General features: G+C 67.4%; 53 protein-coding genes and 3 tRNA genes (1 of these 56 cut by a window edge). 22 read left to right on the top strand and 34 right to left on the bottom strand.

Annotation, left to right across the window (positions count from 1 at the left end; all coding sequences use genetic code 11):
* The 7 genes from RCAP_RS14585 to RCAP_RS14615 all read right to left on the bottom strand — a co-directional run.
* Positions 1 to 474: the 5' portion of a tyrosine-type recombinase/integrase gene (locus tag RCAP_RS14585; protein ID WP_013068653.1), read on the bottom strand. The gene continues 819 nt to the left of window position 1, outside the view; 474 of the gene's 1,293 nt are visible here — the first part of the coding sequence; the start codon lies at positions 472 to 474; the stop codon falls past the left edge of the window.
* A 196-nt stretch (positions 475 to 670) separates the two neighbouring features.
* A tRNA-Ser gene (locus RCAP_RS14590) sits at positions 671 to 760 on the bottom strand.
* A 62-nt stretch (positions 761 to 822) separates the two neighbouring features.
* Positions 823 to 3,306 carry a DUF3772 domain-containing protein gene (locus tag RCAP_RS14595; protein WP_013068654.1) on the bottom strand — a complete coding sequence of 828 codons (2,484 nt, stop codon included), beginning with the start codon at positions 3,304 to 3,306 and terminating at the stop codon, positions 823 to 825.
* Positions 3,303 to 4,331 (bottom strand): cysteine synthase A, encoded by a 1,029-nt coding sequence (locus RCAP_RS14600; protein WP_013068655.1) that lies wholly within the window; start codon positions 4,329 to 4,331, stop codon positions 3,303 to 3,305. The genes RCAP_RS14595 and RCAP_RS14600 overlap by 4 nt, the downstream gene beginning before the upstream one ends.
* A 64-nt stretch (positions 4,332 to 4,395) precedes the next feature.
* Positions 4,396 to 5,538 (bottom strand): NUDIX domain-containing protein, encoded by a 1,143-nt coding sequence (locus RCAP_RS14605; protein WP_013068656.1) that lies wholly within the window; start codon positions 5,536 to 5,538, stop codon positions 4,396 to 4,398.
* 26 nt (positions 5,539 to 5,564) lie between these two features.
* Positions 5,565 to 6,041, bottom strand: coding sequence for a TrgA family protein (locus RCAP_RS14610; RefSeq protein WP_013068657.1), 477 nt, complete (start codon positions 6,039 to 6,041; stop codon positions 5,565 to 5,567).
* A gap of 65 nt (positions 6,042 to 6,106) precedes the next feature.
* A complete protein-coding gene (locus tag RCAP_RS14615) occupies positions 6,107 to 7,558 on the bottom strand; it encodes a cryptochrome/photolyase family protein (protein WP_013068658.1) in 1,452 nt (483 codons plus the stop codon).
* Positions 7,559 to 7,692: 134 nt separating this feature from the next.
* On the opposite strand from RCAP_RS14615, the gene RCAP_RS14620 reads away from it, so the two are divergent.
* The 4 genes from RCAP_RS14620 (at position 7,693) to RCAP_RS14635 (ending at position 11,849) form a co-directional block, all read left to right on the top strand.
* Positions 7,693 to 8,745 carry an extracellular solute-binding protein gene (locus RCAP_RS14620; RefSeq protein ID WP_013068659.1) on the top strand — a complete coding sequence of 351 codons (1,053 nt, stop codon included), beginning with the start codon at positions 7,693 to 7,695 and terminating at the stop codon, positions 8,743 to 8,745.
* Between the two features lie 108 nt (positions 8,746 to 8,853).
* A complete protein-coding gene (locus RCAP_RS14625; RefSeq protein ID WP_013068660.1) occupies positions 8,854 to 9,882 on the top strand; it encodes an N-acetylneuraminate synthase family protein in 1,029 nt (342 codons plus the stop codon).
* The gene (locus RCAP_RS14630) at positions 9,879 to 10,655 is read left to right on the top strand and encodes a glycosyltransferase family 25 protein (RefSeq protein ID WP_013068661.1); all 777 of its coding nucleotides are present in this window, start codon (positions 9,879 to 9,881) and stop codon (positions 10,653 to 10,655) included. Before RCAP_RS14625 ends, RCAP_RS14630 begins: the two co-directional genes overlap by 4 nt.
* Positions 10,656 to 10,697: 42 nt before the next feature.
* Entirely contained in the window at positions 10,698 to 11,849 is a 1,152-nt protein-coding gene (locus RCAP_RS14635; RefSeq protein WP_013068662.1) for a rhamnan synthesis F family protein, read from the top strand.
* A 5-nt stretch (positions 11,850 to 11,854) separates the two neighbouring features.
* On the opposite strand, the gene RCAP_RS14640 is transcribed toward RCAP_RS14635, so the two are convergent.
* Positions 11,855 to 12,613: a hypothetical protein gene (locus RCAP_RS14640; RefSeq protein WP_013068663.1), complete on the bottom strand. Its 759-nt coding sequence runs from the start codon at positions 12,611 to 12,613 to the stop codon at positions 11,855 to 11,857.
* Between the two features lie 102 nt (positions 12,614 to 12,715).
* Here RCAP_RS14640 and neuC point away from each other — a divergent pair, with 102 nt between their 5' ends.
* A complete protein-coding gene (neuC, locus tag RCAP_RS14645) occupies positions 12,716 to 13,837 on the top strand; it encodes a UDP-N-acetylglucosamine 2-epimerase (protein ID WP_013068664.1) in 1,122 nt (373 codons plus the stop codon).
* Positions 13,838 to 13,839: 2 nt separating this feature from the next.
* Here the strand turns inward: neuC and RCAP_RS14650 are convergent, their stop codons facing one another.
* From RCAP_RS14650 to RCAP_RS14700, 11 genes are all read right to left on the bottom strand, one after another.
* On the bottom strand, positions 13,840 to 14,787 hold the full coding sequence (locus RCAP_RS14650; protein ID WP_013068665.1) for a Gfo/Idh/MocA family protein: 948 nt from the start codon (positions 14,785 to 14,787) through the stop codon (positions 13,840 to 13,842).
* Positions 14,781 to 15,572, bottom strand: a complete 792-nt coding sequence (locus RCAP_RS14655) for an SDR family NAD(P)-dependent oxidoreductase (RefSeq protein WP_013068666.1) — start codon at positions 15,570 to 15,572, stop codon at positions 14,781 to 14,783. The genes RCAP_RS14650 and RCAP_RS14655 overlap by 7 nt, the downstream gene beginning before the upstream one ends.
* Before the next feature lies 1 nt (position 15,573).
* On the bottom strand, positions 15,574 to 16,278 hold the full coding sequence (locus RCAP_RS14660) for an acylneuraminate cytidylyltransferase family protein (protein ID WP_013068667.1): 705 nt from the start codon (positions 16,276 to 16,278) through the stop codon (positions 15,574 to 15,576).
* On the bottom strand, positions 16,275 to 17,174 hold the full coding sequence (locus RCAP_RS14665) for a hypothetical protein (RefSeq protein ID WP_013068668.1): 900 nt from the start codon (positions 17,172 to 17,174) through the stop codon (positions 16,275 to 16,277). Before RCAP_RS14665 ends, RCAP_RS14660 begins: the two co-directional genes overlap by 4 nt.
* A 73-nt stretch (positions 17,175 to 17,247) precedes the next feature.
* Positions 17,248 to 17,598, bottom strand: coding sequence for an H-type lectin domain-containing protein (locus tag RCAP_RS14670; RefSeq protein WP_013068669.1), 351 nt, complete (start codon positions 17,596 to 17,598; stop codon positions 17,248 to 17,250).
* A 125-nt stretch (positions 17,599 to 17,723) separates the two neighbouring features.
* A complete protein-coding gene (locus tag RCAP_RS14675) occupies positions 17,724 to 18,122 on the bottom strand; it encodes a F0F1 ATP synthase subunit epsilon (RefSeq protein ID WP_013068670.1) in 399 nt (132 codons plus the stop codon).
* A 9-nt stretch (positions 18,123 to 18,131) separates the two neighbouring features.
* Positions 18,132 to 19,550, bottom strand: coding sequence for a F0F1 ATP synthase subunit beta (gene atpD / locus RCAP_RS14680; protein ID WP_013068671.1), 1,419 nt, complete (start codon positions 19,548 to 19,550; stop codon positions 18,132 to 18,134).
* A 21-nt stretch (positions 19,551 to 19,571) separates the two neighbouring features.
* Positions 19,572 to 20,444: a F0F1 ATP synthase subunit gamma gene (locus RCAP_RS14685; protein WP_013068672.1), complete on the bottom strand. Its 873-nt coding sequence runs from the start codon at positions 20,442 to 20,444 to the stop codon at positions 19,572 to 19,574.
* 20 nt (positions 20,445 to 20,464) lie between these two features.
* Positions 20,465 to 21,994: a F0F1 ATP synthase subunit alpha gene (gene atpA, locus RCAP_RS14690; protein ID WP_013068673.1), complete on the bottom strand. Its 1,530-nt coding sequence runs from the start codon at positions 21,992 to 21,994 to the stop codon at positions 20,465 to 20,467.
* Complete coding sequence (locus RCAP_RS14695) at positions 21,995 to 22,555, bottom strand: F0F1 ATP synthase subunit delta (RefSeq protein WP_013068674.1); 561 nt, start codon at positions 22,553 to 22,555, stop codon at positions 21,995 to 21,997.
* Between the two features lie 311 nt (positions 22,556 to 22,866).
* The gene (locus RCAP_RS14700; protein WP_013068675.1) at positions 22,867 to 23,625 is read right to left on the bottom strand and encodes a methyltransferase domain-containing protein; all 759 of its coding nucleotides are present in this window, start codon (positions 23,623 to 23,625) and stop codon (positions 22,867 to 22,869) included.
* A 60-nt stretch (positions 23,626 to 23,685) separates the two neighbouring features.
* Here RCAP_RS14700 and gloB point away from each other — a divergent pair, with 60 nt between their 5' ends.
* From gloB to rpsD, 4 genes are all read left to right on the top strand, one after another.
* Entirely contained in the window at positions 23,686 to 24,456 is a 771-nt protein-coding gene (gene gloB, locus RCAP_RS14705) for a hydroxyacylglutathione hydrolase (RefSeq protein ID WP_013068676.1), read from the top strand.
* A 175-nt stretch (positions 24,457 to 24,631) separates the two neighbouring features.
* Positions 24,632 to 26,953 (top strand): ATP-dependent Clp protease ATP-binding subunit ClpA, encoded by a 2,322-nt coding sequence (gene clpA, locus RCAP_RS14710; RefSeq protein ID WP_013068677.1) that lies wholly within the window; start codon positions 24,632 to 24,634, stop codon positions 26,951 to 26,953.
* A 118-nt stretch (positions 26,954 to 27,071) separates the two neighbouring features.
* Positions 27,072 to 28,076 carry a M23 family metallopeptidase gene (locus RCAP_RS14715; RefSeq protein ID WP_013068678.1) on the top strand — a complete coding sequence of 335 codons (1,005 nt, stop codon included), beginning with the start codon at positions 27,072 to 27,074 and terminating at the stop codon, positions 28,074 to 28,076.
* Between the two features lie 187 nt (positions 28,077 to 28,263).
* Positions 28,264 to 28,884 (top strand): 30S ribosomal protein S4, encoded by a 621-nt coding sequence (gene rpsD, locus RCAP_RS14720; RefSeq protein WP_013068679.1) that lies wholly within the window; start codon positions 28,264 to 28,266, stop codon positions 28,882 to 28,884.
* Between the two features lie 70 nt (positions 28,885 to 28,954).
* On the opposite strand, the gene RCAP_RS14725 is transcribed toward rpsD, so the two are convergent.
* Positions 28,955 to 29,341: a hypothetical protein gene (locus tag RCAP_RS14725; protein ID WP_013068680.1), complete on the bottom strand. Its 387-nt coding sequence runs from the start codon at positions 29,339 to 29,341 to the stop codon at positions 28,955 to 28,957.
* Between the two features lie 229 nt (positions 29,342 to 29,570).
* Here RCAP_RS14725 and hisC point away from each other — a divergent pair, with 229 nt between their 5' ends.
* Positions 29,571 to 30,662, top strand: coding sequence for a histidinol-phosphate transaminase (hisC, locus tag RCAP_RS14730; RefSeq protein ID WP_013068681.1), 1,092 nt, complete (start codon positions 29,571 to 29,573; stop codon positions 30,660 to 30,662).
* Complete coding sequence (locus tag RCAP_RS14735) at positions 30,659 to 31,588, top strand: prephenate/arogenate dehydrogenase family protein (RefSeq protein ID WP_013068682.1); 930 nt, start codon at positions 30,659 to 30,661, stop codon at positions 31,586 to 31,588. The genes hisC and RCAP_RS14735 overlap by 4 nt, the downstream gene beginning before the upstream one ends.
* A 250-nt stretch (positions 31,589 to 31,838) precedes the next feature.
* Here RCAP_RS14735 and RCAP_RS18680 read toward each other — a convergent pair whose 3' ends face one another.
* Positions 31,839 to 32,099, bottom strand: coding sequence for a hypothetical protein (locus RCAP_RS18680; protein ID WP_148214857.1), 261 nt, complete (start codon positions 32,097 to 32,099; stop codon positions 31,839 to 31,841).
* Between the two features lie 170 nt (positions 32,100 to 32,269).
* Here RCAP_RS18680 and RCAP_RS14745 point away from each other — a divergent pair, with 170 nt between their 5' ends.
* On the top strand, positions 32,270 to 32,776 hold the full coding sequence (locus RCAP_RS14745) for an extensin-like domain-containing protein (protein ID WP_013068683.1): 507 nt from the start codon (positions 32,270 to 32,272) through the stop codon (positions 32,774 to 32,776).
* Here RCAP_RS14745 and RCAP_RS14750 read toward each other — a convergent pair.
* Positions 32,764 to 33,756, bottom strand: a complete 993-nt coding sequence (locus RCAP_RS14750) for a DUF2125 domain-containing protein (protein ID WP_013068684.1) — start codon at positions 33,754 to 33,756, stop codon at positions 32,764 to 32,766. The genes RCAP_RS14745 and RCAP_RS14750 overlap by 13 nt on opposite strands.
* Before the next feature lie 60 nt (positions 33,757 to 33,816).
* Between RCAP_RS14750 and RCAP_RS14755 the strand changes: the two genes are divergently transcribed.
* The 3 genes from RCAP_RS14755 to RCAP_RS14765 are packed head-to-tail and all read left to right on the top strand — an operon-like array spanning position 33,817 to position 36,884.
* On the top strand, positions 33,817 to 34,350 hold the full coding sequence (locus tag RCAP_RS14755) for a gamma-glutamylcyclotransferase (RefSeq protein WP_013068685.1): 534 nt from the start codon (positions 33,817 to 33,819) through the stop codon (positions 34,348 to 34,350).
* Between the two features lie 58 nt (positions 34,351 to 34,408).
* Positions 34,409 to 35,614, top strand: a complete 1,206-nt coding sequence (locus tag RCAP_RS14760; protein ID WP_013068686.1) for a motA/TolQ/ExbB proton channel family protein — start codon at positions 34,409 to 34,411, stop codon at positions 35,612 to 35,614.
* A gap of 1 nt (position 35,615) precedes the next feature.
* Positions 35,616 to 36,884, top strand: a complete 1,269-nt coding sequence (locus tag RCAP_RS14765) for a peptidoglycan -binding protein (RefSeq protein ID WP_013068687.1) — start codon at positions 35,616 to 35,618, stop codon at positions 36,882 to 36,884.
* Positions 36,885 to 37,130: 246 nt separating this feature from the next.
* Here the strand turns inward: RCAP_RS14765 and RCAP_RS14770 are convergent, their stop codons facing one another.
* The 3 genes from RCAP_RS14770 to RCAP_RS14780 form a co-directional block, all read right to left on the bottom strand.
* Positions 37,131 to 38,231, bottom strand: coding sequence for a Hint domain-containing protein (locus RCAP_RS14770; protein WP_013068688.1), 1,101 nt, complete (start codon positions 38,229 to 38,231; stop codon positions 37,131 to 37,133).
* A gap of 130 nt (positions 38,232 to 38,361) precedes the next feature.
* The gene (locus tag RCAP_RS14775; RefSeq protein ID WP_013068689.1) at positions 38,362 to 39,282 is read right to left on the bottom strand and encodes a lipid A deacylase LpxR family protein; all 921 of its coding nucleotides are present in this window, start codon (positions 39,280 to 39,282) and stop codon (positions 38,362 to 38,364) included.
* A 91-nt stretch (positions 39,283 to 39,373) separates the two neighbouring features.
* Entirely contained in the window at positions 39,374 to 39,853 is a 480-nt protein-coding gene (locus RCAP_RS14780) for a YbaK/EbsC family protein (RefSeq protein WP_013068690.1), read from the bottom strand.
* 150 nt (positions 39,854 to 40,003) lie between these two features.
* Here RCAP_RS14780 and RCAP_RS14785 point away from each other — a divergent pair, with 150 nt between their 5' ends.
* The 3 genes from RCAP_RS14785 (at position 40,004) to ilvD (ending at position 44,065) form a co-directional block, all read left to right on the top strand.
* Positions 40,004 to 40,771: a 3-hydroxyacyl-CoA dehydrogenase gene (locus RCAP_RS14785; protein WP_013068691.1), complete on the top strand. Its 768-nt coding sequence runs from the start codon at positions 40,004 to 40,006 to the stop codon at positions 40,769 to 40,771.
* An 11-nt stretch (positions 40,772 to 40,782) separates the two neighbouring features.
* Entirely contained in the window at positions 40,783 to 41,955 is a 1,173-nt protein-coding gene (locus RCAP_RS14790) for an acetyl-CoA C-acyltransferase (protein ID WP_013068692.1), read from the top strand.
* 274 nt (positions 41,956 to 42,229) lie between these two features.
* Positions 42,230 to 44,065 carry a dihydroxy-acid dehydratase gene (ilvD, locus tag RCAP_RS14795; RefSeq protein ID WP_013068693.1) on the top strand — a complete coding sequence of 612 codons (1,836 nt, stop codon included), beginning with the start codon at positions 42,230 to 42,232 and terminating at the stop codon, positions 44,063 to 44,065.
* Positions 44,066 to 44,125: 60 nt separating this feature from the next.
* Here ilvD and RCAP_RS14800 read toward each other — a convergent pair whose 3' ends face one another.
* Positions 44,126 to 44,809: an exopolysaccharide biosynthesis protein gene (locus RCAP_RS14800; protein ID WP_013068694.1), complete on the bottom strand. Its 684-nt coding sequence runs from the start codon at positions 44,807 to 44,809 to the stop codon at positions 44,126 to 44,128.
* 239 nt (positions 44,810 to 45,048) lie between these two features.
* Between RCAP_RS14800 and RCAP_RS14805 the strand changes: the two genes are divergently transcribed.
* Both RCAP_RS14805 and RCAP_RS14810 read left to right on the top strand, forming a co-directional pair.
* Positions 45,049 to 45,237: a DUF4169 family protein gene (locus tag RCAP_RS14805; protein ID WP_013068695.1), complete on the top strand. Its 189-nt coding sequence runs from the start codon at positions 45,049 to 45,051 to the stop codon at positions 45,235 to 45,237.
* Positions 45,234 to 45,452 (top strand): ribbon-helix-helix domain-containing protein, encoded by a 219-nt coding sequence (locus tag RCAP_RS14810; protein ID WP_013068696.1) that lies wholly within the window; start codon positions 45,234 to 45,236, stop codon positions 45,450 to 45,452. The genes RCAP_RS14805 and RCAP_RS14810 overlap by 4 nt, the downstream gene beginning before the upstream one ends.
* Here RCAP_RS14810 and RCAP_RS14815 read toward each other — a convergent pair.
* From RCAP_RS14815 to RCAP_RS14825, 3 genes are all read right to left on the bottom strand, one after another.
* A complete protein-coding gene (locus RCAP_RS14815; RefSeq protein ID WP_013068697.1) occupies positions 45,437 to 46,267 on the bottom strand; it encodes a lysophospholipid acyltransferase family protein in 831 nt (276 codons plus the stop codon). The genes RCAP_RS14810 and RCAP_RS14815 overlap by 16 nt on opposite strands.
* Complete coding sequence (locus RCAP_RS14820) at positions 46,264 to 47,043, bottom strand: GNAT family N-acetyltransferase (RefSeq protein WP_013068698.1); 780 nt, start codon at positions 47,041 to 47,043, stop codon at positions 46,264 to 46,266. The genes RCAP_RS14815 and RCAP_RS14820 overlap by 4 nt, the downstream gene beginning before the upstream one ends.
* 141 nt (positions 47,044 to 47,184) lie before the next feature.
* Complete coding sequence (locus tag RCAP_RS14825) at positions 47,185 to 47,364, bottom strand: DUF3553 domain-containing protein (RefSeq protein WP_013068699.1); 180 nt, start codon at positions 47,362 to 47,364, stop codon at positions 47,185 to 47,187.
* A gap of 40 nt (positions 47,365 to 47,404) precedes the next feature.
* On the opposite strand from RCAP_RS14825, the gene RCAP_RS14830 reads away from it, so the two are divergent.
* The gene (locus RCAP_RS14830; protein ID WP_013068700.1) at positions 47,405 to 48,037 is read left to right on the top strand and encodes a histidine phosphotransferase family protein; all 633 of its coding nucleotides are present in this window, start codon (positions 47,405 to 47,407) and stop codon (positions 48,035 to 48,037) included.
* An 80-nt stretch (positions 48,038 to 48,117) separates the two neighbouring features.
* Here RCAP_RS14830 and RCAP_RS14835 read toward each other — a convergent pair whose 3' ends face one another.
* Together RCAP_RS14835 and RCAP_RS14840 are read right to left on the bottom strand one after the other, a co-directional pair.
* Complete coding sequence (locus RCAP_RS14835) at positions 48,118 to 49,383, bottom strand: glutamate-5-semialdehyde dehydrogenase (RefSeq protein ID WP_013068701.1); 1,266 nt, start codon at positions 49,381 to 49,383, stop codon at positions 48,118 to 48,120.
* A 64-nt stretch (positions 49,384 to 49,447) separates the two neighbouring features.
* Positions 49,448 to 49,524 (bottom strand) — tRNA-Asp (locus RCAP_RS14840).
* Between the two features lie 105 nt (positions 49,525 to 49,629).
* Between RCAP_RS14840 and RCAP_RS19410 the strand changes: the two genes are divergently transcribed.
* A complete protein-coding gene (locus tag RCAP_RS19410) occupies positions 49,630 to 50,760 on the top strand; it encodes a leucine-rich repeat domain-containing protein (RefSeq protein WP_013068702.1) in 1,131 nt (376 codons plus the stop codon).
* A 349-nt stretch (positions 50,761 to 51,109) separates the two neighbouring features.
* Here the strand turns inward: RCAP_RS19410 and RCAP_RS14850 are convergent.
* The 3 genes from RCAP_RS14850 to RCAP_RS18685 form a co-directional block, all read right to left on the bottom strand.
* Positions 51,110 to 51,186: transfer RNA gene (locus tag RCAP_RS14850), tRNA-Asp, on the bottom strand.
* Between the two features lie 108 nt (positions 51,187 to 51,294).
* Positions 51,295 to 52,287 (bottom strand): sugar-binding transcriptional regulator, encoded by a 993-nt coding sequence (locus RCAP_RS14855; RefSeq protein ID WP_013068704.1) that lies wholly within the window; start codon positions 52,285 to 52,287, stop codon positions 51,295 to 51,297.
* Positions 52,284 to 54,800: a putative bifunctional diguanylate cyclase/phosphodiesterase gene (locus RCAP_RS18685; protein ID WP_013068705.1), complete on the bottom strand. Its 2,517-nt coding sequence runs from the start codon at positions 54,798 to 54,800 to the stop codon at positions 52,284 to 52,286. The genes RCAP_RS14855 and RCAP_RS18685 overlap by 4 nt, the downstream gene beginning before the upstream one ends.
* Positions 54,801 to 54,870 lie beyond the last annotated feature (70 nt).

A 54,870-nucleotide genomic window follows, 5' to 3' on the forward strand; every position in this document is an offset into this window, starting at 1 on the left:
GGCCACCGGGCGCTTGCGAAGGTCCGCGCAATAATCGGGGCCGGGCTTGGCCCGCCCGCCCTCTTTGACCTCGGGGCCGAGCAACGTGCTGCGCCACTGCGCACGGTGCTTGGCATTTTTCCAATCGCCCTCGCGCGCCTCGATGAACTGGCTGGCGTATTCCCCGAAAGTCGTCAGACCGGCTGCGGCGGCCTTGGCCTCGGCCTTGGCGGCCTTCTTGGCGTCGAGCGGGTCTTGCCCGGCGGCCAGCAGGCGGCGGGCCTCGGCGGCCTTCTCCCGGGCGTCGGCTAGGGACACGGTAGGGAAAGGCCCCAACCCCATTTCTCGTTGCTTGCCGTTGAGCCGATAGAAGAACACCCAGGAGCGGGCGCCACTCTTCGTGATGTTGAAATAGAGGTTCCCGCCGTCACTGTGCCGCCCGGGTTCGGTCAATGCAGCGATTCCGCGCGCGGTAAGTCGATTGATGCCAGCCATCCCCGCCCTCGCAATGTGCCGTCCCTAGCGTCCCTGATGGGAGGGGTCAGCAATCCCTAGCGCAATCCCTAACACAAAACGCGGATTCTGGCAAACCTGAGCGGACAAACGCAAACGCAGGAAGACGAAAAGCGGGGAATTTCCGTTGAAAAACCGGATATTAGCGGATCGCTTCGGATTTCTGCGGAAGAGGGGGTGGCGGACGGGATGGGATTCGAACCCACGAGACGGTTCCCCGCCTACACACTTTCCAGGCGTGCGCCTTCGACCACTCGGCCACCCGTCCGCGGCCGGGTTTAGCGGCAAATCTCCCCCCTCGCAAGAGGGGAGATCGCCCTTCAGCCCGTCTCAGCGGTCGTCGCCTTCCTCGGCGCCGTCGTTGTCCGACAGAACCGCAATCCCCTCGCCCGGCTCGGGACGCGCGGGCGCGGGCGCCGCCGCGATCGTGCCGTGGCCCACCACCATCTTTTCCGCCGGAGGCACGTAATCGGACCGCAGCATCTCGGGGTTGCGGATCCAGACATCGCGCTGCGGGAAGGGAATCTCGATCCCCTCGCGGGCGAACCGTTCCGCGATCTGGTGGTTCATCTCCGAATGCACCCGCAGCTTGAAGTTCACATCCGACAGGATCGCGCGGATCTCGAAGTTCAGACTGTCCGCCCCGAAGCCGGTGAAGACGGCAAAGGGCGGCGGATTCATCATCACCAGCGGATGCGCCTGGGCGATCTCGGCCAGCATCGCCTCGATCCGGCGGGTGTCATTGCCGTAAGCCACCCCCACCGGCACGATCAGCCGACCGGTCTTGTTGCCGCGCGTCCAGTTCGTCACCGCCCCCGAAATCAGATCGGCATTCGGCACGATCACATCGGTGCGGTCGAAGGTCTCGATGATCGTCGCGCGCACCGAGATGTTCTTGACGATGCCCTGACGGCCGCCGACCTCGATCCAGTCGCCTTCGGAAATCGGCCGTTCGACCAGCAGGATGATGCCCGAGACGAAGTTCTGCACGATCGTCTGCAGACCGAAACCGATGCCGACCGAGAGCGCCCCGGCGACGATCGCCAGCGACGACAGGTTGATCCCGGCGGTCGATATCGCGATCAGCGCCGCCAGCAGGATGCCGACATAGCCCAGCCCGGAAACGATGGCGTTCTGGCCGCCTTTGTCGATCGTCGTGCGCGGCAGGATCGACGCCTTGAGCGCGCCCTGAAAGATCCGCGTCAGCGTGTAGCCGATGGTGAAGACGACGGCGAAGGTGATGAAGGAGGTGGGCGAAATCCGCACCCCGCCCACCGAGATCCCGGCCTGGAACGAGGTCCAGAGCTCGATCAGATCCTCGACCCGCGCCCCCCAGATCAGCGCCAGAACCGGCATCGAAGCCAGCGACAGCAGGAAGCCCCCCAGCACCGGCAACAGCGCGTCACGGCGGGCTTCGGGGCCGGAGACGGTGACGTAAAGCTCGGCCAGGAAGCTTTGCAGCGTGATCACCAGCGCCAGCAGCCCCAGCGTCTGCACGGCGGGCCAGATCAGCGCATTGGCGGCGCTGACATAGCCGATCACCCCCAGCACCGGCCCGGCCACGGCGATCAGCAACAGCGCATTGCCAAGCCAGCGCAGCAGACCCAGCCGGAAGGCGCCGTCGGCCTCTTCGGCGAGGATCGCGCCATTGCCCTGACGGCGCAAAAGCTGCCCCATGCGGAACAGCGCCAGCGCCGCGAAGACCTGCAGCGGCACCTGCAGCACCGACAGCGCCGCATCGGCCTTGGCCGCGACATCCGCCGCGCGTTCCGAACCAAGCTCGCCCGCGCCGCCCAGAAAATCCTCGGCCCGGGGCGCGATCCACATTTCGATCAGCCGATAGGCCATGAAGGCCAGACCCAGCATCAGCGCATAGACCCGCCCCTCGGCGCCGGGGGTGATCACCCCCTCGCCCGCTTGCGGCGGAAACACCCGCGTGCCCAGCCAGCGCGCCGCCAGCACGACAAACAGCATCCCCGGCGCCAGCAGGTAAAGCGAGGACAGGATCGGCCCGAAGAGCGCCGTCTTCTCCAGCGCCGTCGTCGCCATCACCGCCCCCGCGGTGGGCAAAAGCACCTGCCCGAAGCTGACGATGCCGGAAATCAGATTGCGCCCGCGCATCGCGGTTTTCGTCAAAAGCCAGCGCGTCAGCCGCGCCATCCAGGCCCCGCCCCGCGCCAGAAGCAACAGCGCGCCCAGGATCAGGCCGATGATCAGGGGGGCATTGTCACGCGCGGTCTCGTAATTCACCGGCTGCGTGAAGCGCCAATGCGTCTCCTCATAGATCCATTCGCCCATCCAGCGCAAAAGCGAGGCCCCCGCGGGCCAGTTCACCGGATTGGCCACCGAGGGCGAAAGCCGCAACAGCTTGTCCGCCTGCCGTTCGCGGATCAGCTTGTCGATGGCACGGATGATCGCATCCGAGCGGCTTGCAGCCTCGGTCGCCGAGATCCCCGGCGCCTGAAGCTTTGAAAGCTGGGTGTTCAGATCGTCGCGGCGTTTGGCGATCAGCGGATCTTCGGGCGTGCCCTCGGCGGGGGGCGGGCCCAGCGCCGCGATCTGGCTTTTCAGCGTGTCGATCTGGCTGGCGTTCGTGCCCTGCGCCTCGGTGAAGGTGGTGCGCCATTTCACCATCTCGGCGCGCATGTCGGACAGCCGCGCATCCGAGATCTCGCCCTTGGCGACGGCCTCCTCGACCTGCGAGGAGGCCTTGGTGAAGGCCTTGTAATTCGGTTCGCCGTCGCTTTGCGCCGCGACGGGCAGCGCAAGGACCAGCGTCAGCAGAAGGACGCGCAGAAACAGGCGGGCGATCATCCTTCGAACACCTCCGGCACGGTCGCGCCGCGGCCATCAAGCCAGACCGGCACCGGCAGGCCCTTGGCATGCAGGAAGTCCGGGTTGAACAATTTCGACATGTAGCGGGTGCCGTAGTCGCACAGGATGGTGACGATGGTGTGCCCCGGGCCCATCGCGCGGGCCATGCGGATCGCCCCCGCGACGTTGACGCCAGAGGAGCCGCCGACGCAGATTCCCTCTTCCGAGAGCAGGTCAAAGACCACCGGCAGCGCCTCGGCATCGGGGATGTTGAAGCTCATGTCGGGGGTGAAACCGTCCAGGTTCGCGGTGATCCGGCCCTGCCCGATGCCTTCGGTGATCGAGCTGCCTTCGGATTTCAGCACGCCCGTCGTGTAGAAGCTGTGCAGCGCCGCCCCGTCCGGGTCGGCCAGCGCGATCTTCACGCCCTTGGGCTGCAGCGCCAGACCGACGCCCGCAAGCGTCCCGCCCGAGCCCACGGCGCAGACGAAGCCGTCAACCTTGCCGCCGGTCTGGTCCCAGATCTCCGGGCCGGTGGTTTCCAGATGCGCCTGCCGGTTGGCGGTGTTGTCGAACTGATTGGCCCAGACGACGCCATTCGGCTCGGTCTCGGCCAGGGCCGCGGCCAGACGGCCCGAGTAGCGGACATAGTTGTTCGGGTTGGAATAGGGCGCCGCGGGCACCTGCACCAGTTCGGCGCCGGCCAGCCGCAGCATGTCCTTTTTCTCCTGGCTCTGCGTTTCCGGGATCACGATCACCGTGCGAAAGCCCATGGCCGAGCCGACCAGCGCCAGACCGATGCCGGTATTGCCCGCCGTGCCCTCGACGATGGTGCCGCCGGGTTTCAGCGCACCGCGCGCGATCGCGTCGCGGATGATGTAAAGCGCCGCCCGGTCCTTGACCGACTGGCCCGGGTTCATGAATTCGGCCTTGGCGAGGATCTCGCAGCCGGTCAGTTCGGACGCCTTCTTCAGGCGGAGCAGCGGCGTGTTGCCGATGGCGGCGGCCAGGTCCTTGCAGATCATGTCTCTCCCTCGTCCCGGGGCATTGGGCCCGGTCGGGCAAGAGTAAAGGGCAAGCGGGGGCGCCTCAAGCCCCGAGGGCGGTTTTGCGCAGCTCCTCGCGCAGTCGTGCCAACCAGAGCGCGATCACGATCAGGGGTCCGGTCTCGATCTCGCCGCTGTCGATGAGATCCATCATCCGCGCGAAGGGCAGCCGGTGGCTGCGGATATCCTCGCCCTCCTCCTCCAGCCCGCCAAGGCCGGGGCCGGTCTCGGGCAGGTCGCACAGGCCGATGAAGCAATGGATATATTCGCTTTTCGCCCCGGGAGAGGGGTAATGCGACGGCGCCGGGATCAGACGGTCCAGCCGCACGCCCGCCTCCTCCTGTGCCTCGCGGCGGGCGGCCTCTTCGGGGGTTTCGCCCGCATCGACGCGGCCCGCGACGGTTTCCAGCGCCCAGGGGTTGGCATCGCCGCGGGCCAAGGGGCCGGTGCGGAACTGCTCGACCAGAAGCACGGTGTCGCGCAGGGGATCATAGGGCAGCACCACCGTCGCATCGCCCGAAACAAAGGCGGCACGCTCCAGCGCGGCACTCATCCCCCCGTCGAAGCGGCGATGGCGCAGCCGGTAATCCTCGATGGCGAAGAATTTCGCATAGGGCGTGGTCAGGCTCTCGATCACCACATCGCCCGCGGCCGGGGTCCGGCGCAGGCTGGCCGGGCGCGGCTGCGCGGCCCGCAGCCGCGAGGCGGCGCGGACCCGGATCATCGGATAGCGGGCGATCGCCGCTTCCGCAGAGACCTGCCCGCGCAGCGCCATCACCTCGGCCACGGCCAGCGTCGCCAGATCGCCCTTTTGCGCCGCCCAGTCGTCCAGCCGCCACAGCCGCCCCGGCGTCCAGCGCCGATCCTCGGGCAGATAGGCCAGCGCCGCGACCGGCTGCCCGGCGGCGTCGGTCACCGTCAGCACCTCCTTGCGGTAGCCGATTTCATACCAGTCGAGCACCTCTTCCTCGGCCGGGGTGACATCGGCCAGCACGCCCTCGACCCCCGCGGGGCCGGGCACCAGCAGCGGATAGCCCAGTTCGGTTCCCGCCGCGTCGCAGGCGTGCCGCACCTCGTAGCCCGGGGCCCGGGCCGGATGCAGCGCGGGCAGACGCCCGAGCACGGCCGAAAGCAGCGGCGGATGACCCAGAGTGCCGTAAAAGAAATAGAGTTTGCTCAATGACATGCGCCCATCCGCGGTTGGGGCGCGGCCTATCGCCAGCGTTTCCACGCCCATTCGGCCAGCATAGCGGAAAGCACGGCGCCGCAAAAGAGCGTGCCCAGCACCTCCAGCTTCAGCGCCTCGCTGCCCAGCCGCATCCCCTGTGCCAACACGTCGATCAGCGCCTCGCTCGGGCCGTCATAGCGGCCGCGGGACATTTCGCGCATCATCTGCAAGGCGCCCAGAAACACCATCGTCCAGACCAGAAGATAGATCGCCGCATGCACCCCGCGTTCGATCACCTTGACCCGGCCCCGGCCCGGGTTGCGCCCGATCACCCGCCAGCCCAGCAGCAGCCCGAACGAGGCCGCCACCAGCGCCAGCCCCTGCACCGCCGTCCCCGGCGGCAGCTTGCCACAGATCAGCTCTGCCGTGATGAAGCCCGTGGCCGCAAGACCAAGCGCCCCGAACAGCTTCGCCATCGTGGGCAGGCTCATCTGGGTGTCGCGAACGACGACTTTTTGCATCTCGACCTCCGACCGACAGGCTTAACCATGGCAATGGACTGGTATCGCAAAGGAATATGGCCAAATCAGGATGCAATCGTGGCAGCGCCGGTGCCGGTCTGGCCCGTCTTCGGCCGCGCCGCATAGGCGGCCAGCGCCCGGTCCCGCCCCGCGGCCAGATCGATCAGCGGCGCCGAGAGGGCCGCCCCCGGCACAAGCCCCCAGGACCGCGGCACGGCGGCAAAGAAATCCTGCGCGGTCTGCGGCGCATGGCGGTTGCCCTCGGCCAGCCAGGCGCGGCGGTAGCGGCCCTCGGGGTCGAATTTCTCGGCCTGGCTGGCCGGGTTGAAGATGCGGAAATAGGGCGCCGCATCCGGCCCGCAGCCCGCCACCCATTGCCAGCCCATCGCATTCGCCGCCGGGTCGTGATCGATCAGGCAGTCCTCGAACCACGCGAGCCCGATGCGCCAATCGGTCAGCAGATGCTTGGTCAGATACGAGGCGACGATCATCCGCGCCCGGTTGTGCATCCGCCCGGTCACATACATTTCCCGCATCGCGGCATCGACGATCGGCTCGCCGGTCTGGCCGCGCCGCCAGCGCTCGGCCGCGGCACTCTCGCCCGCCCAGGGGAAGCTGTCCCAGTCCGGCCGCCAGTTCTCCGTGGCAAGCCGCGGGTAGTAGAACATCAGATGCCAGGCAAATTCGCGCCAGACCAGTTCCTTGAGGAAGGTCTCGGCCCCCGCCCGGCCCTCCGCCATCGCCTGCGCCCCGGCGTGCCAGATCACCCGCGGCGAAATCTCGCCCCAGGCCAGGTGTTCCGACAGTTCGGACGTGGCGTTCTCGGCCAGAAAATCCCGCCGTGCCTGATAGGTCTCGATGCCCTCGCGCAGGAACCGCTCCAGCCGGGCCTGTGCCGCCGCTTCGCCCACCCGGGCGTATTTCGCCACGACCGCGCCGCCGCGCCGCATCGCCCGGCCAAGTCCCAGCGCGTCCAGGCTTTCGCCGCGCAGGACCGGCCCGGGGCGCAGCGCGGTGACGGGGGCCAGCGGCGGCGCCACCGTCAGGCCCCGCACCGCGCGCCAGTAGGGCGTGTAGACGCGATAGGGACCGCCCTGCCCGGTCTGCACCGCCCAGGGCGCAAACAGCAGCTGCCCGTCGAAGGACCGCGCCTCAAGCCCCTCGGCGCGCAGCGCGGTCTTCACCTCGGTGTCGCGCGCAATCGCCGCCGGGTCCAGATCGCGGCTCCACCAGACCGCCCCCGCGCCGCTTTCGGCCAGAACCTGCCGCAGCACCGCAAGCGCCGGGCCGCGGCGCAGCACAAGCGGCACGCCGCAGGCCGCCAGCGCCGGGGCAAAGGCCGCAAGCGCCTGTTCCAGCCGCCATTTCGGCGCCGCGCCATAGGCCTCGGCCAGCGGGTCAAGGATGAAAAGCGCCAGCACCGGCCGCCCCGAGGCAGCGGCGGCAGAGAGCATCGGATGGTCGCTCAGCCGGAAATCGCGGCGCAACCAGAGCAGGATCGGGGTTTCATCACGCATTCCCCCCAACTGGGGCCGCCAGAGCGGTTCGGCAAGGGGACACCGGGCCGCAAGGGTGGCGAAAGTTTCACTTGTTCGCACGCGACACGCGGACTAGCGTTTCGGCAAATTCAATCTCAACGGGGAACGCCACCATGAAGAAATCATCGCTTCTGCTTGTTTCGGCCGCCGCTGCGCTTGCGCTTTCGCTGCCCGCGAAGGCGGGCGAGTCCAGCCTGCTGGTCTTTGACTGGGCGGGTTTCGAGGTCGAGGGCCTGTATCAGGCCTACAAGGACAAATACGGCGACGCGCCGACCTATTCCTTTTATGGCGATGACGACGAGGCCTATCAGAAGATCGCCTCGGGCTTCAAAGCCGATGTCGCCCACCCCTGTTCGCAGATGGTGTCGAAATACCGCGATGCCGGGCTGATCGAACCCTGGGACCCGGCGAAGATCCCGGCTCTGGCCGATATCGACCCGAAATACCTCGATTCGCCGATCTTCAAGGATGACAAGGGCGTCTGGTTCATCCCGACCGACTGGGGCGCCGCCGCCATCGCCTACAACCCCGAGGAAGTCCCGGCCGAGGATGTGGCCAGCCTGCAGGTCTTCGTGAACCCGAAATATCAGGGCCGGATCTCGCTGCCGAATTCGTCCGATGACGTGTGGTCGCTGGCCTATCTGGCCACCGGCGTCACCGACTGGACCAAGGTCACGGACGAACAATTCGCCGCCGCCGCCGCCTGGCTGCGCGAGGCGCACAAGAACGTGCTCAGCTACTGGGCCGACCCGGCCGAACAGGCGCAGACCATGGCCTCGGGCGAGGTGCTGATTTCCTGGTCCTGGAACGACGGCGTCACCGCTTTGCGCAACGAAAACTACCCCGTCGCCTTCCAGCGCGAGGCCAAGGAAGGCTCTGCCACCTTCTTTTGCGGCTATGTGAACCTCAAGGACGGCCCCGGCGACGAGGCCCGCGCCTATGATTTCATGAATTCCTGGCTGCGCCCCGAAGCCGCCCGCGCGCTTCTGGACAATATCGGCTACGGCCATTCCAGCCTGAAGGCGATGGAGACGATCCCGCTGGAAGAACAGGTGACCGCGGGCATCGGCCCGGTCAAGGCGCCGATCCTGCCGCAGGTGCCGAACGATCCGCAGCAGCGCGAAAAACAGCTGGCCGAATTCGAAAAGATCAAGGCCGGGTTCTGAGATCACGGCAAGGGCGCCTTCGGGCGCCCTTCGCCTTGGCCCCGCGGCTTGACGGTTGCGGCCCGGGGTTCTATCGCCTTCGGGCGAAACCAGCGAAGGGGACAGGCCATGCAGATCGGAACGCGCAAGATCGGACCGGAGCATCCGCCGCTGGTGATCGCGGAAATCGGCATCAACCATGGCGGCTCGCTGGCCGTGGCGAAGGAAATGGTGCGTCTGGCCGCGGCCTCGGGCTGCGAATGCGTCAAGCATCAGACCCATATCCTCGAAGACGAGATGACCGACGAGGCGAAGCAGATCTTTCCGCCCAATGCCGATGTCTCGATCTGGGAGGTGATGGCGCGCTGTGCCCTGTCGCAAGACGACGAGATCGAGCTGAAGCGCTACACCGAAAGCCTGGGGATGATTTATCTTTCCACGCCGTTTTCGCGCGCGGCGGCGGAGTTTCTCGAAAGCATCGGCGTTTTGGCCTACAAGATCGGCTCGGGCGAGGCGGATAACCTGCCGCTCATTCGCCACATCGCGCGGCTGGGCAAGCCGGTGATCCTGTCGACGGGGATGCAGACGATCGAGACGATCCGGGCGAGTGTCGAGATTTTGCAGGCCGCGGGCGTGGACTTCGCGCTTCTGGAATGCACCAACCTTTACCCCAGCCCGCCCGAAATCGTGTCGCTGCGCGGGGTGAAAGACCTGCAAGACGCCTTCCCCGGCGTGCCGGTCGGCTTTTCCGATCACTCGATCGGGCCGGAAATGGCGCTGGCCTCGGTCGCCTTGGGCGCCTGCATTCTGGAACGGCACTACACCGACACGCGCTATCGCGTGGGGCCCGACATCATCAATTCAATGGACCCGTCAGAGCTGCGCCATCTGATTGATCGGTCAAAGGAAATCTGGATCGCCTCGCGCAACCCCAAGGAACGCACCGCCGCCGAAGAGCCGGTTTACCGCTTCGCCCGGGCCTCGGTCGTGGCGGATCGCGACCTGCCCGCGGGCCATCTGATCACCGAGGCCGACATCTGGGCCCGCCGCCCGGGCTCGGGCGAGATCGCGGGCTATGACTTCGACAAGGTGGTGGGCAAGCGCACCACCCGCGCCCTGCCCCGCAACACCCAGCTGAAATGGAGCGATCTGGCGTGACCGCCCCGCTGCCCGATCTGCCGGTTCAGGTGATCTCGCTCGCCCGCGCCACGGCGCGGCAGGCGCAGGTGGCGCAGGAATTCGCCCGGATCGGGATGGGATACACGATCTTCGAGGGGATCGACGGCGCCGCGCATCAGGCGGAATTGCTCGGCCGCACCGATCTGGCCGCCTGGCATCGCAACATGGGGGCGCCGATTTCGGCCGGGCATATGGGCTGCTATGCCTCGCATGTCGAACTGTGGCGCCAGATCGGCGCCGAGGGCCCCGAGATCGTCTTGATCTGCGAAGATGACGTCACCTTCACCGCGGACTTCCCGCAGGCGCTGGCGGCGGGGCTGGCGATGGCCGAGCGCTGGGACATCTTGCGGTTTTCCTGCATCCGCGCCAAGGGGCGGCTGCCGCAGGCGCGCCTTGGCCCCTTCACGCTGATGGCCTATTGGGGGCCCTTCACCGGCAATGGCTGCTATCTGATCAAGCGCGCGGTGGCGGCGCGGCTGACCGAACGCTTCTATCCGATCCGCCGCGCCCATGACCACGAGCTGAACCGCTTCTTCGACCATGACATCAGGCTGATGGGGCTTGAGCCCTTTACCGCGCCGCCGCGCGACCGGGGCGAAAGCTTCATCACCGGCACTGCCATGGCCGGGGCGAAGAAATTCCCGAAATACAAGCGCCTGCCGCATTACCGGCAGAAGCTGGCGAATTACGCCCGGCGGCTGATCTGGCTGGCGCGGCACGGGCTGCTTTCTTTCCGCCGCGCAGGAGGGTAAACGGGACCCGGTTCAAGGTCGTTTTTCAAAGGAGTGTTCAGCATGGTCCCCGCCTGGAAAATCAAGCGCGAGCTGAACCGGATCAAGGATCAGATCCTGCAACTCCCCGGCACCCTTGCCTCGCTGCCCGGACGCCTGCGCGAACCCGCCCGCCGCGACGCCTATCTGCGCGATTTCGACCGGGTGACGCAACGCCATGCCGGGCGGTTGCCCCTTGGCCAGAAGATCGCGATTTTCCTGATCTATCAACCGCATGGCATTTCCCCCTCGACGATCGCGACCTGCAACTGGCTGATTTCCGAAGGCTATGCGCCCTTCCTTGTGCTGAACTGCCCATTGGCCGAGGCCGACCGGGACCGCCTGCTCGGTCTGTGCTGGAGCCTGCTGGAGCGGCCGAATTTCGGCTATGATTTCGGCGGCTATCAGGATGCGATCCGGCTTTTGAACCGCGACGGCGCCCGGCCCGAACGGCTGATCGTGATGAACGACAGCATCTGGGCGCCGATGCGGAGCGACCTGCTGGCGCGGATCGAGACCGATTTCGCCGAGGCCGACATCTGCGGGCTGCTGCATGACGAAAAGGTGATCCACGACACCCGCGGCGGCATGCCGAGCAAGCGCAGCCATATCGAAAGCTATTTCTACCTGATCCGCCGCAGCGCCTGGGATCATCCGGCCTTTCAGGCCTTCTGGCGCGACTATCAGATGACCGATTACAAGCCGCATACGATCAAGCGGGGCGAGATCGGCTTTTCGCGGCGGATGATGGCGGCGGGGCTGCAGCTGGATGCCTATTCGCGCCGCGAAGTGTTCCTGCAACGGCTGCGCGAAAAGGACGATGCCTTCCTGCGCCAGACCCTGAAATATGCCGCCTATGCCGATGCCGACCGGATCAAGGCGGCCCGGCGCATCGCGGCGCTCGACCCGGCCAGCCCGGGCTGGCGCGAAGCGGTGCTGGACCACATCCGCCGCACGGTGAACCGCAAGCGCTTCAACGCCTGCTTCCCCTTTGCCAATGACCATATCTTCGGCACCGCCTTTCTGAAGAAAAGCAGCGAGCCGATTTTTGCGAACATGCGCGCCGCCTATCTGCGCGCGCTGGAAGAGGGGATGGTGGCCGAGCCCCCGGCCGAAATCCGCGCCGAGATCGCGGCGATGGTCGCAAAGGCAGCGGGGGCGGGCAAACAGCGCTGAGCGGGTCAGCGCCCGCCGTAGCGCAGCCAGTAGTCGCGCATCCAGCCCACCGGGCCGCGGCCGATATTGGGCAATTCGCCCCACCAGCCCTTGCGGATCAGATCCAGCGGCCGCGGGCGACCATGGAAGGCCAGAACCTTGGCGCTGGCGGGCGGGCGCCGCACCGGCAGCACGGTGCCCAAAAGCGCCGGCGGGCGCAGGTGGCGCTTGAAGCTGATCACCCAGTCGGCAGGCCAGCAGGTGACGGAATGCGCAAAAGCCGCGACGCAATTCTGTTCCAGCCCGAAACGATGGGCATGGCCGTTGCGATCCTCGTTGAAGCGCTCATAGATCTGCGGCTCGGCGCCCAGGGTAAAGGCGAACAGGCAGGTGCCCGGTTCCTCGGGGCCCTTGCCCGCGCGCGGCTTCCAGTTCGCGCCCATGTCGGTGGCGATGAACGGGGCGGGATGGTCGAAGAAGGGCGTCAGATCCGACAGGATCATCATGTCGAGATCGATGAACAGCGCCCGGCCACGCAGCCCGTAAAGATCGCGCTGAAACACCCCGATCTTCGGCCAGCCGCCGATCTGCCACAGATCGGGGCGCAGACCGAATTCGGGCACCGGGAAGCAGTCCACCCCCGGATCGATCCCGGTCGCGTCATCGGTCAGGCAGACGAAGCGGAACGGCCCGGGCAGATGCGCCCGCACGGCGTTGAAAAGCACGTTCACGTAATCGGGGCCGTAAAGCGTCCCCCATTTCATGCACAGAACGACGCGATCCATCCTGCTCTCCCCTCTGCCGACCTTGTGCCGCATTATAACCCTTCCGCCGGGGGCACAAGCAATGTAATGGCGACCCGAGCAGCGCAGGAGAAACAGCCCGGAATGACCCGCGAAATCCTCTTCGTCACCGGCACCCGTGCCGATTTCGGAAAGATCGAGCCGCTGGCGCTGGCCGCCCGCGACCGGGGCTTCAAGGTGTCGTTTCTGGTCACCGGCATGCATATGCTCGACCGCTACGGCCTGACCAAGATCGAGGTGCACCGGGTGCAGGGCGCCACCGTGCATGAATTCCTCAACCAGCGCGAGGGCGACCCGCAGGACACGATCCTCGCGAAATCGATCATCGGCTTTTCCGACATTTTCGCCGAATTGCGCCCCGATCTGGTGGTGTTTCACGGCGACCGGATCGAGGCTTTGGCCTGCGCGCTCGTCTGTGCCACGAATTACATCCGCTCGGCCCATATCGAGGGCGGCGAGGTCTCGGGCACGATCGACGAGGTGTTTCGCCATTGCAACACCAAGCTGGCCGCCTGTCATTTCGTGTCGTCCGAGGCGGCGGCGAAGCGGGTGATGACCCTGGGCGAGCCTGCCGACAGAATTCACGTCATCGGCTCGCCGGAACTGGATTTCCACGCCCGGCCCTCGGGCGTGACCCTGCCCGAGGTGCTGAGCCGCTATGACATTCCGTTTGACGATTACGGGGTGACGCTGTTTCACCCGGTGACGTCGGAAGCCGCGACGATGGGGCGGCAGGCGGCGGATCTGTTTGGGGCGTTGGAAGCCTCGGGGCGGAATTTCGTCGTCATCGCGCCGAACAACGATCCGGGCTCGCGCGAGATCTTTGCCGTCCTGGAACAGCTGCCGCGGGAGCGGTTCCGGCTGATCCCCTCGATGCGCTTTGCGCATTTTTCGGAACTGATGAAACACGCCGCCTGTCTGGTCGGCAATTCGAGCGCCGGAGTGCGGGAGGCGCCGTTTCTGGGCATCCCCTCGCTCGATATCGGCACGCGGCAGACGAACCGGGCCGAGGCGCCGTCGCTGTTTTCGGCGGACGCGGCCGAGCGGGAGAAGATCGCTGCGTTTCTGGCGACCGAATGGGGCAAGCGCTATCCGCCCCACACCGCCTTTGGCGAGGGCCGGGCGGCGGAGCGCTTCCTTGAGGTGCTGGCCGACGAAGGCTTCTGGCAGGGCGGGCTGCAGAAGACCTTCGCCGATCACGGCTGATCTCAGCCCATCTCCATGTCCACCTGTCCGGTGAAATGCCGGGCGGACCAGGCGGCCGCCACCATCTCGTTCACCGGGCGCATCGTGGTGAAACGCGGCGCGAGCGGGGACAGATCCGCCCCCGGGCCCTCGGCGATCAGCCGCAGGAAGTCGCGCATCGCGGCCAGGAACATGTCGTTGCGTTCAAAGACATAAGACTGGCTGGTGCGGCGGCCGGGGGTCTGGAAGGCGATCTCGGGGGTCAGGAAATCGACCTCGATCAGGCGTTTGAGCCCCACCAGCCGGGCGCGGCGGATGAAGACCGGCGAGAGGTAATCCATCGACACGGTGCCGACCGGCCCGCCTGCAGATGCAAGCATCAAGGTGGTGGCGAAATCGACGCCGGGGAACGACGGATGGCCCAGGCTTTCGGCCCGTGCAAGCGTCAGGCCCGGAAAAAGCACCATCGCCAGATCGACCTCGTGCGAGAGGTCAAGCAGCACCCCGCCACCCTGGGCCCGCGCGGCGTAGCTGTCGGCGAAGCGCCAGTTCGCCCGCCATTGCCGCACGTCATGGCCGATCTCGAAGGAGAAGCGGTAGATGTCGGAGAGGTCTTCCGCGGCGAGCGCCTGCAGCGCCGGGTTGTAGCGCATCATGAAGCCGATCAGGCTGCGATCCGCCACCGGGGCGGCGGCGGCATAGATCGCCGCGACCTGTTCGGGCGTGTAGGCCAGGGGCTTTTCGACGTAAAAGGGCAGGCCCCTCTGCGCGCAGATCTCGATCAGCTCGAGCCGGATCTGGGTTTCGGTGGCGATCACCACGCCATCGAGATCGGTGCGCGCAGCGAAGGCTTCGGCATCGAAGCTGCGCCAGGGCAGATGGCTGACGGCGCAGCCCAGCATGGCCAGATTGGCCGCATGCCGCCGCCCGATCGAGCCCGCGCCGATGACGGCGATATGCGCGCTTACCACGCCGAGAACCCGCCATCGACATTGACCAGCTGCCCGGTCATGTAACCCGCCCCCGCCGAGCACAGGAACAGCATCGCATCGGCGATTTCATCGGGCTTGGCCATGCGGCCCATCATGATCAGCTCGCCCACGCGGCGCTGGAATTCCTCGGAATGGTTGTTGAAGACCGCGCCCGGGGCGATGGTGTTGACGGTGGCGCCGCGCGGCGCCCAGTAGCCCGCGAGCCAGACCGTCAGCCCGTGGATGCCCGCCTTGGTCACGCCGTAAGCCGAGAAATTCTTGAACGGCATGCCGTCATAGATCGGGTGATGCGCGCCGTTCAAAGCATACATCGACGCCACATTGATCAGCGTTGCCGGCCAGCGCCCGACGATATCGCGGTCCATCTGCCGGGCCACCATGAAGGCGCCGGTGAGGTTGGTGCGCAGGGTGCGTTCGAAATCCGCGACCGAGGTATCGGCGAAATCCGGGAAGGGCTTGCCCGCGCCCATCAGCATCTCGCCGGTGATCGCGGCATTGTTCAGCACCACGTTCGGCTCCCAGCCATCGGCAAGAACGCGTTTGAAAATCTCGGTCACCTGCGCCTCGTCGCCCACGTCGAGATCGTAGAAGCGGAAGGCCGCGTTGCCCGCATGGGCCGCCTGCAGCGCCTCGGCCCGGTGCCCCGGCAGATCGGTCGCGACGACCCGGGCGCCTTGGTCCAGCATCCGGCGCACATAGGTTGATCCCAGCACGCCGCCCGAGCCGGTGATGAAGATGGTGCGGCCCGCAAGTTGCCCGGTCATGTCAGTTTCCCTCCGTCAGACGGTCGTTCATCAGCATTTCGACCAGCCGGAAATCGAACGGCGTGTCGATGTCAAGGCAGCGCTCGGGCGGCATCTCGAAGGGGATCACCCGGCCTTCGTAGATCGTCTTCGCCCGGCGCAGATAGTCGGCCGACAGCACATAGGTCGAGGCCGCATGTTCCCAGACCTTGGGCGCCGATTGCCGCGACCAGACCCCGCCCGGCAGCGGTTTCGAGACATGCAAAGCCCCGGTCTCGTCGGCCTCGACCAGGTTGAAATAGGGGTTCTTGCGCGCCTCGCAGACGCTCATCACCATGTCGGGCTTGTCCTGCGCGAACAGATCGAGGGCGCCATCCAGATCTTCGGGCAGGCGCAGGGGCGAGGTGCAGTCGAGATCGACAAAGGTGGTGACGGGCTGCCCCAAGGCCGCCTGCCCGGCCTCCAGCGCATGTTGCCAGACGCCCCATTTCGGCGCCGCATCGGTGGCCAGATGCACAGGCCGCAGCCCGATATCCAGCGCCCCTTTCGCCAGTGCATGGTCATAGATGCGTTCGTCATCGGTCGAGACGACGACGGCATCGATGCGCGGATTGGCGAAAAGCTGGTCCAGCGACCAGTCGATCAGCGGCTTGCCCGCGATCGGACGGAAGTTCTTGCCGGGCACGCCTTTCGAGCCCTTGCGTGCGCCGATATGGCCCAGAATCATGGTTGTTCCCCTTGCCGCAGACGGGCGTTCAGGTCGGTGTAATAGGCGATGATGCGGGCGCGGACCGGCCCCAGGGCGCGGTCCGACCAGATCAGACGGCGGCCCTTGCGGTCGGCGATCTCGGCGCCTTCGGGAAGGGTCGAGAGTTCGGGGCCCTTGACCTCATTGCCCGGCAGGGTGATCGCGACAAGCCCGGCCCAGCGGCGCCGCAACCAGGGCAGACGCGCCCGCAGATGGATCAGCCAGCGCCAGGGCCACATGAATTCGGTCGGGAATTTCACCGCCAGCCGCTTCGGGATCGCCCGCAGCTGCGCCTGGGCCGACCAGGAAATGAAGCGCTCATCCGCGATCATCGGGCGCAGGCCGTTGTAGCCATGCGCCGCATGCAGCCGTTCATAGCTCGTGGCGATATGGTGGCAATGGGCCGGGTGAAAGACGACGATCGAGGAATTGCCGCGCGCGTAATGCCGCCCGCCGCTGAGCCGGTGCAGCGCCCGCCCCAAAGGCCCGAAAGGCAGCACGACGCTTTGCAGCATCGCCATGCGATCCGGCCGGTCGAGCAGGTCCAGGAACCGGGTGACATCGCCCAGCACCAGCGTGTCGATATCAAGATAGATCGCGGGCAGATCATCGGGCAGGACACCCGGCGCGAACATCGCCAGCTTCGCCTGACAGCCGCCCGCCAGCATCGGCGGCGACAGGTAGAACTCGGGGAAGCGCCGCAGCAGCACTTGCGGCAGCAGGCCGGGCCGGTCGCGGTCGGAAATCAGCACGACACGCGGCGGCCTCGAGGCCCGGGCCAGCACGGTCTCGATCAGGGCGTTGAGTTCGGCGACCGGATATTTCGTCCCCCACAGGATCACCACGAGCTGCCAGCGGGGGGCATCTTGTTGCACGGGCGGGCCTCGTTGGATGGGAAAGTCGCGCGCACCATCGGCGCGGGGGGGCGGAAAGTCAAGCCGGGCGGGATCAGGCCACGTCCCAGTCGTCGTCATTGGCGCAGCCGCCGATCGCCAGCCAGTCCGCGCGGACGCGGGCGACGCGGGTGTCGCCCCAGGTGCGAAAGACGATCACGAAGCCCTCGGCCGTCACCATGTCGGCGGAAATGTCCATGCGCGGATTGTGCTTCTGGTCGATGTCCCACATCGACAGCGACACCTGCACCGCCGGGATCTCGCGGAAGGCTTCGTCGAACACCACCAGCCTGCGCAATTCGCGCGGGCCCTCGCCCGTCCACATCACGCCGCCGTCCAGATAATCCGAAAACAGCACCAGCGATCCCTGGGCCACGCCGATCCGGGTCGAGGAAAACTTCTTCATCCGTTCCTGTCGCTCACTCCGGCTGCCTGCACCTTCACGCTAATATGCGGCGCGGCAAGACAAAAGCAAAAAGCAAGGGCCCCGGCGCGATGACCGGGGCCCGAGATATCCGGCGGGATGTCCCGTCAGAGATTGATGTGCGAGCCAAGCGCTTCCATGTCGGCCAGCATCTTCGCGGCGGCATCGGCCACCGACGGATGCGCGGCGTCCGCGACTTTCTTGGCCTCGGCCAGCATCTCGGCATGAACCGCGGCGGTCAGTTCCGCCCGGGTCAGACCGCGCTCGGCCAGAACGGTCACCTTCTCGCCCGAAACCTCGGCGAAGCCGCCGGTCACGGCGTATTCGGCCGTGCCCGCGGCGCTGACCACGGTCAGGATGCCGGGACGCAGCGAGAGGATGACGGGCGCATGGCCCGGCATCGCCGTCAGATCGCCTTCCACGCCGGGAAGACGGACCTCGCTCGCGGCAACGGAGGCAAGCCTCCGTTCCGGCGACACGAGATCGAACTGCATGGTATCGGCCATGGTTCCCCCTTACGCCGCAGCGGCGAGGCGCTGGGCTTTCGCGATCACGTCATCGATGCCGCCGACCATGTAGAAGGCCGCTTCCGGCAGGTGGTCGTATTCGCCCGCAACCACCGCCTTGAACGACTTGATGGTGTCTTCGAGCGGAACCTGCACGCCGTCCGAGCCGGTGAAGACTTTCGCCACGTCGAAGGGCTGCGACAGGAAGCGCTGGATCTTCCGGGCGCGGGCCACCGTCAGCTTGTCTTCTTCCGACAGTTCGTCCATGCCGAGGATGGCGATGATGTCCTGCAGCGACTTGTAGCGTTGCAGCATCCCTTGGACGTCACGGGCGACCTGATAGTGCTCTTCGCCGACGACTTGCGGGTCAAGGATCCGCGAGGTGGAGTCGAGCGGGTCGACGGCCGGGTAGATCCCGAGTTCCGAGATCGCACGCGACAGAACGGTCGTGGCGTCGAGGTGGGCAAAGGACGTGGCCGGGGCCGGGTCGGTAAGGTCGTCGGCCGGAACGTAGATGGCCTGAACCGAGGTGATCGAACCGGCTTTGGTCGAGGTGATGCGTTCTTGCAGCGCGCCCATGTCGGTGGCCAGCGTCGGCTGGTAGCCCACGGCCGAGGGGATACGGCCAAGGAGCGCCGACACTTCCGAACCGGCCTGGGTGAAGCGGAAGATGTTGTCGACGAAGAACAGCACGTCGGTGCCCGACTGGTCGCGGAACTGTTCCGCCAGGGTCAGGCCGGTCAGCGCCACGCGGGCACGGGCCCCCGGGGGTTCGTTCATCTGGCCGTAGACCAGCGCCACTTTCGATTCTTCGAGCTTCTCGAGGTTGATAACGCCCGATTCGATCATCTCGTGGTAAAGGTCGTTGCCCTCACGGGTCCGTTCGCCAACGCCCGCGAACACCGAGAAGCCCGAGTGCACTTTCGCGATGTTGTTGATCAGTTCCATGATCAGAACGGTCTTGCCCACACCGGCGCCGCCGAAGAGACCGATCTTGCCGCCCTTGGAATAGGGGGCGAGCAGGTCGATCACCTTGATGCCGGTGACGAGGATCTGGCTTTCCGTCGACTGCGCCGCGAAATCGGGCGCGGGCTGGTGGATCGCCCGGGCTTCGGCTTTCGACACGTCACCGCGTTCGTCCACCGGCTCGCCGATGACGTTCAGGATGCGGCCCAGGGTGGCGTTGCCCACCGGAACGGTGATCGGGCCGCCGGTGTCGGACACGGCCGCGCCGCGCACGAGACCCTCGGTCGCGTCCATCGCGATGGTGCGGACGGTGTTCTCGCCCAGGTGCTGCGCCACTTCGAGAACGAGGCGCTTGCCGTTGTTGGTGGTTTCAAGGGCGTTCAGAATCGCCGGGAGGCCGTCTTCGAACTGCACGTCGACGACGGCGCCGATGACCTGGGTCACTTTGCCTTTGCTTGCCATTCTCTTCTATCTCCGGTTCCGTCAGAGCGCCTCGGCGCCCGAGATGATTTCGATGAGCTCTTTGGTGATGGCGGCCTGACGCGAGCGGTTATACTCGATGGTCAAGCGATCGATCATGTCACCCGCGTTGCGGGTGGCGTTGTCCATGGCCGACATCTGCGCCCCGTTGAAGGACGCGTTGTTTTCCAGCAGCGCGGCAAAGATCGCCGTGGCCACCGCACGCGGCAGCAGCGCGGTCAGGATTTCCTGATCGCCCGGTTCGTAGTCGTAAACCGCCGAGGCCGAGGCCGCATCGGTTTCGAACTGCGCCGGGATCACCTGCTTGGCGGTCGGCACCTGGCTGATCACGCTCTGGAAGACCGAGAAGAAGATCGTCGCCACATCGTATTCGCCCGCCTCGAAGCGGTCGATGATGTTTTGCGAAATCTTCTGCGCCACCGGGTAGCTCAGTTTCTTCACGTCGCTCAGGTCGATGTGATCGATGTAATACTGGCCCAGATCACGACGCAGCGCGTCGCGACCTTTCTTGCCGACGGTGAGGATCTTCACCGTCTTGCCCTGGGCCAGCAGTTCCATCGCCTTCGCCTTCGCGAGTTTCGCGATATTGGCGTTGAAGCCGCCGCAAAGCCCGCGCTCGCCCGTCATGATGACGAGGAGATGGACCTTGTCGGAGCCCGTGCCCGCAAGTAGGCGCGGCGCACCGTCGGTCGAGCCCACCGCACCGGCAAGGCTCGACATCACGGCGTTCATCCGCTCGGCATAGGGCCGGGCAGCTTCGGCGCTTTCCTGGGCGCGGCGAAGTTTCGCCGCCGCGACCATCTGCATCGCTTTCGTGATCTTGCGAGTGTTCTTGACACTCACGATCCGGTTCTTGAGGTCCTTAAGGCTGGGCATCTCCCTGTCCTTTCAGGCCGTCAAGCGAAGGTCTTGGCGAACTCGGCGATCGCGTCTTTGAGCTTCTTCTCGGCGTCGCCCTTGATCTTGGGGTCTTCCTTGGTGAGCCACTCAAGCACGTCCTTGCGGGTCGAGCGCAGATAGGCCAGCAGGCCTTTCTCGAACCGGCCGACTTCCTTCACCGGAACGGCATCGAGGAAGCCGTTGGTGCCCGCAAAGATCACCGCCACGATTTCGGCGTTGGTCAGCGGCGAATATTGCGGCTGTTTCATCAGCTCGGTCAGACGGGCACCGCGGTTCAGCAGCTTTTGCGTCGCGGCGTCAAGGTCGGAACCGAACTGCGCAAAGGCGGCCATTTCGCGATACTGCGCAAGCTCCAGTTTCACCGGACCGGCAACCGACTTCATCGAGTTGGTCTGGGCCGACGAACCGACGCGCGACACCGAGAGACCGGTGTTCACGGCCGGGCGGATGCCCTGGTAGAACAGTTCGGTTTCCAGGAAGATCTGACCGTCGGTGATCGAGATCACGTTGGTCGGGATGAAGGCCGACACGTCGCCGCCCTGGGTTTCGATGACCGGCAGCGCGGTCAGCGAGCCCGAACCGAAATCCTCGTTCAGTTTCGCCGAACGTTCCAGCAGGCGCGAGTGCAGATAGAACACGTCGCCCGGATAGGCTTCACGCCCCGGCGGACGGCGCAGCAGCAGCGACATCTGACGATAGGCCACGGCTTGCTTCGAGAGGTCATCATAGATGATCAGCGCGTGCATGCCGTTGTCGCGGAAGTATTCCGCCATCGCGGTCGCCGAATAGGGGGCAAGGAACTGCATCGGCGCCGGGTCCGAAGCGGTCGCGGCGACGACGGTGGTGTATTCCATCGCGCCGGCTTCTTCGAGCTTCTTCACCAGCTGCGCCACGGTCGAGCGCTTCTGCCCGATGGCGACATAGAAGCAGTGCAGCTTGTTGCCCGGGTTGGCGTCGTTGTACGACTTCTGGTTCAGAATGGTGTCGAGCGCGATCGCGGTCTTGCCGGTCTGACGGTCGCCGATGATCAGCTCGCGCTGGCCGCGGCCGATCGGGATCATCGCGTCGACCGACTTGAGGCCGGTCGCCATCGGCTCATGCACCGATTTCCGCGGAATGATGCCCGGGGCTTTGACGTCGGCGATGCGACGCTCTTTCGCCACGATCGGGCCCTTGCCGTCGATCGGGTTGCCAAGGCCGTCCACGACGCGGCCCAGCAGGCCTTCGCCCGCCGGAACGTCCACGATGGCGTTGGTGCGCTTGACGGTGTCGCCTTCCTTGATGTCGCGGTCCGACCCGAAGATCACGATCCCGACGTTGTCGACTTCAAGGTTCAGCGCCATCCCGCGGATGCCGCCGGGGAATTCGACCATCTCGCCCGCCTGGACGTTGTCGAGCCCGTGCACGCGCGCGATCCCGTCACCGACCGAGAGCACGCGGCCCACTTCGGCGACCTGGGCATCCTGCCCGAAGTTCTTGATCTGCTCCTTGAGGATCGCAGAAATCTCAGCTGCTTGGATGCCCATTTATCCGACCTCTTTCATGGCGTTCTGAAGGGAAGCGAGTTTGGCTTTGACCGTGGTGTCGATCATGCGCGAACCCAGCTTGACGATCATGCCACCGATGAGGCTTTCATCGACGGCGACGTTCAGTTTGACGGTCTTGCCCGTCTGTTTCGCCAGCGTCGCCGCCAGCTTCTCGGCCTGCGCCGCGCTCAGCGCGGTGGCCGAGGTGACATCCGCGGTCATCTCGCCCTTGGCTTCGGCGATCGCGGCGGCCAGGCCCTTGAGCAGCTGCGGCAGCGCGAACAGACGGCGCTTCGTCGCCATCAGTTTCAGACCGTTGGCAAGCGGCGCCGACAGGCCCATCTTCGCAGCCACCGCGGCGATCGCGTCCCCCTGCTCCTCGCGGGTGTAGACCGGCGAGGAAATCAGGTCACGCAGCTCGGCCGAACCGGCCAAGGCGGCCGTCAGCGCGTCCACGTCGGCCGAGAGCGCGTCGATGCCCTTGGCCTCCTGCGCGAGGTCGAAGATGGCCGTGGCATAACGCCCGGCAATGGCTGCGGAAATCGAAGCTGGTTCGGACACGTCCACCCTTCCGATGCTTTTGCCTCCGCACGCGGACACCGGAACCAATCGTTCCGTCACCGATTCAGAGGCCCCCCTCGGCGCCCAAAATGATCTCGCACGCCGCATTCGGGGTTGCGTCTAGCAGAGCATCAAGACCCTCGCAACCATCTTGGCGGCAGGAATCCGCATCAGGCTGGCACATTTTCTGCACCGGCACGGAGTGTTAGCGCAAAGGGTCGAAGCCCGCCCCGCTGCGTTTCCCCGCCGCAGGGCGAAGTGCCGCGGAAACGGGCTTTTCCGGCCGGGCGATTCTTGCGGCCGCGGGCGGCTCACATCCGCCCGACCACCGGCTTGGGCGCCCCTTCAAGGATCGAGAGCGGCTTGCGCACCGCCGCGCCAAGCCCCGAGCGGCGCACCGAATGCACCTGCTTGATCACCTCAAGCATCACCACCCCCGCCGCCAGATAGCCCGCCGCCCTTGTGCCCAGCCGTTCCCACATCTCGGAGGAGCGCAGCCAGAACCGCCGCTGCGAGGGCGGAATGTACAGCGCCGCCGCCTGACGTTCGGGGGCAAACCCCACCCGTCGTGCCTGCGCCTCGAGCTGGCCCATCGTATAGGGGCGGCCAAAGCCGAAGGGCGTGGTTTCGCGCGGCGCCCAAAGCCCGACCCGGTTCGGCACGATGAACAGCGCCCGCCCGCCGGGGCCCAGCGTGCGCCAGCATTCCTCCATCAGCGCATCGGGGTCGTCGGAGACTTCAAGCCCGTGCAGCACCACCAGCCGGTCGATCATCCCGGTCTCCAGCGGCCAGCTGGTTTCGGCACAGAGCACCGAGACATTGGGCTCTCCGGCGGGCCAGGGCATCACGCCCTGCTGCGCGGGCATCAGCCCGATCACCCGCCGCGCCCGGCCCAGATAGGGGCGCAACAGCGGCACCGCGAAGCCGTAGCCCGCCACCGTCAGCCCGGCCATGCCGGACTGGGTGTCCGGCCAGAGTTCGACCACCTTGTCGCGGATCGCCTTTTGCGCCGTGCGCCCCAATTGGGTGCGGTAGTAGAAATCACGCAGGTCGAGCACGTCGAGATGCATTGCAGGTTGGCCTTCCTTGGGCGAAGCTGGGTCAGGATAGCGAAAGATGCGCAAAAGGCCATGACCCTCGAACTGACCCCGATCCCCTGCCTGACCGACAATTACGCCTGGCTCTGGCACGACACCGCCACCGATACCGTGGTGGTGGTCGATGTCCCCGAGGCGGCCCCGGTGCTGAAGGTGCTGACCGACCGGCGCTGGCAGCTGCACCACATCCTGATCACCCATCACCACGCCGATCACATCGCGGGGGTCGAGGCGCTGGCGCAGGCGACCGGGGCCAAGGTGGCGGGGGCCGCGGCCGATGCCCACCGGCTGCCGCCGCTCGATCATCCGGTGGCCCCGGGCGACGTGCTGCATCTGGGGATGGAGGCCGCGCAGGTGATCGCGGCCGACGGCCATACGCTCGGCCATATCGCCTGGTATCTGCCCGGGGCGGGGCTGCTCTTTTCCGGCGACAGCCTGATGAGCTGGGGCTGCGGGCGTCTCTTCGAGGGGACCCCCGCGCAGATGTTCGACACGCTGACCCGTCTGGCCGCGCTGCCGCCCGAAACCCGGGTCTGTTCGGGGCATGAATACACCGCCGCGAACGGCCGGTTCGCGCTCAGCCTGGAACCGGGGAACGGTCGGCTGCACGACCGGATGGACCGGGTGACGGCCTTGCGGCTGGCCGGGGAACCCAGTTTGCCGGTGACTTTGGGCGAGGAACGGGCAACGAATCCCTTTTTGCGCGCCGATGACGCTGCGTTGCGCGCCGCGCTCGGCCTGCCCGGGGATGCCGCGCCGCTCGCCGTCTTCACCGCGGCGCGGGCGCGCAAGGACCGGTTCTGAAAGCACTTTCGCGCGCTGCCTGCGGATCGCGCGAAAGCCCGCCGCGCTGGTCAGTTTTGCAACAGAGCGGCGAGAGGTGGAAAAAACACGCGTCCGGGCCTTGAAGCGCGGCGAAATCCACCGAAACTTAATCACATGAGGCCAGTATCGGGAGACCCGAGGAAAGGAGCGCCGCATGCCTTCGTTTTCGACCACGCTCGAGCAAGCAATTCACGCCGCACTGGCGCTGGCCAACACGCGCAAACATGAACTGGCGACGCTCGAACATCTTCTGCTCGCGCTGATCGACGAGCCCGACGCCAGCCGCGTGATGCGCGCCTGCGGCGTCGATCTTGGCGAGTTGCGCACCACCCTGACCGAGTTCATCGACGATGATCTCTCGACGCTGATCACCGAAGTCGAAGGCTCGGAAGCCGTGCCGACCGCCGCCTTCCAGCGGGTGATCCAGCGCGCCGCGATCCATGTGCAAAGCTCGGGCCGGACCGAGGTGACGGGGGCGAATGTCCTTGTCGCGATCTTTGCGGAACGGGAATCGAACGCGGCCTTCTTCCTGCAGGAGCAGGACATGACCCGTTACGACGCGGTCAATTTCATCGCCCATGGCGTGGCCAAGGATCCGGCCTTCGGCGAAAGCCGTCCCGTCATCGGCGCCGAGGAGGAAACCGCCAAGGCCGAAGCCGCGCAACCGGGCGAGGCGAAGGAATCCGCGCTTGGCAAATACTGCGTGAACCTGAACCAGAAATCGCAAAAGGGTGACATCGACCCGCTGATCGGCCGCGCCGAAGAGGTGGAACGCTGCATTCAGGTGCTCTGCCGCCGCCGCAAGAACAACCCGCTTCTGGTGGGCGATCCGGGCGTGGGCAAGACCGCCATCGCCGAGGGTCTGGCGCTGAAGATCACCCGCGGCGAGACGCCCGACATCCTGGCCCGCTCGACGATCTATTCGCTCGACATGGGGGCGCTTCTGGCGGGCACCCGCTATCGCGGCGATTTCGAGGAACGGCTGAAAGCGGTGATGAAGGAGCTCGAGGATCACCCCGATGCGATCCTCTTCATCGACGAGATCCATACGGTGATCGGGGCGGGCGCCACTTCGGGCGGGGCGATGGATGCCTCGAACCTGCTCAAGCCCGCGCTGCAGGGCGGCAAGCTGCGCTGCATGGGCTCGACCACCTACAAGGAATTCCGTCAGCACTTCGAAAAGGACCGCGCGCTGAGCCGCCGGTTCCAGAAGATCGACGTGAACGAGCCCTCGGTCGGCGACAGCATCAAGATCCTGATGGGGCTGAAACCCTATTTCGAGGAACATCACGACGTGCGCTACACCAACGACGCGATCAAGTCGGCGGTGGAACTGGCGGCGCGCTACATCCATGACCGCAAGCTGCCCGACAAGGCGATCGACGTGATCGACGAGGCGGGGGCGGCGCAGCACCTGCTGCCCGACAGCAAGAAGCGCAAGACCTTGGGCGCGAAAGAGATCGAGGCCGTGGTGGCGAAGATCGCCCGCATCCCGCCGAAAAGCGTGTCGAAAGACGATGCCGCGATCCTGCGCGATCTGGAAAAGACGCTCAAGCGCGTGGTCTTCGGTCAGGACAAGGCGATCGAGACGCTGGCCTCGGCGATCAAGCTGGCCCGCGCCGGTCTGCGCGAGCCGGAAAAGCCGATCGGCAACTACCTGTTCGCGGGGCCGACCGGCGTCGGCAAGACCGAGGTGGCGAAACAGCTGGCCAATACGCTGGGGGTGGAGCTGCTGCGCTTCGACATGTCGGAATACATGGAGAAACACGCGGTCAGCCGTCTGATCGGCGCGCCTCCGGGCTATGTCGGCTTCGATCAGGGCGGGCTTCTGACCGATGGCGTCGATCAGCATCCGCATTGCGTGCTGCTGCTCGACGAGATCGAAAAGGCGCATTCGGACGTGTTCAACATCCTGCTGCAGGTGATGGACCACGGCAAGCTGACCGATCACAACGGCCGTCAGGTCGATTTCCGCAACGTGATCCTGATCATGACCTCGAACGCGGGGGCGGCGGAGCAGGCGAAATCGGCGATCGGCTTTGGCCGCGAACGCCGCGAGGGCGAGGATACGGCGGCAATCGAACGCACCTTCACGCCGGAATTCCGCAACCGTCTGGATGCGGTGGTCAGCTTCGCGCCGCTGCCGCGCGACACGATCCTGCAGGTGGTGGACAAGTTCGTGCTGCAGCTTGAAGCGCAGCTGATCGACCGCAACGTCCATATCGAGCTGACGCCCGAAGCCGCCGAATGGCTGGCGGTCAAGGGCTATGACGACAAGATGGGCGCGCGTCCGCTGGGCCGGGTCATTCAGGAGCACATCAAGAAACCCCTGGCGGAAGAACTTCTGTTCGGCCGCCTGATCAAGGGCGGTGTGGTCCGGGTGACGGTGCGTGACGATGCGATCGCGCTGGATGTCGAGGAACCGGGCAAACCGCGGCTGGCCGGGGCGAAACCGCGCCTGCTGCCCGCGGGCTGACCGGCGGCGGGGCCGCATCCGATCCGGCCCCCGGATCATGCGTGACCCCGACTCTATCGCCATGCTAGGCTTTTCAGGCGCTCCCTTGGGGGCGCCTGATCTTTTGGGGGATGTTGCGATGCCTCTGTTCCGCCCGCGACCTTGCGGCCGCCGCGCCCCTCTGCTGGCGCTGGCGCTCGGCCTGGCCGCCCTGCCCGGGGCCGTCCCGGCGCAGGACATCGTGCTGAAACAGCCGATCGCCTGCACCCTGGGCGAGACCTGTTACATCCAGCATTATGTCGATCACGGCCCCGGCCCGGAGCTGCGCGATTTCGGCTGCGGAACCGCGAGCTATCAGGGCCATGACGGCACCGACTTTGCCCTGCCGACCCTGGCCGCGATGGCGGCGGGCGTCGATGTTCTGGCCGCCGCGCCGGGCCGCGTCCGCGCCATCCGCGACGGCGAAGCCGATGGCGCCTTCGCCGCTGGGGCCGATGTCGCGGGCAAGGACTGCGGCAATGGCGTGCTGATCGAACATGGCGGCGGCTGGCAGACGCAATATTGCCACCTCAAACAGGGCTCGATCGCGGTGAAACCGGGCACGAAGATCGCCGCGGGCACCAGGCTTGGCCAGGTCGGCATGTCGGGCCGGGCCGAATTCCCGCATCTGCATCTGGCCCTGCGCCACGACGGCCTTGATGTCGATCCGTTCCAACCCGATCCCGCCGCCGCCTGCGACCCCGCGCCCCGCCGCACGCTCTGGCAGGACCCGCCCGCCTATGTCGGCGGCGGTCTTTTGCAGGCCGCGCTGAGCGATGCCCCGCCCGATTTCGCGGCGGTCAAGGCGGGCCTGACCGCAACTGACAGGCTTCCGGCCGATGCCCCCGCACTGGTGCTTTGGGCCTATGGCTACGACAGCCGCAAGGGCGATGTGGTGACGCTGACGATCACGGGCCCGGAGGGGTTCACCTTCACGCATGAAGAAGTGCTGGAAAGACCGCAGGCGCTGTTTTTCCGCTATGCGGGCAAGCGCGCCCCCGCGGGCGGCTTCGCCCCCGGCCGCTATGAGGCGACGGTCACCCAAAGCCGCGACGGTGCCGAAATCGGCCGCAAGGAAGCTTTCGTCATCCTTGCCGCGCCCTGACCGGCAAAACTGCCGCGGGGGCGTTGACTCTGCCCGCGGCCTCTGTATAAGCCCCCCATCCCGGCAGCGGCGACGCTTGCCGGGGCTTTCATTGGTGTTGGTGGACCCCGCAAGGGGAAGCCTGTCGCCCAAGGCCCAAAGCCGCGGGAAAGGACAACGCCCTTCACAGTCAAGAAGGAGATCAGCGATGACCAAACGCACCGCTGCCAAGTACAAGATCGACCGCCGCATGGGCGAAAACATCTGGGGCCGCGCCAAGTCGCCGCTGAACAAGCGTGACTACGGTCCGGGCCAGCACGGCCAGCGCCGCAAGAACAAGCTGTCGGACTTCGGCACCCAGCTGCGCGCCAAGCAGAAGCTCAAGGGCTACTACGGCGATCTGACCGAAAAACAATTCCGCAAGATCTATGGCGAAGCCGAACGCGTCAAGGGCGACACCGGTGAAAACCTGATCGGCCTGCTCGAGCGCCGTCTGGACGCCATCGTCTACCGCGCCAAATTCGTGCCGACGATCTTCGCCGCGCGTCAATTCGTGAACCACGGCCACGTCACGGTGAACGGCGCCCGCGTCAACATCGCCTCCTACCGCGTCAAGGAAGGCGACGTGATCGCCGTCCGTGACCGTTCGAAGCAACTCGCCATCGTCCTCGAAGCCGCCCAGTCGGGCGAGCGCGACGTGCCGGATTACCTCGAAGTGGACCACGGCAAGATGACCGCGACCTTCGTGCGCACCCCGGGCCTCAGCGACGTGCCCTATCCGGTGCACATGGAACCGAACCTGGTCGTCGAATTCTACGCGAAGAACTGATCCGGTTCTTTGCCTCCGAAACGAAAGGCCGCCCTTCGGGGCGGCCTTTTGCATGTCCGATCCGGGGGACTCAGCCGCCAAGCTGGATCCGGCGCCAAAGCGCACCGCCGCCCGAAAAATCGCCGCGGCGCAGATAGCTGGAATAGGACCCCTCGGCCAGCGCCTGCAGATAGCTTTGCATCGCCGGGGTGCTGGTCAGCTGCGGCCGCACGCGCGCCCCGGAATTCAGCGAAATCGCCTCGACCGAGCGCAGCACGGCCCGTTCGGTCGCGGCGCTCCAGTCGCCATCGGGATCGGCAAGATAAAGATCGACCGCGGCCAACTCGGCCTGCACCGCCACGCGGGTATCGACCGGCAGGGCATGAAAGGCGGCGCCCAGATCTCCGGCAAGGGCGGCGGATCCGAACGGCAGGCACAGGGCGGCAAGCAGCAGGGCAGGGAGAGAGGGGTGTTTCATCTGGACCTTCCAACATTTGCCGACCGGCCTCCTTTCGGCCCGAATTGTGGCAAGGGGCGGCGGCTGAGAGGGCAATATGCGGCTGATGTTCTAAAAATTTCCTAAAATTTGATCGGAGGCCTGCGGTCTGGCGGCATCACTGCCGCTTTCAGGCGTATTTGCGGTTGAAACAGCGCTTCCCATGCGGCTTTGCCCCGGCTATTGAGGCATCCAGGACAAGGACCTCATCATGACAGACCCGATCCGCCCCCAGCCCGGCATCCTCGACATCGCCCTTTACGAGGGCGGCGCTTCGCATGTGGCCGGCATCAGCGATGCGATCAAGCTCAGCTCGAACGAGAACCCGCACGGGGCCTCGGACCGGGCCAAGGAGGCGTTCTCGCGCACGGTGCACAAGCTGCACCGCTACCCTTCCACCGACCATGCCGCGCTGCGTCAGGCGATTGGCGACGTGCACGGGCTTGACCCCGCGCGGATCATCTGCGGCGTCGGTTCGGATGAAATCATCCGCATGATCGTCAACGCCTATGCCGGGCCGAAGGACGAGGTGGTGCACAGCGAACACGGCTTCCTGATGTATCGCATCGCCGCGCTGGGCGCGGGGGCGACGCCGGTTTCGGTGCCCGAACGCGAACGCACGCTGGATGTTGACGCGATCCTGAAGGCCTGCGGGAAAAAGACGAAGCTCGTCTTCATCGCCAATCCGAACAACCCGACCGGCACGATGGTCGGGCTGGCAGAGCTGGAACGGCTGGCCATGGGCATTCCGAAACAGGCGATGCTGATCATCGACAGCGCCTATGCGGAATATGTCGAGGGCTATGACGGCGGCGCAGACCTGGCCTCGCGGCTGCCCAACGTGATGATGACGCGCACCTTTTCCAAGATCTACGGGCTGGGCGGGCTGCGCATCGGCTGGGGTTACGGGCCGAAAGACATCATCGACGTGCTCAACCGCATCCGCGATCCGTTCAACCTCTCGACCTCGCAGCTGGAAACCGCCGAGGCCGCGGTGCGCGATCAGGATTGGGTGGTGCAATCGCGGTCGGAAAACGCCCGGCTGCGGCATTGGCTGTCGGAGGCCCTGGCCGAACGCGGCGTGCCCAATGACACCTCGATGGCGAATTTCGTGCTGGCGCGGTTCGGGTCCGAAGCCGAGGCCGAGGCCTGCGACGAATTCCTGAAAAAGGACGGGCTGATCGTGCGGCGCGTGGCCAGCTACGGGCTGCCGCATTGCCTGCGCATCACCGTGGGCGACGAACCCTCGTGCCGGCGCGTGGCGCATATGATCGGGCTGTTCAAGGCGGGCGCCTCGGCATGACACACTACAAGCGCGTCGCCCTGATCGGGCTGGGGCTGATCGCCTCCTCGATGGCGCATGCGATGCGCGAAAAGGGTCTGGCGGGCGAGATCATCGGCCATGCGAAATCGCCCGAGACCCGGGCGACAGCGCTGGAAATCGGCCTTTGCGACCGGGTTTTCGACACCGCCGCCGAAGCGGTCGAAGGCGCCGATCTGGTGGTGCTTTGCGTGCCCGTGGGCGCGATGGCGGCGATTGCCGCGGAAATCGCGCCGCATCTGGCGCCCGGCGCGACCGTGACCGATGTCGGCTCGGTGAAACAGGCGGTGGTCGAAGCCGTGGCCCCGCACATGCCCGATCATGTGCAGTTCATCCCCGGCCATCCCCTGGCCGGGACCGAACATTCCGGGCCGCGCTCGGGCTTTGCGACGCTTTTCGTCAACCGCTGGTGGCTGATCACGCCGCTCGCGGGCAACGACCCCGCGGCGGTGGCGCGGCTGAAGGGGTTCCTGACCGCGCTGGGCGCCAATGTCGACGAGATGGAGGTGGCCCGGCATGATCTGGTTCTGGCCGTCGTCTCGCATACGCCGCACCTGATCGCCTATACGATGGTGGGCGTGGCCGATCACCTGCGCCGGGTGACGCAGGAAGAGGTGATCAAATATTCCGCCTCGGGCTTTCGCGATTTCACCCGCATCGCGGCCTCGGATCCGACGATGTGGCGCGACGTGTTCCTGACCAACAAGGAAGCGACGCTCGACATTCTGGGCCGCTTCACCGAGGAACTGTTCATGCTGCAACGCGCCATCCGCATGGGTGACGGGCAGATGCTGTTCGACTATTTCACCGAGACCCGCGCCATCCGCCGCGGCATCATCGAGGCCGGTCAGGACACCGCCGCCCCCGATTTCGGCCGCGTGCCGCCGCCGAAGGCGGAGACGCGCTGATGCGCCGCCCCCGGAGCCTTGCGCTGGCGCTGATCACGGCGCTGGCGTGCGGTCCCGTTGCCGCCGACCCCCTGACAACCTCGCCGCTGCCCCGGCCCCGGCCCGCGGCGGCCGCGCCCGCGCAACCGCCCGCCGCCCCCAAGGCCACGCCGGGCGGGGTGGCGCTGCCCGCAAGCTCCGGGCAATCGCCGATCGAGAGGCCGCAGCCCGCCGGGACCGATCCTGCCGCCGATCCTGCCCTTTCGGGCCGTCACCCGCTGCCGCGCCCGGCCGCGATCCGCGCGACCGCCCCGGCCGAAAGCCTGCCGCCGCCCGCCGATCCGCGGCTGGCCGGGGCGCGGCCGAAACCCCGGCCCGCCGGGCTGGCGCCCCTGCCCCCCGCCGAGGCCGATCCCGTGCCGCAGGCCGATCCGCGGCTGGCGGGCCACCGCCCGAAACCGCGCCCCGAGACCCTCGCCGTCCGGCCCCCGCCGGAAGAGGCGCCCCCGGTCGCCTCGGCCGCGCCGGTCACGCCCGCCCCCGCCCCCACCACTCCCGCAGCCCGGAAGCCGCCGCCGGGCGGCGTGCTGTCGCGCCTTTTCGGCCGCCGCGCAAGCGCAAGCCCCCGCCCCGGAAGCGCCCGCGCCCGAAGCCCCTCCGGCCCGCAGGGCCGAGCCCGGCCTGCGCGGGTCGGTCTGCGGCGTGCCCGGCCTGATCGGGCAGGAGCTGCCGCCGATCGGCAATGGCGGGCGCGGCTCGGGCTGCGGCATCGCCGAACCGGTGCGGATCACCTCGGTTTCCGGCCTCAAGCTCTCGCAGCCGATGACGGTCGATTGCGCCACCGCCACCGCCTTCAAGCGCTGGGTCGATCGCGGCATCGTTCCGGCGGTGGGCGGCAAGGGCGGCGGCGTGGCGAAACTGGATGTCGGCCCCGGCTATGTCTGCCGTCCGCGCAACAACCAGCGCGGCGCGAAACTGTCGGAACACGGCCGCGGCAAGGCGATCGACCTGATGGGGCTGGTGCTGCGCAACGGCCAGAGCCTGGATGTCGAGCGGGGCTGGAAAAGCCAGCCGCGGATCTTCCGGGCGATCCATGCCGCGGCCTGCGGCCCCTTTGGCACGGTGCTGGGGCCCAAGGCCGACCGCTACCATCAGGACCACATCCATGTGGACACCCAGCGCTACCGCTCGGGCACCTACTGCCGCTGAGGCAGCCGCGGCGCCGGACCCAGCGGGATCGCCGCAAGGCTCATCCGGCCGTTCGCAAAGGACAGCGGCAGAAGCACCGACCCGTCCGGGCTTTGCCGCGCCAGATACTCGCCCATCGCCGCCAGCATCGGCTTGCGCTCGGGCGGCACCAGCCCCGCGGCAAGGCCCAGATCAAGCCAGACCGGAAAATCGGCAAGCGCAATCGTCAGCGTGCCCTCGGGCCAGCCATCGGGGGTGACGCTCAACCGCCCCGAAACGCCGATCCGGTGCCCGCCCCACAGCAGATCCGCCCGGCGCAGATCCAGCGCCGTCAGCGCCACGGGCCCGGCGGAGAGCAGCGCCGGCGGCTGCGCCAGCGCCACCCCGGCCTCCAGCGCGATCCGGTCGAGCCGGTCCGGCAAGGGCGTCGCCAGCCCGGCCTGACGGCTGAGCGCCCCCGCCAGACCGGGCGGCAGGGCCGGGGCGACGATCGCCCCCGTCAGCTGCAGGAGGCGCGGATCATCGGTCGGCCGCAGGGTCAGATCGACGCTTTCAGCCGCCAGCGAGGGCGCCTTGGCCGCCGCAAGCTGCAGCGCGGGGCTGTCCATCCGCAGCGTGATCCCGGCCAGCGGCAGATCCGCCCCCGGGGCCGCCGCAACCGTCAGCGCCGCCGCCGCGCCGGTCAGCGCAAAGGGCAGGCCCTGCAGCGTGACCCGCTGCGGCAGGGGCAGATCCAGCGTCCAGGCCAGCGGGTTCCAGACCGGCGCCGTCACCGTCGCCCGCTCCAGCGCCAGAACCGGCCTGCCCGCCTCGGCCAGCCAGGGCGCCTCGATCTGCACGCCGATCCGGGCCGGAAAACCCCGGGCGGAGACCTGCGCCGCCCCGGCGGTCTCGGACCCGGCCAGCGTCCTGCGCAGCCAGGCCGCCATCCCCTGCCCCGCGCCCCAATCGGCCGCGAGAACACACCCCGCCAGAACCACGCCCCAGACCCAGACCCGCATCGCAGCCTCTTTCCAAATCCCGGCCTTCCTTTTATCCCCCGGGATCAGGGAGGGCCAGCCATGCCCGAGGCGCTTTGGATTTTCGGCTACGGATCGCTGATCTGGGACCCCGGCTTCACCCCGGCCGAGGCCTGCCCGGCGCGGCTTGACGGCTGGCACCGCAGCTTTTGCATGCATTCGATCCATTTTCGCGGCACGCCCGCGGCGCCGGGTCTGGTGCTGGCGCTGGATGCCGCGCCCGGCGCCGCCTGCCGCGGCCTTGCGCTGCGCGCCCCCGCGGCCGAGGCCCCCCGCATCCTGGCCGAGATCCGCGCCCGCGAACTGGTCTCTGACGCCTATCTGGAACGCGCGCTGCCGGTGACGCTTTCGGACGGGCGGCAGGTCACCGCGATCACCTATGTGATCGACCGCGCCGGGCCGCAATATTGCGCGCTCGATTTCGAGACCCAGGCGCACACCATCGCCCGGGCCCATGGCGCCCGCGGTCCGAACCGGGATTACCTGTTCAACACCGCCGCGCATCTGGCCGATCTGGGCCTTGCCGATCCCGATCTCGAGGCGCTGGCCGCAAGGGTGCGTGAGCTTCTGGCTTGAGGCTTGGCAGGGGGGCGCGCGCGGCCTATCCTTCCCGCAACGAGTAGAGAGGCAGAGCATGCGCGCACCGGTCCGGGTCCAACCCCCGCAGTTTTCGCAACCCGTCCGACAGATCGTCTCGATGCTGGCGGTGCTGGGGCTGGTGGCCGCGGGCGGGTTCTTTGCCTATGCCCGCATCTATCCGATCTTCCAGACCAATCCGCTGCTGAATGGCCTGATCGGCGGGGTCTTCGTGCTGGGCGTGCTGGGCTGTTTCTGGCAGGTGGTGCAGCTGGTGAAAGCGGTCAGCTGGATCGAGAGCTTCGCCGCCGACCGCCCCGGACGGCCGATGTATCGCCCGCCGCAGATGCTGGTGCCGCTGGCCGCCCTTCTGGGCCGCGGCGGGGCAAGCCGCACCATCGCGACGACCGCCGCCCGCTCGATCCTCGATTCGGTGGCGGCGCGGATCGACGAGGCCCGCGACATCACCCGCTACCTGTCGAACCTTTTGATTTTCCTGGGTCTTCTGGGCACGTTCTACGGCCTTGCCACCACCGTCCCGGGCGTCGTCGACACGATCCGCGCGCTGGCCCCGCAACAGGGCGAGCCCGCCACCGCGGTCTTTGCCCGGCTGATGACCGGGCTTGAGGGCCAGCTCGGCGGCATGGGCACGGCCTTTTCCTCCTCGCTGCTCGGCCTTGCCGGATCGCTGGTCGTGGGCCTGCTCGAGCTTTTCGCCACGCATGGGCAGAACCGCTTTTACGGCGAGCTGGAGGACTGGATTTCCTCGATCACGCGGCTGAGCTTCGCCTCGGCCGAGACCGAGGGCGCGGGCGAGGCCTCGGCGGTGGCGGGGGTGCTTGACCACATGGCCGAGCAGATGGACGCGCTGCAGACGCTTTTCATCCGCGCCGAACAGGCGCGCAGCCAGACCGAGACGCGGCTGGCGCAGCTGACGCAGGGCTTTGGCGATCTGGCGCAGAAACTGGGCGCCGAGATCGAGAGCCGCGCCGGGCAGGCCGAGGCTTTGGCGCGGATGGCCGAGGGGCAGGAGCGGCTGATCGCGGCGCTGGACCGGCTGGCCGACCAAGGCGCCGCCGACCGCGATGCGGCGATGGATGTGGATGCGGAAATGCGGATGCGGCTGCGCTCGATCGATCTGCAGATGTCGCGGATGCTGGAGGAAATGTCTGCCGGGCGGCAGGAAAGCATGGCCGATCTGCGCAATGATTTCGCGGCCCTGACGCGGGCGCTCATGGTCCGTGCCCGCGGCGGGGAGGGCTGAGATGGCGCTCTCGGGCCACCGCGGGCAGCGCTTTGCCACCACGAATGTCTGGCCCGGCTTCGTCGATGCGATGGGCGCGCTGCTGATGGTGCTGATCTTCGTTTTGTCGATCTTCATGATCGTGCAATCGATGCTGCGCGACACGATCACCACGAAGGATCATGAGCTGGACGCGCTCTCGGCGCAGGTCGCGGGGCTGGCGCAGGCGCTGTCGCTGGAACAGGCGCAGACCGAGGCGCTGACCGGACGGCTGGAGGCTGCGGGGGCGCGGATCACCGCCTTCGAGGCGCAGGTGGCGGGGCTTCTGGCCGAGAAGACGGCGCAGGCGGCGGTGATTGCGGACCTGCAGGGCGATCTGAAAACCTCGGATGCGGCCTTGGCCTCGGCGCGGTTGCAGCTTGATGCGGCGCGCAAAAAGGCCGAGGAGACGCTGACGCTTCTGGCCGCGGCCGAGGCGGCGCGAAAGGATCTGCAGGGCAGGCTGGAGGTGCAGCTGAGCGAGGCCGAAAAGCAGGCGGCGCTGAAGGCCGTGGCGGAAAAGACCCTGACCGAGACCCGGGCAGAAAGCGATCGCAAGGCGGAACAGGTGGCGCGGCTCAATCAGCAGGTGGCGGCTTTGCGCGGGCAGCTGGCGGATCTGCAAGCGGTTCTGGACGAGGCCAAGGCGAGGGATACGGAGGCCAAGGTGCAGGTCGAGGCGCTGGGAAGCCAGCTGAATTCGGCGCTGGCGCAGGTGGCGGCGGAACAGAAACGCCGCGCCGCGCTGGAGGAGGAGGCGCGCAGGAAGGCCGAGGCCGAGGCGAAGGATCTGGCGCGGTATCGGTCGGAATTCTTCGGCCGGATGTCGCAGTTGCTGGACGGGCGCGCGGGCGTGCGGGTGGTGGGCGACCGGTTCGTCTTCTCGTCCGAGGTGCTGTTTCAGCCCGGTTCGGCTGATCTGTCGCCCGAGGGACAGGCGCAGATTTCGCGCGTGGCCGAGACGTTCCGCGAATTGGCGGCCGAGATCCCGCCGGAAATCGACTGGCTGCTGGAGGTGGACGGTTTCACCGATGACACGCCGCTCTCGGGTCAGGGCGAATTCAAGGACAATTGGGAACTGTCGCAGGCCCGCGCGCTGTCGGTGGTGAAATATCTGATCGAGGCGCAGGGCTTTGCGCCGAAACGGCTGGCGGCGGCGGGCTTTGGCGAATTCCGCCCGGTGGCGGCGGGCAAAAGCCCCGAGGCCCGGGCGCAGAACCGCCGCATCGAGCTGAAGCTGACGGAACGGTAAACTCATCGCTCCTGCCGCGGCTTGCCATGACCGAGGCCATCGCCGAGGTCACGCGCGGCATTGGCCCCATGCCAGCCGGGGGCCCAAAGGCCGCCGGCCAGCGCCCGCCCCGCCCATGGCGGGCGCTTCTCGCCCGCCGGGCCGGGCGTCGGCCTGTGTCGCGCTTGGGGAAACGGTCTTGCCACGGGCCTTGCACAGGCGGGCGGGAAACGCGGATCGCGTTTCCTTTTCGCCCGAAACCGTCGCTCAGGCCGCCAGATCGTGGCGCAGGATCGCCGCTTCCGAGGCGCTCAGCATGCGCCGCGCGAAAGGCCCGTAGGTCATCGGATCGGCCTCGATCCCGGGGCACAGCCGCAACAGCGCCTGTCGCTGATCCTCGGCGATGCTCTCGACCTCGGTCGCGGCGGGGTGGAAGCTTTCGGTCTCGACCCCGTTCGCCCGGATCACCTGATGGCGCGCGAACAGCAGGTGCAGATAGGTGACCTCGGGCAGCCGGGTCGCGACCCGCACCGCGGCGTCATCGACCAGATCGCAGGCCTGCACCAGCACCTCGGGCTCGTTGAACAGCGCCCGCGCCGCGGCACCGCGCACCAGCACCCGATGCTGCGGCGAGACCAGCAGATCGGCCGCGGGGCGCAGCAGACCAGGCGCCCCCGCCCGCAGCCGCACCGCCCCAAGTCGCACCGCCCCAAGTCGCACTGGGCGCAGATGCGGCAGCGCGTAAAGCCGGGCCCCGCTCATCCGCCGCGATCCGATCCACAAAATCTCCTGCGGGCCGTCATCACGGGTCGAGACCCGGTCGCCGGGCCGCAGCGCCTCGACCGGGCGCGGCCCGGCGGGCGTGTCGATCAGCGTTCCCGGCGTGAAACAGATCACCCCGGGCGCGGCCAGACGCAGCCCCGCCGGGCGCGGATCGACGCGGCTTTCGACCAGCCACAGATCGGTGTCGCGCGGCGGCAGGCCGCCCGCGAACATCAAAAGACGCGCCCGCGCCGCGGGCAGTTCGATCAGCGTGATGTCATAGGCGCGGATCCCGTCGGTGACGGCAAAGCTTTGATCGGGAAGCTCGGGCAGATCGGCACGGGCGCGAAAGGCGGCGCCGTCGCCACCCTCGATCGCCACGCCCAGAAGGCGGCGCACCACCCGGGCGGCGCGCTGGCGCAGCGCCTCGCTGCCCTCGGCCCCGCTCAGGATCAGCAGGTCGGTGGGGCCATCGACCCGCACCGCCTCGCCGCTCCAGCGCCAGCAGGCGCCGGTTGCAAGGCTCTCGACCGGGGCGCCCGCGGCGCCGTCGATCTCGGTCTGGTCCCACGCGATCACGAAGGTGCCCAGATAGCCCGGCTTCATTGCCTGTATGTCCTGCCTCGTTTTATGGACCCTTCGATCCTTGATTAAGCAAAACCTAACATGGGTGATTCGCCTTGTGAATCCCCCATTTTGACCCAGATCAAGGAAAGGACGATCTGGCGCGAAAAAGTCAAAAGCGCAGCCGCAGCCGAACCGAGCCGACCAGCTGCCCCTCGGGCTGGCCGACGAATTCGCGCGAAAGCCAGGTCAGGCCGTAAAACAGCCCGACCCGGCCCAGCCGCGTCGAGATCCCGGCGCGCAGGCGGCTGCGGGTCTGTTCCGGTTGCACGCCCCAGCCGCCCGGCAGATAAGCGCTGTCGAAGACATGCGCGACATCGGCGCCGAGCACAAAGGCGGTGCCGCCCGCATCGGTGCCGCCGATGCCGAGATGGCGTTGCCCGGTCACCTCGTCGCGCAGCCACAGCGCCCCCTTCTCGCGCTGCCCGAAGGCCAGATCGGCGCCCAGACGCAGCAGGGTTTCATCGCCCGCCCGCGCCTCGGCAAAGGGGCGCAGCTCGGCCCGGCCCAGCGCGATCGGCCGGGCGATTTCCGCGCTGACGGTCGGATAGAGATGGTTCGGCAACTGGCTGTCGGCGGCGCGCGGCCGGGGTTCGCCCAGCAGGTCATGCAGCTGGCGCTGCACCCCGGAAAGGCCGTTCGCCGGGCCGGTCCAGACCACGCCAAGGCCCAGATCCGCCTCGGTCTGCGGCGTGGGGGCGAATTGCGTGTGCAGCGAAACCGCGGATTTGCCGACATAGCGCCGATCGCCGCGCAGGCTTTTCAGCCGCGAAGGCGCGATCACCGCCCCGCTCAGCCGGTATTCCAGGATCTCGAAGGGGCGGCCGGGCAGGCGCCCCTGCCACTCCGGGCCGCGCAGCCACGACAGCGTGTAAGAGCCGGTCTGCCAGCGGTCCTTGCCGTCGCCAAGCGCATCGTTGTTCAGGAAATGACCAAAGCCCAGCGGCCGGGTCTCGGCGGGGGCGGGGGCGGGGGCGGGGACAAGGGCCAGCAGGCCAAGCAGGGCAAACGCAAGCGGGATCAGACGCGGCATGGGGCTCCAGAGGGCGGAGAGGAAGGGTTAACCCGGGTATCACGCCGAATTCCGGCGAAACTGCGACGCGGGCGTGACATCCGGCCCGGGCTCAGGGCGCGGCGATCAGATCCCGGGCCAGACCGCCCGAGACCGTCAGCGCCGCCTCGGGGGTCAGCCGCACCATCAGCCCCCGCTTGCCGCCATTGACGACGATCTGCGCCTGCCCCAGCGCCGCGGCTTCAAAGGCCACCGGCACCCGTTTCTTCTGGCCAAAGGGCGAGATCCCCCCGGTGTGAAAGCCGGTCAGCCGCTCGGCCTTGTCGGCGGGCATCATCGCCGCCGCCTTGGCCCCGAAGGCCGCCGCGACCTTTTTCATCGACAGCGTGCAATCCGACGGGATCACCGCGCAGGCGGGCTTGCCGTCGACCTCGACCATCAGCGTCTTCAGCACCTCGGCGGGATCGGCGCCAATCGCCGCCGCCGCATGCAGGCCGATCTTGTCCTGCCCGGCGACGTAATCATATTCGATCCGCTCGAAGGCCACCTTGGCGGCGTCAAGCGCCCGGGTGGCGGGGGTGGCTGTGCTCATCGGGCTCTCCTTTCCCCTGTCTTGCCAAGCCCCCTGCCCCACTGTCAACGCCCGGATTCCGTTGCGTCGCAACCGCAGGATGTCCCGCCTTTGCCGTTGCCAGACACCCCCCACCCGATAGGATTTGACGTCAGGGAAAGGGAGGAAAGGATGCAGATTTCAGAGCGGGTCTTTGTCGTCACCGGGGGCGGTTCGGGGCTGGGGGCGGCCGTGGCGCGGATGGTGGTTGATGCGGGCGGCAAGGTGGTGATCGTCGATCTGAACGCCGAAGCGGGCATGGCCATGGCCTCGGATCTGGGCGCGGCCTCGCGGTTTTGCCGCGCCGATGTGACGCAGGAGGGGGACGGCCGCGCCGCCATCGATCTGGCGGTCTCGGTCTTCGGGCGGCTTGATGCGCTGGTGAATTGCGCGGGCATCGCGCCGGGGGAAAAGATCCTCGGCCGCGAGGGGCCGCACCGGCTGGAGAGTTTCGCCCGGGCGGTGACGGTGAACCTTGTCGGCACCTTCAACATGCTGCGGCTGGCGGCCGAGGCGATGGCGGGCAATGCCCCCGGCCCGGGCGGCGAGCGCGGGGTGATCGTCAACACCGCCTCCATCGCGGCCTTTGACGGGCAGATCGGACAGGCGGCCTATGCGGCCTCCAAGGGCGGCGTCGCGGCGCTGACGCTTCCGGCGGCGCGGGAACTGGCCCGGCACGGCATCCGCGTCGTCACGGTGGCGCCGGGGATCTTTCGCACGCCGATGATGGCGGGGCTGCCGCAGGAGGTGCAGGACAGTCTGGGCGCCTCGGTGCCCTTCCCGAACCGGCTGGGGGACCCGGCGGAATATGCCGCGCTCGTGCGCCATATCTGCGAAAACCAGATGCTGAATGGCGAGGTGCTGCGGCTCGACGGCGCTTTGCGGATGGCCGCGAAATGACGGGGGAGAGAATGGATCCGGTGGTGATCGCGGGGGCGGCCCGCACGCCGATGGGCGGCTTTCAGGGCGCGTTTTCAGAGCTTGCCGCGGCCGATCTGGGCGCGGTGGCGCTTGGCGCGGCGCTTGACCGGGCGGGCGTTCCGGCCGCTGAGGTCGACGAGGTGCTGATGGGCTGCGTCCTGCCCGCGGGGCAAGGTCAGGCCCCGGCGCGGCAGGCGGCGCTGAAAGCGGGTCTACCGCTTGCGGCGGGGGCGACAACGATCAACAAGATGTGCGGTTCGGGGATGAAGGCCGCAATGCTGGGCCATGACCTTTTGCTGGCGGGCTCGGCGCGGGTCGTGCTGGCGGGCGGCATGGAGAGCATGACGAATGCCCCCTATCTGTTGCCGAAAGCGCGCGGCGGGCTGCGGCTGGGGCATGGGCAGGTGCTCGATCACATGTTTCTGGACGGGCTCGAGGATGCCTATGATCGCGGCCGGTTGATGGGCACCTTTGCCGAGGATTGCGCCGAAGCCTTCGGCTTCACCCGGCAGGCGCAGGACGATTACGCGATTGCGTCTTTGACCCGGGCGCAGGCGGCAATTGCCAGCGGGGCTTTCGCGGCTGAAATCGCGCCGGTGGAGGCAGGCCGGGCCGGGCTCATCACCACCGACGAGCAGCCGGGCAAGGCGCGGCTGGACAAGATCGCGACGCTGAAACCGGCCTTCCGGCCGGGCGGCACGGTGACGGCGGCGAATTCCTCCTCGATCTCGGACGGGGCGGCGGCGCTGGTGCTGATGCGCGCCTCCGAGGCCGAGGCCCGCGGGCTGACGCCGCTCGCCCGGGTGCTGGGTCATGCGACCCATGCCGATGCGCCGAACCTGTTTCCGACCGCCCCGATCGGCGCGCTGACGAAACTGGCGGAAAAGCTCGATCTGGATCTGCGCCGGATCGATCTGTTCGAGGTGAACGAGGCCTTTGCGGTGGTCGCGATGGCGGCGATGGCGGCGCTGGATCTGCCGCATGACCGGGTGAACCCGCATGGCGGCGCCTGTGCATTGGGGCATCCGATCGGCGCTTCGGGGGCGCGGGTGCTGGTCACGCTGCTGGCGGCGCTGCGGCGGCACGGGCTGAGAACCGGCGTCGCGACGCTCTGCATCGGCGGCGGCGAGGCCACGGCGATGGCGGTGGAGCTGATGGCATAGGGGCGGGTTCGGGCGGAAAGGGAAAGGCACCGCCTTTCCCCGCCCGACAGCGCCCGGCCGCAACCAGACCGCAAGCCCCAGGCACGACAGTGGCCGGATCGGGGACAGGATCCGCATGGCCTCGGCGATGGCCGAGGCCAAAACGTCCCGGCAAGGTCTGCCCCCAGACATGCGCAGCGCAAGGCTTCGTGTTCCTGCCGCAAGGCTTCGGGTTGGCATCGCCCCCCGGCCTGCGCTAGAAGGGCGCAAGTCCAAGCCAGCCCGGAGACGCCAGATGCCGCAGTATCGTTCCCGCAAATCGACCCATGGCCGCAACATGGCGGGGGCGCGTGGCCTCTGGCGCGCGACCGGCATGACGGATGGCGATTTCGGCAAGCCGATCATCGCCGTCGTCAACTCCTTCACCCAGTTCGTGCCGGGTCACGTGCATCTGAAAGACCTTGGCCAGATGGTCGCGCGCGAAATCGAGGCCGCGGGTGGCGTCGCCAAGGAATTCAACACCATCGCCATCGATGACGGCATCGCCATGGGCCATGACGGGATGCTCTATTCCCTGCCCTCGCGCGAGGTGATCGCGGATTCGGTCGAATACATGGTCAACGGCCACTGCGCCGATGCGATGGTCTGCATCTCGAACTGCGACAAGATCACGCCCGGCATGATGATGGCGGCGATGCGGCTGAACATTCCGGTGATCTTCGTTTCGGGCGGGCCGATGGAGGCGGGCAAGATTTCCCCCGACGTGATCGACCATGACCTTGATCTGGTCGATGCGATGGTGGTCGCGGCCGACGACAGCTACACCGATGCGCAGGTGGAGGCGATCGAGAAAGCCGCCTGCCCGACCTGCGGATCTTGTTCCGGCATGTTCACCGCGAATTCGATGAACTGTCTGGCCGAGGCGCTGGGTCTGGCCCTGCCCGGCAACGGCTCGATGCTGGCGACCCATGCCGACCGCAAGGCGCTGTTCCTGGAAGCCGGGCGGCGCATCGTCGACATCACCAAGCGCCATTACGAGGGCAACGAACCGGGCCTTCTGCCGCGCGACATCGCGACCTTCGAAGCGTTTGAAAACGCCATGAGCCTCGATATCGCCATGGGCGGCTCGACCAACACGGTGCTGCACCTTCTGGCCATCGCCTATGAGGGCGGGGTGAATTTCACCATGGACGACATCGACCGGCTCAGCCGCAAGGTGCCGGTGCTGTGCAAGGTCGCCCCGGCGAAACAGGACGTGCACATGGAAGACGTGCACCGCGCCGGTGGCATCATGGGCATTCTGGGCGAGATGGGCCGCGCCGGGCTGCTGCATCTGGACGCCCGCACCGTGCATTCCGCCTCGATGGGCGAGGCGATCGCGACCTGGGACGTGATGACGGCCAATGATCCCGCCGTCGACAGCTTTTACCGCGCCGCGCCGGGTGGCGTGCGCACGACCGAGGCGTTTTCGACCGGCAACCGCTACAAAGAAGTGGACCGCGACCGGCAAGCGGGGGTGATCCGCTCGGCCGAACATGCGTTTTCCAAGGACGGCGGTCTGGCGGTGCTGTTCGGCAATATCGCGGAAAACGGCTGCATCGTGAAGACGGCGGGGGTGGACGAGTCGATCCTGAAATTCACCGGCACGGCGAAAGTCTTTGAAAGTCAGGACGATGCGGTCTCGGGCATCCTGACCGGCAAGGTCACCGAGGGCGAAGTGGTGGTGATCCGCTTCGAAGGCCCGCGCGGCGGCCCCGGCATGCAGGAGATGCTTTACCCGACCAGCTATCTGAAATCGAAAGGTCTGGGCAAGAAATGCGCCCTGCTGACGGACGGGCGCTTCTCGGGCGGGACCTCGGGGCTCTCGATCGGCCATGTCAGCCCCGAAGCCGAGGAAGGCGGGCTGATCGGTCTGGTCGAGACCGGCGACGTGATCGAGATCGACATTCCGAACCGCAGCATCCATCTGGCCGTGGCCGAAGACGTGCTGGAGGCGCGGCGTGCCGCCAAGGGGCCGCTGCCCTGGACGCCCGCGGCCCCGCGTCCGCGCCATGTCTCGACCGCGCTCCGGGCCTATGCGATGTTTGCCTCGTCGGCGGCCAAGGGCGGCGTGCGCATCCTGCCGAACTGAGCCCGGCCCCCGGACCCGAAAAGGCCCCCGCCGCGGCGGGGGCCTTTTCATGTCGCGCGGTCAGGACCAGGTGTGCAGCACATGCGCGGCGGCGGCGATCATCGCCCAGATCACCCCATGCACCAGCGCCAGCGCGCCCAGCCCCGCCACCACCCCGGCCAGCACCCAAAGCCCGTCGCGCTCGAACAGGCCGATGCCGATCAGCGCCAGCGCAAAGGCGGGCCCGATATTGCCCAAAGGAATCGGCAGCGTCAGGATGATCGCCAGCACCAGCGCCAGAAACCCCAGCCCCTGTTCGGCCCAGCGCGAGGACAGAAAGCTGAGCCGCGGTTGCAGCATCTTCTCGGCGCGCAAGAGCCGCGGCACGACCACCGCTGCCAGCCGGGCGAAATCCGCCCGCGCGATCGAGCGTTTGGCGATGAAGGCGGGAAACCACGGCGGCCCGCCGATCAGCATCTGAAAGGTCAGGAAGATCAGCGGCAGCCCCAGCACGGCCGAAGTTCCGGGCGGCGTCGGCAACACGTTCGGCAGCGAAAAGATCACCAGCAGCGGGCCAAAGGCGCGCACGCTGAGCCGGTCCAGCAGATCCGACAGCGCGATCCGCTCGCGGCCCTGATCCTCGGCCAGTTCCGTCAGCAGATCCGAGAGCCGCTCGGGCCGCGGTTGACGCGCCAGACGCGCGCGCAGTTTCGCGGCAACGGCGCGGGCGCGGGCCCGGGCGGCGGGACCGGACATCCGGCTCATGCCCGCGTTCCCGGGAAACCGCCGGACAGGACAGGGAAGGACATGCCAGATCGAAACGTCATGAGCCGCGAATCACGAGGGACAGGAGTGGATGATCTGCAGATAGGCAGCCCCTTGCCGCGGCGCAAGACCGTTGCGACCATTTGCGCCCGGGGCCCCGGGGCGATGGCGGCAAGCCGCCAAACGCGGGCGGTCACCGCCCGGATTGCACGCGGCGCGGCCCCGTGCGATGCTGCGCCATGGCCGAGATCGTCAATCTGAACCGTTTCCGCAAGCAAGCCGCCCGCACTGAGGCCAAGGCCGCGGCCGATGCCAATGCCGCCAAATTCGGCCGCACCAAGGCGCAGAAACAGCGGGAAGAGGCCGAGGCCGCCAAGGCCCGCGCCGCCCTTGACGCGCATCGGCGCGACCCGGAGCCGGAAAGGTGAGCGAGGCCCCGCGCAAGCATTCGCTGACGCTGGGCGGGCACCGCACCTCGGTCTCGCTCGAGGACGCGTTCTGGACCGGCTTCAAGGAACTGGCCGCCGCCCGCGGGCTTGGCCTGAACGAGGCCGCGCGCGAGATCGACGCCGCCCGCGATCCGGGCACCGGGCTGGCCACGGCGATCCGGCTGGCGGTCCTGCGCCACTACCGCGACCGCTGACCCATCCCCGAACGCACCGCCGCTTCGCAGGCCGCCGCCAGATCCTTGCGCGAGGGGAAATCCGACACATCGAGCGGCGGATGAAACACCACCTCCGCGGCGCCCTGCCGGGCCACCGAGAGCACCTTGGCCAGATGAGTGGCAAAGGGCATGTCCCGCCACCAGCCGTAAAACCGCGGATCCTCGCCCTCGGGCGCGGTGTAATTCACCGTGACCGGCTGGATCTGCATCACCTTGTCGAGCCCGTGGGTGTAAAAGGCGGCAAAGAGCGTCGTCTTGAACGGCAGCACCTGCAGCCCGTCGGTCGAGGTGCCCTCGGGGAAGAACAGCAGATGGTGCCCGTCGCGGATGCGGTCTTCAAGAAGCGCCTGCTGCGCCTTGGCCTCGCGCGGGTCGCGGCGGATGAAGACGGTGCCGGTGGCGCGGGCCAGCCAGCCGATGAAGGGCCAGTCCGCCACCTCGTCCTTGGAGACGAAGTAAAGCCGCTGACAGGCGTTCAGGGTGAAGATGTCAAGCCAGCCGGTGTGATTGGCGACGACGGCGCCGATATGCTGCATGGGGCGGCCGCGGACGGAATAGCGCAGGCCCAGGATGGCGACGCAGATCCGGCAGACGACAGGGGTGATCGCCGGGGTCCAGGGCCGGTGCCCGCCATGCAGCGGCCGCTCGATCAGCCGCACCGCCAGATGCAGGGTCAGCCCCGCCATCAGCACCAGCGCCATCGCCCCGCCGCGCAGCGCCAGACGCCCGCGCCCGGCCAGCGTCGGCGGCCGGTCGGGCGGCGGTTCGTCGCCCATCCAGATCGGTCGTGTCATCCGCGTCCCTCCACCCGTCGCGTGTAGAACTCCCGGTGCTTCTCCGACATCGCCTGCGTATCCATCAGCAGCATGACATCGGTGGTGTTGAAGGGCCGGTCGACAAAGGCGCCCTCGCCGACGAACCCGCCCAGCCGCAGATAGGCCTTGATCAGATTGGGCATCGCATCGAGCGCGGCGCGGCGGTCCAGCGCCTCTTTCGCCACCAGATCCATGCGTTGAAACTGCCGCGCGCGCGGGCGCAGCCCCTCGGGCGCCAGATGGTGGTGGTGCAGCCAGGCCAGCGGCTGCTGCAGCGCCGCGACATCGGTGCCGTGAAACGAAGCGACGCCGAACAGGATCTCGATCTCATGCGCCAGCACGTAATCAGCGAGCGCATTCCACAGCATCAGCATCGCCGCGCCGCCGCGGTGATCGGGATGCACGCAGGACCGCCCCAGTTCCAGAAGCCGCCGCCCCGAGGCGCGCAGCGGCGTCAGATCATATTCCGCATCGCAGTAAAACCGCCCGATCTCGGCCGCCCGGTCCGAGCGCAACAGCCGGTACGCCGCCACCACCCGGTCCAGATCCTCTTCGGGTTTCGTCGCGTCGATCAGCACGAGATGGTCGTAAAGCGGGTCGAATTCATCGGCTTCCAGCCGGTTTTCGTGATCGATCAGCGGCCCCGCCCCGCCCAGCTCCTCGACGAAAACGGCATAACGCAGCCGCTGCGAGGCCCTGATCTCCTGTGCGTCCCGCGCCAATCTGATTTCATAAGAAAGCGGTGCTGCCGCCATGCTCAAAGCCTTCCGTCTTCGTTCATCTCTAGGCGCCCGCGCGCAAGGCTGCAATGATGCGGACCGCAGGACCCGCGCAGCGAAAGGGGTCAGGGCCGCGATGCGGGGCTGTTAACCATTTTTAAAGCTGTTAACCTTTTATCAACCTTGGTCGGGAATAACGAGGGAAAGCTGCACCCGTCGCCCGTCGATCACCTGTTTGCCGGCATGTTCGAAATTGACCGTCACCCTGTCGCCGACGCGCGACTGCACCTGTCCCAGCCCCCAATCGGGGGCCTGGGGGTTTTTCACCAGCATCCCCGGTTCCAGAAACGCGTTCATCCTGCCCTCGCTTCGGCGACCCCCGAAAGGGAGATCCACCATGACCCATGAAGCCTTCGTCCCTGCCCCGCCGCCCGAGACCGCGCCTTCCGAGGCCGATCTTGTCGCTCTTGTCGGGTCGCGACTCTGCCACGACCTTATCAGCCCTTTGGGGGCGATCGGCAACGGGGTGGAGTTGCTGAACATGTCCGGGCTGGCCGACAGCCCCGAGGTGCAGCTGATTTCGCAAAGCGTCGCCGCGGCCAATGCGCGGATCAAGTTCTTCCGCATCGCCTTTGGCCAGGCCTCGGTCGATCAGCGCATCGGCACCCCGGAAATCCTTGGCGTGCTTGAAGAAATCTCGCGCGGGGGGCGGGTGAAATACCATTGGCTCGGCGCGGGCGACCAGTCGCGCCGGGTGGTGAAGCTGATCTTCCTCGGGCTCTTGTGCCTTGAACCGGCGTTGCCCTGGGGTGGCGAAGTCGTGATCACCGAGGAAGACGGCGAATGGCGTCTTGTCGCGCAAGCCAAGCGCACCAAGCCCGATCCCGAGCTTTGGGCGCGGCTCTCTGGCAGCCTGGTCACGGTCAGCCCGGCGCAGGTGCAGTTCCTGCTGTTGCCGCGCGAGGCCGGGCATCAGGGGCGGCGCGTCGTCTGGGACGTGGCCGAGACAAGCGCCGAGATCCGGTTCTGAGCCTGAGGCGGGCCCCGCGCGGGGCCCTGCCTTACGCGCGGCCCGGCTTACGAACGGCGCGGCTTACGGCGCGGCCCGGCTTACGCACGGATCGTGCCGTCGCCGCGCACCAGATATTTGAACGAGGTCAGCTGCTCGGCCCCCACCGGGCCGCGCGCATGCAGCTTGCCCGTGGCGATGCCGATTTCCGCCCCCATGCCGAATTCGCCGCCATCGGCAAACTGCGTCGAGGCGTTGCGCATCAGGATGGCGCTGTCGAGCCGTTCAAAGAACCGTGCCGCGGTGGCGTCGTTTTCCGTCAGGATCGATTCGGTGTGGCTTGAACCGTAGCGGCGGATATGGGCAATGGCGCCATCGACGCCGTCCACAAGCTTCGCCGCGCAGATCATGTCGAGGAATTCACGGCCGAAATCCTCCTCCGCCGCCGGTTTGGTGCCCGGGATATGCGCCAGATCGGCCGAAACCCGCATCTCGACGCCCTTCGCGATCAGGTCTTCGATCAGCACCGCGCCGTGTTTTGCGTAAAACGCCCGGTCGATCAGCAGGCATTCCATCGCACCGCAAATGCCCGTCCGGCGGGTTTTCGCATTCACCACCACACGGCGGGCTTTCTCCAGATCGGCATCGGCATCGGCGTAGATGTGACAGATGCCCTCCAGATGCGCGAAAACCGGCACCCGGGCCTCGGCCTGCACCAGACCCACGAGCCCCTTGCCGCCGCGCGGCACGATCACGTCGATATGGGCCACGGCGCGCAGCATCGCCGCCACCGCCGCCCGGTCACGGGTGGGGACCAGCTGGATCGCCGCTTCGGGCAGATCGGCGGCCTTCAGCCCGGCAACCATGCAGGCGTGAATCGCCCGGCTGGAATGGAAGCTTTCCGAGCCGCCGCGCAAGATCACCGCATTGCCCGCCTTGAGGCACAGCGCACCGGCATCGGCCGTCACGTTGGGCCGCGATTCGTAGATGACGCCGATCACGCCCAGGGGTGTGCGGACGCGCTGGATGTGCAGCCCCGTCGGCCGGTCCCATTCCGCGATCACCTCGCCCACCGGATCGTGCTGTTCGGCGACGGCGCGCAGCCCCTCGACGATGCCGCGCAGGCGGGTTTCATCCAGCCTCAGCCGGTCCAGCATCGCGGGGGACAGGCCCTTGTCGCGGCCAAAGATCATGTCTTCGGCATTGGCGGCCAGGATCTCGTCCTGACGCGCGGCGACGGCCTCGGCGGCGGCGATCAGCGCGGCCCGCTTGCGCGGCGCCGGGGCAAAGGCCAGCTCGGCCGCCGCGGTCCGGGCCGCCTGGCCCATGGTGTCGATCAGGGTTTTCGCATCCAGCTCGTCGCGCATCAGACATCCTCCGTTCGGCGCGTGATACGCCACGAAGCGGGAAGCGTCCAGAGGGAGGGGAAAGTGGCGCGGTTGACGGGGCTCGAACCCGCGACCCCCGGCGTGACAGGCCGGTACTCTAACCAACTGAGCTACAACCGCGCGATGGGCGTTCACTACCGGCTGCGGCCGAGGGCGTCAAGCGGGAAAGCGCAGTTGTTTGACGGGGGCGGTCGGGTAAGCTGGGTGGAGTGTGAGGGGTGCGAGATGACCGAGGCAGAGAAGGCCTATCAGGCCGCACTGGAAGAAATCGAGCGGGTGAAGCGGGAGGGGAGGAAGTACATTAGCCTAACCAACAAGCATTTTCGCGAACTTGACCGGCTTCCCCCGGAACTTTCGCAGCTTTCTGGACTATCAAGTATAGACATAAGAAGCACAGCCATCGCGGACATTGCCCCCGTTGCAGAGCTTTACAAGCTACAAGGGCTCGATCTCAGCAACACTGCAGTGACCGACCTATCCCCGCTGGCCAAATTACTTCAATTGTCAGACGTTATATTGCGCGGCACTGCAGTTTCCGATTTGAGGCCATTAAGCAAGTTGGAGCAACTCGGAACAAGGGGGTTGCCCGGCCTTGCTTTCACTAAAACTCTCGCAACTGAGTGCGACGCTGAGTTGGCGAAGCTATCGAAGATAGAAGACGTCGAAACGCGTTCACTTGCAACCCTCGCCTATCTGAACACCCTGCCGCCGTGGCCCGAGCCCTATCTGCCCAAAGCCCGCCCCGACGGCAAACCGCCCGAGTGGATCGGACTGAGGGACGGGGACCGCCCGCCTTTGTCTCCGTCTCCGATTCCCGGTCGCGGCCTTGTGCCCCCGGCGGGGCTGCGCAGATTGACGCTTTCGGATGCGCGGGCGCTTCTGGAAACCGGCCATCCGATCCTGCGGGACCGCTGTCAGCGCGTCGTGGCGGATATTGACGAGGCGCTGGCCTTGCAGGCGATCCGCATTCCGAACGATCCCGATCAGCTTGCCGCCCATGAAGCCCTGTCGCGGACGCTTGTGCTTTGCAAGGCGGCCCTGATGGGCATTCACGATGCGATCCCCGAAGACCTCTCCGATCAGCCGATCGACGATGTGGCGGCGGGGCGGCTGCGGGCGGCCTTTGATGCGGCGCTTGAAAGCCTGAAAGAGGCCGCGCGCTACATCGACCGCAAGGATCACACGCCCACTTATGGCGGATTGCTGCGGCTGGGCGCGGCAACCGGGGTGGCCTCGATCATGGCGATGGCTCCGGGGGTGACGCTCGCCGTCGCTCTCCCCACGGTCTATGCCTGCCTTTATGGGCCGGAGGCGGCGAAGGCCTTGAAAGAGTTCGGCAAGCTGGGTGGCTCCTGACGGCAAACCGAAAGAAGGCCGCATCCCGGGCGGAAGCGGAAAGGCACCGCCTTTCCCCGCCCGTCGCGACCAAGCTGCGGCAAGACCGTTTCCACCCGCGTGACAGAGGCCAGCGCCCAGCCCCGGCGGGCGAGAAGCGCCCGCCAGTGGCGCGGGGCGGGCGCTGGCCGAGGGCCTTTGGGGCCCTCGGCGGTCTTGGGGCAAATGTCGCGCAGGGCCAAGGCGATGGCCTTGGCCATATGTGATGAGTGCTCAAGAAACCTGACCCTCAGCGATCCGCCCGAACCGGGGTCGGACAGGCCAAGGCGAAAAAACAAAAGCCCCCGCTGTCGCGAGGGCTTTTTGAAAGTGGCGCGGTTGACGGGGCTCGAACCCGCGACCCCCGGCGTGACAGGCCGGTACTCTAACCAACTGAGCTACAACCGCGCATTTCTCCCGGGCCGTAACCGCGGGCGTGGGAGGCTTCTACGCATCCACGCCCCCCCCGTCAAGCGGTGAAACGCGAAAATTTCACCGCAGCAGCGCTGCAAATTTTCACCGCAGCAGCGCGGCAAATTCCGCCTGCTCCTCTTCGTCGAGTAAAGCCACCGCCGTGCGGCTGTCGGTCACCAGATCCTGCAGCAGATGCCCCGCCAGCGCCGCATGCAGCGCCACGACCTTGTCCGTCCCGCCCGCCAGACCGATCACCCGGCGACGCAGGAAATCGGGCGCGGCGGGCGCCAGGGTGCGGGCGGCCAGGGCACTGGGCAATTCGCGGCCCTCTGCGTCGAAGAATCGGCCCAGAATCTCGCAGGCGGCGCCCAGACCGACGATTTCGGCCAGATCCTCGGTGCCGATCATGCCGAACTGATGCAGCTGGTTTTCCGGCGCCCCGCGCCCGATGCCCACCACCCAGACCTCGGCCTGCAGCGCCATCTCGGCGACCCGGCGCAGCATCGGCTGACGCAGCAGATCCGCCGCTTCCTCGGGCGTGCTTGCGTAAAGCGCCGTCGGCAGGGGAAAGGCCTGCGCCCCCAGCCGCTGCGCGATCTGGTGCATCACCGCATGCGGATAGGCGGCATGGCCGAAGGTCAGCTCGCCCAGAAGCGAGACGAAGCGCAGCTGCCCGATCCGCATCTCGGGCAGCTGCGCGACCATGGCGGCGATGGTGCGCCCATGCGACAGCCCGATGATGCCCGGCGCCGAGCGCGCCTGCAGCACCCGCACCAGATGCCGCGCGGCGGCGGCGGCGATCATCGGGACCGGGTCGGTCTGATCGGGCGGCATCAGCGCGATGCAGACGGTGCCCAGCCCGAAGCGGTCGCGCAGACGGCGGGCAAGACGGCGGATCAGCCGCGCCCCCTCGGCGGCATCCGGCACCGGCACGGCCACGCTTGGCCGCTGCTCCAGCAGCGCCTGCACCCGGTCGGGCGGCAGACCAAGCCGCCAGCCGATTTCCGTGACCGAGAGGCCGCCGATGTCATGCAGCCAGCGCGCCCGCGATTCGGGCGTGTCGGGATGAGGGAGCCTGTGCGGCGGGGCTGTCATGCGCCTGATCCTCCGATACCGGCCAGAGCGACGGCGCGCGGCCGCGGCTCTTCGGCCAGATAGCGCGCCTCGAAACTGCGCAAGCCCAGCGGCCGCCCCAGCAGGAAGCCCTGCATCGCCGGACAGCCCTCCTCCTTCAGGATGCTGAACTGCGCCTCGGTCTCGACGCCCTCGGCGATCGCGCGCAGGCCAAGCGCCCCCGCCATCGCCAGGATCGCCCGCATCAGCGCCCGGGCGCGGCCGGGCTCGGGCCCTTCAAGGCCGCGCACGAAGGAGCGGTCGATCTTGATCTCCGCCACCGGCAGGCTTTGCAGCACCCCCAGCGCCGATTGCCCGGTGCCGAAATCGTCGATCGCGATCTTGTAGCCGACGTCGCGCAGCCGTTCCAGATTGCGCCGCTGCCGCAGCCCCGGCGCGGCCAGCCCGGTCTCGGTCAGCTCCACCGTCACCTGTTCGGGGTCCAGCCCGACGCGCAACAGCCGCTCGGCCAGATCGGCATGGCCCGGCTCGTCCAGCGTCGTCGCATTGATGTTCACCGCCAGCGGCAGCCGGATCCCCCGCGCGGCCCAATCAGCCATCATCGTCCCGGCCAGCCGCATCACCTCGAGGTCGATCGCCGAGACCAGACCGTCCACCTCGGCCACCGGAATGAACTCCGCGGGCGAGATCGGCCCCAGCTCGGCATCGGTCAGCCGCAAGAGCGCCTCGGCGCCGATCAGCCGGATCCCCTCGCGCACGTCGAATTTCGGCTGCAGATGCAGCTCGAAGCTGCTCTCCTCCAGCGCCCGGTGCAAGGCCTGCGCCACCGCCGTGCGGCGTTCGAACTGCGCCCCGATCTCGGGCGAGAACAGCGTCACCGTGTTGCGGCCGCGCGCCTTCGACTGGTGCATCGCCATGTCGGCCGCGCGCAAAAGCGCCTCGGCGCAGCCGCCCGGCCCCGCGTGCAGCGCCACCCCGATCGAGACGGTCAGGAAACATTGCCGCCGCTGCAGCCGCATCGGCCGGGCAAAGGCGCGCACGATGTCCCAGCTGCGCGATTCGGCGGCCAGGGCATCCGCCCCGGGCAGCAGGACGACGAATTCGTCCTCGTTCGTGCGCGCCAGCAGCGCCCCCTCGGGCAGGCCCTGTTCCAGCCGCTTCGCCGCCGATTTGATCAGCTGATCCGCGGTTTCGTGGCCCAAAGTGTCGTTGATCAGCCGGTGATTGTCGAAATCGATGCACAGAACCGCGATCCCGCCGCCCTCGGCCTCCAGACAGGTCAGCCTTTCGCCCAGACGCCGCATCATCAGATAGCGGTCGGGCAGGCCGGTCATCAGATCATGGGTGGCGATGAAGCGGGCATTGTCGATCGATTGTTCCAGTTGCTGGCCCAGATCGTGCAGGGTGGTGATGTCCGAGAGCGACAGCAAAAGCCGCCCGTCGCCGGGATCGCCCGGCAACACCACCAGATCGACCTGCAACAGCCGCAGCCGCCCGGCGCGGCGCAGCCGGATCAGCACCGGGCCGCTGTGCTCCGGATCCTCCATCGCGGCGCACAGATCCGCCCGCCCCTCTTCGATCGGCAGCAGGTCGAACATGGCGCGTCCACAGACCGCGCCCGTGCCGCAGCCCATCAGCGCACAGGCCTCGGGATTGGCCAGCACGATCCGGTCCTGCGCATCCAGCACGATCTTGCCGCTGGGCAGCGCATCCAGGATCGTCGTCAGCCGGTCGCGTTCGCGCGCCAGCGCGCCCTCCAGCGTCGAGACCGCGGTCATGTCCAGATCGCAGCCCATCAAAAGGCTGATCTCGCCCGCGGGGTCCCAGCGCACGGCGCGGCAAAAGGACAGGAAGGTGACCCAATGCCCCAGCCGATGCCGCGAACGCGACAGATGTTGCACCAGCGCGCCGCGGCGCAGGCGGGCGCGCGTCTCGGCGGACTCGAACCCCGCGACATCCTCGGGGTGGCTCATCCGCGCCCAGTCGTCGTGGGTGAGCGGCTCCAGATCCTCGGCGCCGTAGCCGAGCCGGTCCTTCCACGAGGCCGAGACGTTCAACGCGCCGCTGCGCAGATCGACATTCCACGACGAGGTGGGGGTGATGCCGGCGTTTTCCAGCGTGCTGCGCGCCACCTGCAGCGCGGCATCCAGACGAAAAAGCCGCCCCGAGGCCGCAGAGGACGCGCCGGGCGCGGCAGGCTCGGCCGGTTCGAGACAGGTCAGGATGAAATCCTCGCCCCCCGGCCCCCAGCGCAGGCGCAACAGGATCCCCCGCGCCGAAGACATCTCGGGCAGGTCCAGCCCCAGCCGCACCGGATCGGTGTCACAGCGCAGGAAACGGCCCAGATCGGCGCGGTCGTCGGGGTGGAAAAGCTGCGCGAAGACGGCCAGATCAAGGGTCAGATCCCCAAAGGCAGAGCCCAGAACGATCCGCGGTCCGGCTGCGGTGGTCCGCAGGCGCCAGGACAGCTCGCCGACACAAGCGGACGCCAGAGCGTCGGTTGCCGGATCGAAACGGGGGTTGCGAACGGCCAATCTTGTCTCCGGGTTCTTCCTTTCGTGCGAAAGCCTACCATGGTTTCGCGCATGGGGCGAGTGCAATCAC

The sequence above is a fragment of the Rhodobacter capsulatus SB 1003 genome (assembly GCF_000021865.1).
Lineage (GTDB): Bacteria > Pseudomonadota > Alphaproteobacteria > Rhodobacterales > Rhodobacteraceae > Rhodobacter > Rhodobacter capsulatus_B.

What these genes read in the sequence shown, in the direction of transcription:
- RCAP_RS14595 (WP_013068654.1), bottom strand. Translation starts at nt 3,306, where the DNA reads ATGATCGCCCGCCTGTTTCTGCGCGTCCTTCTGCTGACGCTGGTCCTT.
- RCAP_RS14600 (WP_013068655.1), bottom strand. Translation starts at nt 4,331, where the DNA reads ATGATCTGCAAGGACCTGGCCGCCGCCATCGGCAACACGCCGCTGCTC.
- RCAP_RS14605 (WP_013068656.1), bottom strand. Translation starts at nt 5,538, where the DNA reads ATGTCATTGAGCAAACTCTATTTCTTTTACGGCACTCTGGGTCATCCG.
- RCAP_RS14610 (WP_013068657.1), bottom strand. Translation starts at nt 6,041, where the DNA reads ATGCAAAAAGTCGTCGTTCGCGACACCCAGATGAGCCTGCCCACGATG.
- RCAP_RS14615 (WP_013068658.1), bottom strand. Translation starts at nt 7,558, where the DNA reads ATGCGTGATGAAACCCCGATCCTGCTCTGGTTGCGCCGCGATTTCCGG.
- RCAP_RS14620 (WP_013068659.1), top strand. Translation starts at nt 7,693, where the DNA reads ATGAAGAAATCATCGCTTCTGCTTGTTTCGGCCGCCGCTGCGCTTGCG.
- RCAP_RS14625 (WP_013068660.1), top strand. Translation starts at nt 8,854, where the DNA reads ATGCAGATCGGAACGCGCAAGATCGGACCGGAGCATCCGCCGCTGGTG.
- RCAP_RS14635 (WP_013068662.1), top strand. Translation starts at nt 10,698, where the DNA reads ATGGTCCCCGCCTGGAAAATCAAGCGCGAGCTGAACCGGATCAAGGAT.
- RCAP_RS14640 (WP_013068663.1), bottom strand. Translation starts at nt 12,613, where the DNA reads ATGGATCGCGTCGTTCTGTGCATGAAATGGGGGACGCTTTACGGCCCC.
- neuC (WP_013068664.1), top strand. Translation starts at nt 12,716, where the DNA reads ATGACCCGCGAAATCCTCTTCGTCACCGGCACCCGTGCCGATTTCGGA.
- RCAP_RS14655 (WP_013068666.1), bottom strand. Translation starts at nt 15,572, where the DNA reads ATGACCGGGCAACTTGCGGGCCGCACCATCTTCATCACCGGCTCGGGC.
- RCAP_RS14660 (WP_013068667.1), bottom strand. Translation starts at nt 16,278, where the DNA reads ATGATTCTGGGCCATATCGGCGCACGCAAGGGCTCGAAAGGCGTGCCC.
- RCAP_RS14670 (WP_013068669.1), bottom strand. Translation starts at nt 17,598, where the DNA reads ATGAAGAAGTTTTCCTCGACCCGGATCGGCGTGGCCCAGGGATCGCTG.
- RCAP_RS14675 (WP_013068670.1), bottom strand. Translation starts at nt 18,122, where the DNA reads ATGGCCGATACCATGCAGTTCGATCTCGTGTCGCCGGAACGGAGGCTT.
- atpD (WP_013068671.1), bottom strand. Translation starts at nt 19,550, where the DNA reads ATGGCAAGCAAAGGCAAAGTGACCCAGGTCATCGGCGCCGTCGTCGAC.
- RCAP_RS14685 (WP_013068672.1), bottom strand. Translation starts at nt 20,444, where the DNA reads ATGCCCAGCCTTAAGGACCTCAAGAACCGGATCGTGAGTGTCAAGAAC.
- atpA (WP_013068673.1), bottom strand. Translation starts at nt 21,994, where the DNA reads ATGGGCATCCAAGCAGCTGAGATTTCTGCGATCCTCAAGGAGCAGATC.
- RCAP_RS14700 (WP_013068675.1), bottom strand. Translation starts at nt 23,625, where the DNA reads ATGCATCTCGACGTGCTCGACCTGCGTGATTTCTACTACCGCACCCAA.
- gloB (WP_013068676.1), top strand. Translation starts at nt 23,686, where the DNA reads ATGACCCTCGAACTGACCCCGATCCCCTGCCTGACCGACAATTACGCC.
- clpA (WP_013068677.1), top strand. Translation starts at nt 24,632, where the DNA reads ATGCCTTCGTTTTCGACCACGCTCGAGCAAGCAATTCACGCCGCACTG.
- RCAP_RS14715 (WP_013068678.1), top strand. Translation starts at nt 27,072, where the DNA reads ATGCCTCTGTTCCGCCCGCGACCTTGCGGCCGCCGCGCCCCTCTGCTG.
- rpsD (WP_013068679.1), top strand. Translation starts at nt 28,264, where the DNA reads ATGACCAAACGCACCGCTGCCAAGTACAAGATCGACCGCCGCATGGGC.
- RCAP_RS14725 (WP_013068680.1), bottom strand. Translation starts at nt 29,341, where the DNA reads ATGAAACACCCCTCTCTCCCTGCCCTGCTGCTTGCCGCCCTGTGCCTG.
- hisC (WP_013068681.1), top strand. Translation starts at nt 29,571, where the DNA reads ATGACAGACCCGATCCGCCCCCAGCCCGGCATCCTCGACATCGCCCTT.
- RCAP_RS14735 (WP_013068682.1), top strand. Translation starts at nt 30,659, where the DNA reads ATGACACACTACAAGCGCGTCGCCCTGATCGGGCTGGGGCTGATCGCC.
- RCAP_RS14750 (WP_013068684.1), bottom strand. Translation starts at nt 33,756, where the DNA reads ATGCGGGTCTGGGTCTGGGGCGTGGTTCTGGCGGGGTGTGTTCTCGCG.
- RCAP_RS14755 (WP_013068685.1), top strand. Translation starts at nt 33,817, where the DNA reads ATGCCCGAGGCGCTTTGGATTTTCGGCTACGGATCGCTGATCTGGGAC.
- RCAP_RS14760 (WP_013068686.1), top strand. Translation starts at nt 34,409, where the DNA reads ATGCGCGCACCGGTCCGGGTCCAACCCCCGCAGTTTTCGCAACCCGTC.
- RCAP_RS14765 (WP_013068687.1), top strand. Translation starts at nt 35,616, where the DNA reads ATGGCGCTCTCGGGCCACCGCGGGCAGCGCTTTGCCACCACGAATGTC.
- RCAP_RS14770 (WP_013068688.1), bottom strand. Translation starts at nt 38,231, where the DNA reads ATGAAGCCGGGCTATCTGGGCACCTTCGTGATCGCGTGGGACCAGACC.
- RCAP_RS14775 (WP_013068689.1), bottom strand. Translation starts at nt 39,282, where the DNA reads ATGCCGCGTCTGATCCCGCTTGCGTTTGCCCTGCTTGGCCTGCTGGCC.
- RCAP_RS14780 (WP_013068690.1), bottom strand. Translation starts at nt 39,853, where the DNA reads ATGAGCACAGCCACCCCCGCCACCCGGGCGCTTGACGCCGCCAAGGTG.
- RCAP_RS14785 (WP_013068691.1), top strand. Translation starts at nt 40,004, where the DNA reads ATGCAGATTTCAGAGCGGGTCTTTGTCGTCACCGGGGGCGGTTCGGGG.
- RCAP_RS14790 (WP_013068692.1), top strand. Translation starts at nt 40,783, where the DNA reads ATGGATCCGGTGGTGATCGCGGGGGCGGCCCGCACGCCGATGGGCGGC.
- ilvD (WP_013068693.1), top strand. Translation starts at nt 42,230, where the DNA reads ATGCCGCAGTATCGTTCCCGCAAATCGACCCATGGCCGCAACATGGCG.
- RCAP_RS14800 (WP_013068694.1), bottom strand. Translation starts at nt 44,809, where the DNA reads ATGAGCCGGATGTCCGGTCCCGCCGCCCGGGCCCGCGCCCGCGCCGTT.
- RCAP_RS14805 (WP_013068695.1), top strand. Translation starts at nt 45,049, where the DNA reads ATGGCCGAGATCGTCAATCTGAACCGTTTCCGCAAGCAAGCCGCCCGC.
- RCAP_RS14815 (WP_013068697.1), bottom strand. Translation starts at nt 46,267, where the DNA reads ATGACACGACCGATCTGGATGGGCGACGAACCGCCGCCCGACCGGCCG.
- RCAP_RS14820 (WP_013068698.1), bottom strand. Translation starts at nt 47,043, where the DNA reads ATGGCGGCAGCACCGCTTTCTTATGAAATCAGATTGGCGCGGGACGCA.
- RCAP_RS14825 (WP_013068699.1), bottom strand. Translation starts at nt 47,364, where the DNA reads ATGAACGCGTTTCTGGAACCGGGGATGCTGGTGAAAAACCCCCAGGCC.
- RCAP_RS14830 (WP_013068700.1), top strand. Translation starts at nt 47,405, where the DNA reads ATGACCCATGAAGCCTTCGTCCCTGCCCCGCCGCCCGAGACCGCGCCT.
- RCAP_RS14835 (WP_013068701.1), bottom strand. Translation starts at nt 49,383, where the DNA reads ATGCGCGACGAGCTGGATGCGAAAACCCTGATCGACACCATGGGCCAG.
- RCAP_RS19410 (WP_013068702.1), top strand. Translation starts at nt 49,630, where the DNA reads ATGACCGAGGCAGAGAAGGCCTATCAGGCCGCACTGGAAGAAATCGAG.
- RCAP_RS14855 (WP_013068704.1), bottom strand. Translation starts at nt 52,287, where the DNA reads ATGACAGCCCCGCCGCACAGGCTCCCTCATCCCGACACGCCCGAATCG.